Origin of the sequence: Kitasatospora sp. NPDC015120 (genome assembly GCF_043080305.1) — a bacterium.
Lineage (GTDB): Bacteria > Actinomycetota > Actinomycetes > Streptomycetales > Streptomycetaceae > Kitasatospora.
This window is the reverse complement of the sequence record NZ_JBIBVJ010000020.1, coordinates 1-56,526: the sequence shown is the minus strand read 5'-3', so window position 1 is coordinate 56,526 and position 56,526 is coordinate 1. Positions and strand designations below refer to the sequence as shown.

The window sequence follows — 56,526 nt, the reverse complement described above, 5'->3', positions numbered from 1 at the left end:
CGTCGCCCGCCACGTCGAGGTCGCCGACACGGTCGGCGCCGGTGACGCCTTCACGGCCGCCCTCCTGCACGCCCGCCACGCCGGCGCCGACCTCGACACCGCCCTCCGCCGCGCCACCGCCGCCGCCACCCTCACCGTCACCCGCCCCGGCGCCAACCCGCCCGACCTCACCGAACTGGCCGCCGCGCTGCGCCGGTAGCCGCTCGGCCGGCTGCACGGCCACCACCGGGATCGCGGCGCCACCACGGGCCGGGGCGCCGCGGCCTCCGGGCGTTCCGGTGGGGCGGTTCCGGCCGCGCGAGGGCGTGCGGTCGCGGTGCGGGGGAGTGGAGGGCGGAGCGAGGGGTAGCAGAGCGGTCTCCGTGCGGCCCCTCGGCAGGGGGAGGGGTGGGCGGTGGGCGCGGGAACGGACGGGAAGGCGGGGGCGTGTCATGCTCGGGCAGTCACATGCGATCAGTGGAGCGCTCGTCCACGCGGCGACGGCGCCGTTCCTGCCGCAGGCGCTGTTCGGGGTGGGGCCGCAGCCGGGCGAGATCCTGGTCGGCACGCTGCTCTGCGCCGGGGCCGCGCTGCTGCCGGACCTCGACCACCACGACGCGACGCCCGCGCATCTGCTGGGCCCGCTGTCGAGGGGCCTGTGCCGCCTGGTGGGCCGGCTGTCCGGCGGCCACCGCCACGCGACGCACTCGCTGCTGTTCGTGGCGCTGGCGGGCTGGGGCACCTGGGAGGGCGTCACCCGGCTCGGCGACGGCTTCGCACTCGGACTGGTCCTCGTGCTCTTCGCGCTCGCCGCGCGGGCCCTGCACCTGCACCCGCCGGGCCACGGCTTCACGGCATGGGTGACCACCGTCGGTCTGGCCGGGACCGGGACGGCGACGGTGGCGGTGTGGTTCCCCGGCATCGCCGGCTGGCTGCCCTACACGGTCTGCCTGGGGGCGCTCACCCATCTGGCCGGCGACTTCCTGACGCGCCGTGGCGTGCCGCTGCTCTGGCCCTGGGGCAGGCGCTTCGAGGTGGCACTGATCCGGCGGACCGGAGGGCGCGCGGAGATCCGGTTCTTCGTTCCGGTGATGACCGTCGCCACCTTCGCGGCCCTGTGGTTCACCGCTTTCGCGCCGTTGCTGTCCGCGGGCTGACCGGCACGGTCCGGCCGGCGGGGCGGGCGGGAGCCACGGACGGGGATTCCGGTGGGTTTGGAATTCCCCGTACGGTGAAAACGAGCGCCGGCAGCGGATTGACCCATTGAGACGGGAGAATCGCATGGGCGTCATCGCATGGATCCTGATCGGACTGATCGCGGGCTCGATCGCCAAGGCACTGATGCCGGGGAAGGACCCGGGCGGCGTCATCGTCACGATCATCATCGGCATCGCGGGAGGTCTGCTGGGCGGCTGGCTCGGCAAGGTGGTCTTCGGCGTCGATTCCATCGACGGCTTCTTCGACCTCTCCACCTGGGTCGCCGCCATCGTCGGTTCGGTGATCCTGCTCGTGATCTACCGGCTGGTCAGCGGTGGCAAGCACCATCACCGCCACGCCTGATCCCCCCCCGTAGTCGGAAAGGCTCCCCCCGCCGGGGGGAGCCTTTCCGGCTGCCCGCGTCGCGGTCCGGGAAACGCCGTGGGGCCCGGCGCGCCGTGCACCGGCGGTGTGAAATCCGGCGCGAGCACGCGGGCGTGTCCCCTCCCGGGCGGACCGTGACACCCTTTCCGGCGGAATTCCCGTCAGGGGTGGCATGCTCCCCGCCGATCGGGGAAGCCGACAGCCGACATCGTGAAAGCGACCTTCGAACGAGGAGGCTTTGATGACCAGCGGAATGTGGGACCACGGCAAGGCCGAGGGCTACGCCACCGGAACGGACCTGACCGGCTACCGCGTCGAGGCCGAGGACGGCCACATCGGGAAGGTCGACCGGCACACCATGGACGTCGACGCCGCGCACATCGTCGTCGACACCGGCCCGTGGATCTTCGGCCGGGAGGTGCTGCTCCCCGCGGGCACCATCCGGCGCGTGGACGTCAACGAGCGGACGGTGTGGGTGAACCGGACGAAGGACGAGATCAAGAACTCGCCGGAGTACCACAAGGACCGGCACGCCGAGGACCACGACTACCACCGCACGATCGGCAGCTACTACGGCGGCGTCGTCTGACCCGGCACCCCGCTCGCTGCCCGAGGGCCCCCGACCACCCGGTCGGGGGCCCTCGGGCGTTTCGGCGCTCGCGATGGCGCGGACCGCCGCACCGGCCCGGTCGGCGGCCGGCCCGCCGCGTTCGCGGGTTTCAGCGGGCGGGGGCGCCGAGGGGGCGGGCGTGCTGGGTGTCGGAGTCGAAGGTGCGGGCGGTGTCGAAGGTGCCGGTGAGGTCGGGGTGGCGGCCGAGGAGGGTGTGGGCGAGGGCGACGGCGTCCGGGGGGAGGCGGCGGGTGAGGCCGAGGTGGGGGGACCAGCGGCCGGGGACGTAGTGCGGATCGGGGTCCTCGGCGTGCTCCAGGACCTCCCAGACCCGGTGGTGCAACTGCATCAGCTCGACCGTCGGGACGACCGACCAGCTGAGCACCCGGCGCCGGCTGCGGGCCGAGAAGGAGAGCAGGCCGGTCAGCCGGACGGTCAGCGGCAGCGCGCCGGCGAGGAGTTCGTCGAGCCGGCCGGCCGCCCCGGCGGGCATCCGGGCGCAGGCGGCCAGGGTGAGGTGGGGGCGGTGGCCGGGGTGCGGGTTGTGGGCGAGGCTGTCCACCCCGCCGTCGGCGAGCTGTCGCCAGACCGCGCGCACGGCGCGGTCGAGCGGAGGGTCGCAGAGCAGCTCAACGGTCTGCACGGGCGAGATCCTTGGCGTACCAGACCTCGGCGTAGCGGCGGTCGCTGTAGGCGGGGATCTCCCGGTAGCCGTGCCGGGTGTACAGCGCGCGGGCCTCGACCAGGTCGAGCCGGGTGTCCAGGACGATCCGCTCGGCGCCGAGCGCCCGCGCCGCCCCGTCGACGGCGGCCATCAGCCGCGCTCCGCCGCCGGTGCCGCGCCGGGCCGGGCGGATGTAGACCCGGGTCAGCTCGACGGTGGAGGCGTCGACGACCCGCAGTCCGGCGCAGCCGGCGGCCTCGCCGTCGTAGCGGCCGAGCAGGAAGACGCCGGTGGGCGGCGCGAGGTCGTCGCTGGGGGAGCCGGCGAGCCCGGTCTCGATCTCCTCGGGCGTGCCCTCCCGGCCGAGGTGCAGCCGGTAGTAGCTGTTGGCGACGTCGAGGTAGTAGTCGCGCAGCAGCGCGAGGGACTCCGCGGACCCGACGTCGGCGGGCGCGATCACCCAGGGTTCGGTCGTACCTCGCTGCGTGCTGATCGTCATGCGCGCATTATCGGGCGCCCGCCGCTCCCGCCGCGAGCCGTTTTCGATCATCCCCCGCCGGTCGGCCGGGCGGGTGACGGGGGGATTGGACGACCGGCGTGGCGGGGGAGCAGTGGGGCTATGGAAAGCTCATCAGATAGTCGTACTAACGGGGGGTCGGCGGGGCGGAGACGCGGGTGGGGACGGAACGGGCTGGCCGCCGCGGTGTGCCTGGCCGCCGCGGTGGCGGGCTGCGCGGGCCCGGGCGGGAGCGGGGAGGTGCGCCCGGCCGGGCGCACCGGGGCGAGCGCGGCGGCGGACCGCGGCGGGCCGCGCCCTCCCGCGGCGCCGGTGGTGCTGCCGGGACCGGCCCGGGCGGAGGAGGAGACCAGCGGCGAGGCGGTGGCCCGCCGGGCGGAGGCCGCCCGGGCGGTGCTGGAGACCGCGGCGCGCTGGGGCCTGGCACGCCCGCCGCTGTCGGCCCCGCCGCGCCCGGCGAGCCGGCCCGAGCTGGTCGCCGCCCAGGGGGTGAAGCTCGCGGACGGGGTGCCGCCGGTGGTCCACCGGGTGCCCACCGACGAGCGGATCGTCTTCCTGACCGTGGACGACGGCGCCGAGAAGGACCCGGAGTTCAACCGGATGGCGGCCGAGCTGGGCATCCCGCTGTCCGCCTTCGTCGCGGACTACCTGGCCCGCCCCGACTACGGCTACTTCCGGGCGCTCGCCGCGCAGGGTGACGCGGTGAACAACCACACCATCAACCACCGCAACCTCAAGGTGCTCGGCTACGGCACCCAGCGCGAGGAGATCTGCCGCCAGCAGGACCAGCTGGAGGAGCAGATCGGCACCCGCCCGCGGCTGTTCCGCCCGCCGTACGGCGAGTACAACGAGGACACCCTGCGGGCCGCCGCCTCCTGCGGGATCGAGGCGGTGCCGCTGTGGAACGAGGAGGCGTTCCCGGACCGCATCGAGTACCGCTACGAGGACCGGCGGCTGCACCCGGGCGACATCATCCTCACCCACTTCCGTGGCACCGACCTGTGGAGCGGCACCATGCCGGACCTGCTGCGCAGGGTGGTCGACGAGGTGACCGCCCAGGGTTTCGCGCTGGCCCGGCTCGACGACTACCTGTAGGCCCGCCCTCGCGGATCACGCCGGGCGGATCCGGAGGAGAGGGCCTGGGCGGCCGCCCGCAGGGCCGCAGGGGGCGTCAGTCCAGCGCGAGGGCGTCCAGGTACACCCAGGCGCCCTCGTGCCGCACGAACCGGCTGTGCTCGGTGAGGACGCCCTCCTCCCGTCCGTCCGCGTAGTGGGCCCGGAAGGCCACCGTGCCCTCGGCGTGGAACGGCCCGCCCTCGGTGGTGGAGAGCACCTCCAGCCGCAGCCAGCGCAGCCCCGGGTCGAGGTCCACCGAGTCCGGCCTGGTGTCCGGGTGCCAGGTGCGCAGCAGGTAGGCCTCGTCGCGGGCGGCGAAGGCGCTGTAGCGCGAGCGCATCAGCGCCTCCGCGGTGGTCGCCGCGGCCTGGCCGCGGTGCAGCCGGCCGCAGCACTCGGCGTAGCTGGCGGGCAGGCCGCAGGGGCAGGGCGAGGACGGCAGCAGGCGCGGGGCGGGCGCGGCGGCGCGGGCGGTGGAACGGCGTCGGGACATGGGTCCATTCTGGCGCCCCGCGGGGGTGCTGTGCGCCGGGCGTCCGTCCCGGGCCGTCCCGGACCGCCGTGGGCGGGTGCCCGGGCCGCGGGCGGGCGCCGGGCCGGGGCCGGGACGCGGCCGGTGCCCCAGGCGTCCGGGACAGCGGGTGGCGGACCTTGGGAGGCACACCCGGTACCCGCCGGGTGCCGGTCCCGTCCGCACCCTGCCCGGATCCTCATGACCCCCCCAGCTGTTTGACTGTCCTCGGACAATGTAAAGTCCGGAAATCTGCTTGCGGCGTCGGCTGGGCGCACGGGTGGCGTAGCTGACGGTCCGTTGGCGAGAACCGTAGCGGTCCGAACTGACCCTGCCAAGGGGGCGTCGAGGTGGCTGACAATCCGTGAGAAATCGCCAACGAACCGTCACGCACCGGCACCGCTGAGGGGGGAGAAGGGGGTGATCTTTCCGGCATATCGAACGAGTGACGGAAATGTGCTGGTGATTCGTAGATCTTTACCCCACCATCTCCCAGGGCACACCGCCCATTTCTCGCCGACCACAAGTCGATGCAGCAGCACCCCTCGGGAGAGAGTGATGAGTTCGACGGGACTTCCCCCGCTGGATCCGGCCGCCCCTCTGGCCGCCCTGGTTTCCGCGCAGGTCAGACGAACACCGGACACCATCGCCGTGATCGACGGCACGCACCGGCTGACCTACCGTGAACTGGACGCCGCGGCGGACGCGATGGCGGGCCGGCTGGCCGCCGCCGGGGTCCGGGCCGAGACCCTGGTCGGGGTCTGCCTACCGCGTACGGCGGACCTCGTGGTCAGCCTTCTGGCGGTGCTGCGGGCCGGCGGCGCGTACGTGCCGCTCGACCCGGCGTACCCGCGCGACCGCCTCGAACTGGTCGTCGGCGACGCGCAGGCCCCCGTCGTGGTCACCGACCGCGCCCATGAGCACCTGCTGAACGGCGCCGGCGCCACCCTCCTGTACGTCGACGGAGAGAGCCCCTCCGCCCCGCTCGACCCGGCCGCCGGGCGCCCCACCACCGGTGACGCCACCACCGACGCGCTCGCCTACGTGCTCTACACCTCCGGCTCCACCGGCCGCCCCAAGGGCGTCTCGGTCACCCAGCGCGGCGTCAACGCCATGCTCTGCTGGGCCGCCGGCACCTACACCGCCGCCGACCTCGCCGGCGTGCTCTTCGGCACCTCCGTGTGCTTCGACATCTCGGTGTACGAGCTGTTCCTCCCGCTCTCCGTCGGCGGCACGATCATCGTCGCGGAGAACGTGCTGGCCCTGCCCGAGCTGCCCGCCCGGGACGAGGTCACCCTGGTCAACACCGTGCCCAGCGCCATGGCGGCGCTGCTGCGCGGCGACGGCCTTCCCGGCGGCGGGGGTCTGCCGGGCACCGTGCGCGTGGTCAACCTCGCCGGCGAGGCGCTGCCCCGCCACCTGGCCGACAAGGTCTACGCCCAGCCCCGGGTCGAGCGCCTCTACAACCTGTACGGGCCCACCGAGGACACCGTCTACTCCACCTGGTCGCTGGTCACCCGCGACGGGACCGGCGAGCCGGTCATCGGCCGCCCGCTCGACGGCACCCTCGGCCACGTCCTGGACGAGCAGCGGATACCCGTGCCCGACGGCGGCATCGGCGAGCTCTACCTCTCCGGCGAGGGCCTGGCCCGCGGCTACCACGGCCGCCCCGACCTCACCGAGGAGCGCTTCGTCCACGTCGACGGCCTGCGCTGCTACCGCACCGGCGACCTGGTGCGCCGGCTCCCCGACGGCGACCTGGAGTACCACGGGCGCGTCGACCACCAGGTGAAGGTCCGCGGCTTCCGCGTCGAGCTCGGCGAGATCGAGGCCGTGCTCGCCACCCACCCCGCCGTCGAGTCCGCCGCCGCCGTCGTCCAGCGCGACGAGGCCGGCGACTACCTGGCCGCCTTCGTCCAGCCCGTCCCCGGCGCCGCCGAGCCGACGCCCGCCGAACTGCGCGCCCACTGCGCCGCCGCCCTGCCCGGCTACATGGTGCCGCTGGCCGTCGCCGTCCTGGAGACGATGCCGCTCACCCCGAACGGCAAGACCGACCGCAAGGCGCTGCCCCCGGTCGCCCGCAGCCGCGCCGGGCACGAGCTGTTCGTCGCCCCCCGCACCCCTGTCGAGACCCGGATCGCCGAACTCTGGCAGGGCCTGCTCGGCGTCCCCGAGGTCGGCGTCCACGACGTCTTCCTCGACCTCGGCGGCCACTCGCTGCTCGCCGCCGGCCTGCTCGCCCGGATCGAGCGCGAGTTCGGCACCCGGGTGCCGCTCGCCGAGTTCTTCGCCGCCCCCACCGTCGCCTCCCTCGCCGTGCGGGTCGCCAACGGCGGCGGCGGACGGGCCGCCGTCGAGCCGCCCCGTCGCCGGGCCGACCTGCCCGCCCGCGCCACCGACTTCCAGCACGAGCTGTGGCTGCACGAGTCCATGCAGCCGCACAGCCCGCTCTACAACGTGCCGCTGCGGATCCGCGCCGAGGGCGTCCTCGACCGCGAGGCGCTCGGCCGCGCGCTCACCGAGGTCGTCCGCCGCCACGAGGCGCTGCGCACCGCCCTGAACGGCGCCGCGATCCCCACCGAGCACGACCCGGTCGTCGCCGAGGTCCGCCCGCCGTACACCGTCGAGGTCCCGCTGCTCGACCTCACCGGACCGCACGGCGCGGTGCCCGACGAGGAGACGATCGACGACGTGCTGCGCGCCGAGGCAGCCCGTCCGCTCGACCTGCCGGGCGGCCGGCTGCTGCGCGCCCTCGCCGTGCGCACCGGCGAGGACCGGCACGAACTGCTGTTCACCGTGCACCACGCCGCGATGGACGGCTGGGCCGCCGGGCTGTTCCTCGCCGAGGTCGCCCGCGCCCACCAGGACGGCGAACTGCCCGAGCCCGCGCTCCAGCTGTCCGACGTCGCGCGCTGGGAGGAGCTCAACGTCGCGGCCGGCCGCGAGGCCGCCGAGCGCTGGGGCCGAAGGCTGCGCGGCATCGAGGGCGACCAGCACCTGCCCGGCGACCGCCCGCACCCCAACCCGCAGGACATCGCCGGGCGCCGGATCGCCCGCCGGCTCGACGCCGGCCTCGTCCGCGGCGTCGAGAAGTGGGCCGCCCAGGAGGGCGCCAGCCTCTACATGGCGGTGCTCGCCGCACTCGGCGGCGTCCTGCACCGCTACACCGGGCGCACCGACGTCGCCGTGCTCAGCCCCTTCGCCGTCCGCCCGGTGCCCGAGCTGGAGACGGTGCTCGGCTCGCTGATCAACACCGTCGCGCTGCGCTTCGACGTGACCGGCACCGACACCTTCCGCGAACTGCTCGCCCGGGTCCGCCCGACCGTCCTGGAGGCCGCCGAGCACAGCGCCCACCCGTTCGTCGACCACGCCCGCCGCTCCGGCGGCTCGGCCGGCCTCACCGCCTCGCCGATCTCCCAGGTGCTGCTGGCCGTCCAGAACCACCCGGTGGCCGGCGTCCGACTGCCCGGCCTGGACCTCACGTTCGTCGCCGAGGTGTGCAACAGCACCGCGAAGACCGACCTCTCGCTGTTCCTGGAGTTCCCGGCCGACGGCCCGCTGCTGTCCGCCGAGTTCCGGACCTCCCGCTACGAGGAGCGCTCCGTGCGCGCCGCGCTCGACCACCTGGTCACGCTGCTCGCCGCCGCCGTCGCCGAACCCGACCGCCCGCTCGGCGAGCTCGCCATGCTCTCCGCCGCCGAACTCGCCGCGGAGGAGCCGGTCAACCGCACCGAGGCACCGGTCCCCGACGCCCGGCTGCACGAGCTGGTCGCTGCCAGCGCCGCCCGCACCCCGGACGCGCCCGCCGTGTCCGCCGCCGACGGCACCCTCACCTACGCCGAGCTCGATGCCGCCGCCAACCGGCTGGCCCACCTGCTGGCCGGCCGCGGCGCGGGCCCCGGCAGCCTGGTGGCCGTCGCCGTGCGGCGTGGCAGGCTGCTGCCCGCCGCCCTGCTCGGCGTGCTGCGCAGCGGCGCCGCCTACCTGCCGCTCGACGTCGACCAGCCGCTCGCCCGCAACCGGGGCGTGCTCGACGACGCCGGGGTCACCCTGCTGGTCGCCGAGACCGCCACGGCCGGCGACGAGCTGCTGCACGGCCGCGCGAGCGTCCTGGTGGACGGCCCCGAGCACGCCGCGGCCCCCGCGTCGGCGCCGGCCGTCGCCGTCGGCCCGGAGGACCCGGCCTACCTGCTGTACACCTCCGGCTCCACCGGCCGCCCCAAGGGCGTCGCCGTCCCGCACCGCGCAATTGTCAACTTCCTCACCTCGATGGGCCGCGCACCCGGCCTCACCGAGCGGGACGTGATGGCCGCCGTCACCACCGTCACCTTCGACATCGCCGGCCTGGAACTGTGGCTGCCGCTGGTCACCGGTGCCCGGGTGGAGATCGCCGACCGCGCCACCGCCACCGACGGCGCCGCGCTCGGCGCCTGGATCGAGAAGCAGGGCGTCACCCACGTCCAGGCCACCCCCGCCACCTGGCGGATGCTGCTGGAGGCCGGCTGGGGCGGCCACCCCGGCCTGACCGCCCTGTGCGGCGGCGAGGCGCTCACCGCCGACCTCGCCCGGGCCCTGCTCGACCGGGCCGCCGCGCTGTGGAACCTGTACGGCCCGACCGAGACCACCGTCTGGTCGACCGTCCAGCGGGTCACCCCCGAACTGGTCGCCCACGGCGGCGTGGTGGCCCTCGGCGCGCCGATCGCCAACACCCGGCTGCACCTGCTCGGCCCCTCCGGGCAGCCCGTGCCGGTCAACGGCATCGGCGAACTGTGCATCGCCGGCGCCGGCGTCGCGCTCGGCTACCACGGCCGGCCCGACCTGACCGCCGAGCGGTTCACCCCCGAACCGGGCCGCACCGACGGCGCCCTGATGTACCGCACCGGCGACCTCGCCTGCCGCCGCGCCGACGGCCGCCTGGAGTACCACGGCCGCGCCGACGCCCAGGTCAAGCTCCGCGGCTTCCGCATCGAGCTGGGCGAGATCGAGGCCGCGCTCACCGCCGTCCCCGGTGTCACCGCGGGCGCCGCCCGGCTCGTCGAGACCCCGGCCGGCCCGGCCCTGGCCGGCTACGCCGTCGCCCCGGGCCTCACCGAGGACGCGCTGCGCACCGCCCTGGGCGAGCGGCTGCCCGACTACATGGTGCCCGCCGGCCTCGTCCTGCTCGACGCCCTGCCGCTCACCCCGGCCGGCAAGGTCGACCGGGCCGCCCTGCCCGTGCCGCAGCTCGGCGGCGCCGGCGCCCCGCCCGAGGGCGACTGCGAGGAACTCCTCGCCGACCTGTGGACCGAGGTCCTCAAGGTCGAACGGGTCTCCCGGCACGACGACTTCTTCGCGCTCGGCGGCCACTCGCTGCTCGCCACCCGGCTGCTCGCCAGGATCCGGGACACCTTCGAAACCGAACTGCCGCTGCGCGTCGTCTTCGAGGACCGGACCCTGGCCGCCCTGGCCCGCCGCGTCGAGGAGCGCCTGCTGGAGGAGATCGACGACCTCGACGACCTCGGCGACGACCTCGGCGCCGACGAGACCGCCGGGAGCGCCCAGTGATCCACCGCACCGCATCCGGAACCACCGGCAACTCCGGGGAGTCCGGAACCAACGACGCACGCACGGCCGCCGGCGACACCGGCGCCCGAACGGGGGAGACCACCGCATGACCGACCAGCCCACCGCCGGGACCGTCCCGGAACCGGATCCCGCCGCCAGACGGCAGGAACTGCTGCGCCGCCGCCTCGCCAAGGCCAAGGCCGCCAAGGCGGCGGCCGCGGCCGGCGGCACCGACCGCCACGGCATCGCCCCGCGCCCCGAGGGCACCCCGGCACCGCTCTCCTCGGCCCAGCGCCGGATGTGGTTCCTCGCCCAGTACGAGCCGGACAGCGCCGCCTACCACATCCCGCTCGCCCTCCACCTGGACGGCGAGCCCGACGAGGCCGCCCTCGGCGCCGCCCTCACCGACGTCCTCGCCCGGCACGAGGTGCTCCGCACCGTCTACCCGGAGGCCGACGGCGAGGTCCGCCCCGAGGTCCTGCCCGCCGACCGGTTCACCCTCACCACCGCCGACGTCCCCGCCGACCGGGTGGACGCCTGGCTGGAGACCGAGGCCCGCCGGCCCTTCGACCTCGCCGCCGACCTGCCGCTGCGCGCCGCCCTGCTGCGCACCGGCGACGGCGCCGTGCTCAGCCTGGTGCTGCACCACATCGCGGCCGACGGCTGGTCGATCGGCGTGCTCTTCGGCGACCTCGCCGCCGCCTACGGCGCCCGCCGCGCCGGCACCGCCCCGGCGTTCGAGCCGCTGGCCGTCCAGTACGCGGACGTCGCGCACTGGCAGCAGACCGAGCTCGCCGCCGAACTCGACCGCCAGCAGGCCTGGTGGCAGGAGCGCCTGCGCGGCGCCACCGCCACCGTCACGGTGCCCGCCGACCGGCCGCGGCCCGCCGTCGCCGGCACCGCGGGCGCCCGGTTCACCGAGGAGCTCGGCGCCGAGCGCAGCCGCCGGGTGCGCACCCTCGCCGAACAGACCGGCACCACCGTCTACATGGTGCTGCTGGCCGCCCTGCAGACCGTCCTCGGCCGCTACACCGGCAGCGAGGACGTCACCGTCGGCACCCCGATCGCCGGGCGCACCCGCAGCGAGACCGAGCCGCTGGTCGGCTGCTTCGTCAACACCCTGGCGATGCGCACCGACCTCTCCGGCGACCCGACGGTGCGCGAGCTCCTGGAGCGCGTCAAGGACGCCACCCTCGGCGCCTACGGCCACCAGGACCTGCCCTTCGAGCGGCTGATCGACGCCCTCGGCCTGGAGCGGGAACTCGCCCACACCCCGCTGTTCCAGGTCCTGCTGAACGTCCACAACCAGGCCGAGGCCCGCCCCGAGCTGCCCGGACACGAGGTCCGCTGGTGGCCGGTCGGCACCGACACCGCCAAGTTCGACCTCTCGGTCGCCGTCGTCGACACCGGCGGAGAGCTCGCCGCCGACCTGGTCTGGCGCACCGAGCTGTACGACGAGGCCACCGTCCGCCGGGTCTTCGGCCACCTCACCACGGTGCTCGACGCGATGGCCGCCGGCCCCGACCGCCCGCTCGCCGACCTGCCCCTGCTCACCCCGTCCGAGCAGCGGCAGCTCGCCGCCTGGGACGACGAGACCGAGCGCGGCTGGGACCTCGACGGCACCCTGCACGCCCTGGTCGAGGAGCAGGCCCGCCGTACCCCCGACGCGCCCGCCGTGCGCGGTGCCGACGGCGTGCTCAGCTACGCCGAACTCGACCGGCGCGCCAACGCGCTCGCCCACCGGCTGCGCGCGCACGGCGTCGGCCCGGACCGCCCGGTCGGCCTGCTGGTCGAGCGCTCCGCCGCCCTCGTCGTCGGCATGCTCGGCATCCTCAAGGCCGGCGGCGCCTACCTGCCGCTCGACCCGGTCTACCCGGACGGGCGCATCCACGCCCTGCTCGACGCGTCCGGTGCCGCCGCCGTCGTCATTACCGAGGACCTGCGCGAGCGGCTCACCGGGGACCTCCCGGTGGTCGTCCCGGACGGCGAGGAGCGCGCCGACGCGCCGGAGGCGGACGTCCGCCCCGAGCACCTCTGCTACCTGATCTTCACCTCCGGCTCCACCGGCGCCCCCAAGGGCGTCGCCGTCGAGCACCGCAACTACCGCAACTACCTGCACGGCCTGCGCGAGCGGATCGGCGGCGACCAGCAGGGCTGGAACTGGGCGCTGGTCTCCACCTTCGCCGCCGACCTCGGCACCACCAACGTGTTCGGCGCGCTCACCGGCGGCGGCTGCCTGCACCTGCTGACCCGTGACCAGGCCACCGACCCGGACGCCTTCGCCGCCTACGCGGCCGAGCACCGGATCGACGCCATGAAGCTGGTCCCCAGCCACCTGGAGGGCCTGGCCGCGCACGGCACCGGCCTCGGTGCGATCCTCCCCGCCCGGCTGCTGATCTGCGCCGGCGAGGCGCTGCGGCCCGACCTGGTGGACCGGATCCGGGCCGCCCGGCCCGACCTGCCGCTGCACAACCACTACGGGCCCACCGAGACCACCGTCTCGATGCTCGGCGCGCCGGTGCCCGCCGATCTCGGCGACGCGGCCACCGCGCCGCTCGGCCGGCCCTTCGGCAATGTCCGCGCCCACCTCCTGGACGCCCGCCGCCGCCCCGTCCCGATCGGCGTCCCCGGCGAGCTGTACGTCTCCGGCGGCGGCGTCGCCCGCGGCTACCTCGGCCGCGACGACCTCACGGCCGAGCGCTTCGTGGAGGTGGACGGCCGCCGCGCCTACCGCACCGGCGACCTGGTCCGCCGCCGCCCCGACGGCGCCGTCGAGTTCCTCGGCCGGATCGACCACCAGGTCAAGATCCGCGGCTTCCGGGTCGAGATCGGCGAGGTCGAGGCCGAGCTGACCGCCCGTCCCGAGGTGCGCGAGGCCGTCGTGACCGCCCGCGGCGAGGGCGCCGCCCGCTCCCTGGTCGGCTACCTGGTGCCCGCCGACCCGTCTGCCGCGCCCGAGCCGGGCGAGCTGCGCGCCGCGCTGCGTACCCGGCTGCCCGACTACATGGTCCCGGCCGCCCTGGTCGTCCTGGACGCCCTGCCGCTGAACGCCAACGGCAAGGTCGACCGGGCCGCCCTGCCCGAGCCGGTCGCCGCCCAGCCGGTCTCCGGCGGCGGCGAGCTGACCACGGACACCGAGCACGCGGTCGCCGACGTCTACCGCCAGGTGCTGGAGGCCGGGGAGATCGGCGCCGCCGACGATTTCTTCGCACTCGGCGGCGACTCCTTCTCCGCCGTGCGCGCGGTGCGCCTCATCGGTGACGGCCTGTCGGTCATCGACCTCTTCCAGCACCCCACCGTCCGCGAGCTCGCCGCACTGATCGACGCCCGGGCCGGCGGCACCGCCGACGAGGGCCCGCGCACCCTGCTGCACAAGCTCACCCGCGGCAACGCCCCCGCCCGGATCAACGTGGTCTGCGTCCCCTACGGCGGCGGCAGCCCGATCACCTTCCAGCCGCTCGCCGACGCGCTGCCCGACGGTCACCGGCTGTACGCCGTCGAGCTGCCCGGCCACGACCCGAGCCGGCCCGACGACGAGCTCGCCGAACTCGACACCCTCGCCGACACGCTGACCGCCCAGGTGCTGGAGAAGGTCGACGGCCCGGTGCTGCTCTACGGCCACTGCCTGGGCGGCGCGCTCGCCACCGCCCTCGGCTCCCGGCTGGAGGCGGCCGGCGTCGACCTGCGCGGCCTCGCGCTCGGCGGCACCTTCCCCGCCGCCCGGCTGCCCGGCCGCTTCGCCGAGTGGATGGCGCGCCGGATGCCGGGCGACCGGGTGCTGTCCAACCGCGGCTACCTCGAATACCTGCGCGCCATGGGCGGCTTCACCGACGTCTACGACCAGGCCGAGCAGGACTTCCTGGTCCGGGCACTGCGCCACGACGTCCGGCAGGCCGAGGACTTCTACACCCGCGCCTACGGGGACGAGCGGCCGGAGAAGATCGGGGCCCCGATCCTGTGCGTGGTGGGCGAGAAGGACCGCGCCACCCAGCTCTACGAGGAGCGGTACGCCGAGTGGGAGCACTTCGGCGACAGGGTCGACCTCGCGGTCGTGCCACGCGCCGGGCACTACTTCCTCAAGCACCAGGCCGACGAGCTCGCCCGGGTGCTGGCGGAGTTCGCCGCCACCGGGTCGATATCCGACCCGGCCGCGGTCAAGCGCCCGGCCGCCCGGGCCGAGCTGGGCATCTTCGCCAAGGTGGCGATCGGCCAGTTCGTCTCGATGATCGGCACCAGCCTGTCGACCTTCGCGCTCGGCGTCTGGGTCTACCAGCAGACCAACTCGGCCTTCGACTTCGCGATGATCTCGTTCATCGCGGTGCTGCCGGCCGTCCTGCTGCTGCCGGTCGCCGGTGCCCTCGCCGACCGGGTCGACCGGCGCAAGATCATGATCGCCACGGACACCGTGGCCGCCGCCGGCATGCTCAGCCTCGGCCTGCTGCTCTGGGCCGACCTGCTGGAGATCTGGCACATCTATGTCGTGGCCTGCATCGGCTCCACCTGCGGGGCCTTCCAACGGCCCGCGTACCTCGCCGCGATCACCCAGCTGGTGCCCAAGCGCTACCTCGGACAGGCCAACGGCCTCGCCCAGCTCGGCACCGGCGCCGGCGACATGATGGCCATCCTGGCCGGCGGCGTCCTGGTCTCCCTGGTCGGCCTGCACGGCGTCGTGCTGTTCGACATGGCCACCTTCCTGACCGGCGTCACCTGCCTGCTGATCGTCCGCTTCCCGGACGCCCTGTTCGACAAGCAGGAGGAGCCGCTCTGGCGGGAGGTCGTCACCGGCTGGCGGTACATCGCGCGCCGCCACAGCCTGGTCGCCATGGTGGTCTTCTTCGTGGTGTTCAACTACCTGTTCGCCGTCGCGACCGTGCTCGTCACCCCGATGGTGCTGGCCACCGGCACGCCCTTCCAGCTCAGCGTCATCACCGCCCTCGGCGGCCTCGGCGCGATGACCGGCGCCCTGGTCATGGGCCTGTGGGGCGGCACCCGCCGCCGCACCGTCGGCATGATCGGCTTCACCTCGGTGGTCGGCCTCGCCGCCGTCCTCACCGGCAGCCGCCCCGAGACCGCCCTCACCGCCTGCGGACTCTTCGTCCTCTGGGCGTCCATGATGATCCTGAACTCGCACTGGATGTCGCTGATCCAGACCAAGGTCGGCATGGAGCTCCAGGGCCGGGTGCTGGCCACCAACCAGATGCTGGCCATGTCGATGATGCCGCTCGGCTTCCTCACCGCGGGCCCGCTGTCCGACCACGTCTTCGAGCCGCTGATGCGCCCCGGCGGCGCGCTCGCCGACTCGGTCGGCCTGGTGCTCGGCACCGGACCGGGCCGCGGCGCCGGACTGCTGCTCGTCGTGGTCGGCCTGGTGCTCTTCGTCTGGGGCCTGCTGGGCCTGGCCTACCGGCCGCTGCGCCTGCTGGAGGACATCCTCCCGGACGCGCTGCCGGACGCCGAGATCGGCGACAAGGACGCCATCCAGGCCGAGGCCGACCGGCAGCTCGCCCTCGCCGAGGCCGCCCGGAAGGGCCGCGCCCCGGGTGCCGCCCGGGTGCCGCGCCCGTCCGGCACGCCCGAGCCGGTCGAGGACGACGACTCGGACGACCGGGTGCACGCCTCCACCGGCCGCCGGTAGGCCGTCCCCGGACACGCGGGCGCCCCCGCCCCCTCCTACGAGGAGGGGGCGGGGGCGCCCGCGTCCGCTACCGGGCGCGCTTGAACGCGTAGTTGAAGTCCGTCGTGCCGAAGGCCCCCATCAGGCGGACCCAGAACGGCATCATCATCTCCATCGCCCGGGCACCCGTGATGTCGCCCAGGTCGATCACCCACGCGGCCGGCCAGCCGAAGGCGCCCAGCAGCGCCACCGTGCGGGCCTTGGCCTCCGCGTCGTTCCCGGCCACGAACAGGTTGTGCTCGCCCTCCAGCCGGGCCGGGTCCACCATCAGCGGCGCGGTCAGCGTGTTGAGCGTCTTCACCACCAGGGCCTGCGGGAACTCCCGCTGGATCCGCTCGCCGACGCTGTCGGTGTTCACCGGGTCCAGCGTCAGCTCGCCCTCCGGCGAGAAGACCAGCGGGTTGGAGAGGTCGATCAGCAGCTTGCCCGCCAGGTGCTCCGCCCCGGCCGCCCGCAGCGCGTCGACCGCGACCGTCCCCGGGGTGGCGTTCAGCAGCACCTCGCCGAACGCCGCGGCGTCGGCGAAGGTCCCGTGGTGGCCGCGGGCCCCGGCCTGCCCGGCCCATGCCGCGGCCGCCTCGTTGTCCTTGCTGCGCGAACCGAGCGTCACCTCGTGACCGAGCGCCACCAGCTTGTCCGCGACCGTCCGCGCGACCCCGCCCGCCCCGATGATTCCGTACCGCACCCGCCGTACCCCCTGTCACTCGGACCACTACCGCCCCGACCCTAGGCCCTCTCTTTCGGATCACGCCAGGCGGTCGCCGCCGGAGCACGCACCTCGCCGGCTTGTCGTCGGTCGCCGATGCTCCGCATGGACTCCCTCCTCCGCACCGCCGATGCACGCACTCCAACGACGCCCGCTCGTCCGACGTGATCCGAAAGAGAGGACCTAGGCCACCCGGTCCCGCCCGTCCGGCGAACGGCGCGAAGGGTGACCCGAATGCCCGCGCAGCCGCGGTCAGGTCCCGGGCTGGAGGGTGAACAGCACGACCACCACGGCCAGCAGGGTCAGGCCCGGGGCGAGTCCCGCCGGGACCCGGGCCCGGCGCGACAGGTAGGCGACCGGCCACTGCAGGAGCGTCAGGACGACGGTGGCGAGCAGCAGCCGGTCGGAGAGGGCGAGGCCGGCGTGGGTGCGCGGGCAGGAGCCGGGTCCGTAGCACGGGTCGGTCGCCATCTCGGCGAACCCGCGCAGGGGAAGGACGAACGGCAGGCAGGCCGTGGTGATCAGGGTCGACCGCGACGGCACCCGCCACCAGTCGCCCCGGTGTGAAGCCCTTGTCCTCGTCATGACCCCGATCCTGCCCGGGGCGCGGGCCGCCGGGCAGGGACCGGGTACTCAACCGGGGTGGGTGAGGTACTCAGAGCCGGGCGGTCACCGTCTTCGGGCGCTGGTACTCGTGCAGGGCCAGGACCGACAGGTCGGTGCCCTGGCCGGATGCGCCGCGCCCGCCGTGGGGGAGCTCGGCGCTCTGGACGAGGTGGCAGTTGATCCAGGTCTCGCCGGCGTCCAGGCGGGCGGTGAGGTCGAGGGCGGCGGACAGGTCGCTCGTCCAGACACTGGCGCCGAGTGCCTGCGGGACGGCGTTGGCGAGGGCGAGGGCGGCCTCAACGGTCGGGGCGTGCTGGACGGTGAGCAGCGGGCCGAAGACCTCCTCGACCACCGCCGGGTCGTCGTCCGGGAGGTCGGCGAGCAGCCGGGCGGGGCGCCACAGCCCGTCGGCGCGGCCGGGGGCGGGCAGCGAGCGCTTCGCGCCCGAGGCGGCGAGGATCCGGTCGTAGCGGGCGGCCTGGGCGGCGTTGTTGAGCGGGCCGAAGTCCCGGCCGGCCTCGCGTTCGCCGAGCGCGGCGGCCAGGGCCTCGACGGTCCGCTCGTGGTTCTCGGTGAGGGTGATCACCCGGGCGGGCGCGGCGCAGCTCTGCCCGGCGTTGTAGGTGCAGGCGGCGGCGAGCGCGGACCAGGTGTGCCCGGGGGCGTCCGGCAGGACGAGCACGGGGCTGTTGCCGCCGAGTTCCAGGCTGACCCGGCGGTGGCCGGCCCGGGCGGCGATGTCGGCCCCGGCGGCGGCGCTGCCGGTGAAGGCGATGAGGTCGACGTCGGCGGCGACCAGCAGCCGGCCGGTCTCGCGGTCGCCGGGCAGGGCGGTGAGCACGTCCGCGCCGAGCGCCTCGGCGGCGTGGGCGGCGAGCAGGGTGGCCGAGTCCGGGGTGGTCTCGGCGGGCTTGACGACGACGGTGTTCCCGGCGGCGAGCGCCGGGGCGCCGCGCCAGGCGGCCATCAGCAGCGGATAGTTCCACGGCACGACGGCCGCGACCACGCCGACCGGCTCCCAGCGCACCCAGCTCTCGTGGCCCGGCAGGTAGCGGCCGGCGGCCGGAGCGGTGCCGGTGCGGGCGGCGCCCGCGTAGAACCGGAACAGGTCGGCGACCTCGCGCATCTCGGCGGCGGCCTCCGCCTCGGGCTTCCCGGTGCCGGCCTGTTCCAGCACGGTGTACTCGGTGAGGTGGCGCTCGATCAGGTCGGCGAGCGCGTCCAGGCGGCGTTCGCGCTCGCGCGGGGTGAGCGCGCGCCAGCGCGGGGCGGCGGCCCGGGCGCGGGCGACGGTCTCGGCGACCTGGCCGGCGCGCGCCGGGACGAGCGTGCCCCGGGTGTGGCCGGTGCGCGGGTCGGCCAGGTGGAGCTCGGGCGCTTCGGGGGAATCGGTGGTCGGTGCCATGACGGGGCCTCCCGGGCCGGGGCAGCAGCGGACGGAACGTTCGACGGGGTCACAGGTCGTAGGCGCGCAGCCAGAGTTCGAGGGTGAGGACCAGCCAGAGCTTCCCGCCCTGGCGCGGCAGCAGGGTGCCCTCGCGGCGCATCCAGGTGCGGACGGTGTCCGGGCGGACCAGTCCGCGGTCCCGGGCGGTGCGCCCGAGCAGGAGGTCCCCGGAGAGCTCGCGCAGCGGCCCGTGCAGCCACTGCTGCACCGGCACCCGCATGCCGCTCTTCGGCCGGTCGACGACCGCCGCCGGCAGCAGGTCCCGCACCGCCTCCTTCAGCACCCACTTCTCCACCGTGCCGCGCAGCTTGAGGGCCGGCGGGGTGGCGAAGGCGTGGTCGACGACCCGCCGGTCGAACAGCGGCGAGCGGCCCTGCACCCCGCGCGAGGCGGTGAGCCGTTCGACCTTGGTGAGGATGTGGTGGGCGCCCTTGGTCCGCAGGTTGCAGTGCAGCAGCTGGTTGAGCAGCGTGTGCATCGGCCCGGGCGTCAGGTACGGGGCGACGAAGCGGCGCGGCTGCGGCTCCCCGTCCAGGGCGCGCAGGGCCTCGGCGGTCAGCAGCCGGGGCAGGTCCTCGTAGCACTTGCGGTAGGACCGCAGATAGGCCTCCGCCCGCGCCTCGGGGGCCGGGTCGTCCCGGTGCATCTCGTGGACCAGCATCGGCAGGTTCTTCGGCCCGCCGTACACCGGGTCGCCGCCCTCGCCGTTGAGCGAGACGGTGATCCCGTCGGCGGCGACGGCCTCGGCGAGCATCAGGTTGGGGACGGTGAGCGGGTCGCCGACCGGGCTGTCGAGCAGGGCGACGGTGTCGGCGAGCCGGGCGGCGACCTCCTCGCCGGAGACGGTGAGGATCCGGTGCCGGGTGCCGCAGTGGCCGGCGACCAGCCCGGAGTACCCCAGCTCGTTGGGCAGCCGGTCGCCGAAGCTGATCGAGTAGGTGTGCACCGGGTGGTCGTGCAGCTTGGCGGCCAGCGCGGTGACCAGCGAGCTGTCGACGCCGCCGGACAGCAGCACCCCGACCGGTCCGCCGGCCGGCAGCCGCCGGGCGGTGGCCTGTTCGAGCAGCTCGCGGAGCTCCCGCACATACGTCCCCTCGGGCGGCGCCGCGCCCTCGGGCAGCCGCTCGGCGGGCTCCCAGAACGGCTCCTCGCGGGCGGTGCCGTCGGCGGCGAGGCGCAGCACCCGGCCGGGCAGTGCCTCGTGGACGCCGCGCAGCAGGGTCTCCTCGCCGGGCAGGTAGGCGAAGGTCAGGAAGGAGCGGACGGCGGCCAGGTCCAGGCCGGTGCCGAGCGCGGGCCAGTGGCGCAGGGCGCGCAGCGAGGTCGAGGCGGCCCAGCAGCCGTCGGCCCGGGCGTAGAACAGGGTGCGGGTGCCGGTGTGGTCGCGGACCAGCACGAGGTCGGCGCCGTCGACGACGGCGAGCGCGAACATCCCGTCGGCCCGGCGCAGGCCGTCCGCGCCGAGCCGCAGCCACAGCCGCAGCAGCAGCTCGCCGTCGGGGCAGCCGGCGGGTGCGGGGGAGCCGGCCGCGGCGAGGGCGGCGAGCAGCTCGGGCCGGTTGTGCAGGGTGACCTCGCCGACGGCGGTGGTGCCGTCGACGGTGAACGGGCCGGTGGCGAAGCCGGGTTCGGCGGGGATCAGGGCGGCCTGCGCGCCGTCGGGCGCGCGGGCGCCGGTGAGCGCGGCGAGGTGGGTACGGGCCCGGTCGGCGTCGGGTCCGGCGCAGGCGCAGCAGCGGGGCATGGTGGTGCGGTGCCTTTCGTCGAGTGGCGGCCCGGCGGGGCGGGGCCGGGGCGGGGAGCCGGCGGCGGCTCAGCCGAAGTCGTCGCCGTCCCAGCCGTCGTCGGAGTCGTTCCAGTCGCCGAAGTCGTCGTCGGCGGCCGGGTCGGCGTGGCTCCCGTCGTGGTCGTCGTCGTCCGCCGACACCTCGCCGCCGCCTCCGTCGCCGCCACCGCCGCCGGAGGGGTCGGAGGACTGCTGCCGGCGGGCCTCCTCGCGCAGCCGCTCCTCCTCGGCCTCCGACAGCTCGGTCGGGGGCAGCTGGGCGGCGGTGATCGCGGCGACGCCGGCCACCCCGAGGGCGCCGACCACCACGCCGAGCCGTCCGCCGAAGGAGCTGCGGTTGAGGGTGACCAGCCCGGCGCCCCACACGGTGCGCCCGTAGCCGATGTCCCGGCCGTACTCGGTGGTGCCGTCCGCGTACCGTCGCTTGACCAGGTCGCGGCCGAGGGGTTCGTCGGTGCCGGAGCGGCCGAGGCTGTCGTGCCAGTGGATCTGCCGGTCGGTGCCGCGCCGGCGCCACTCGCTGCGGCCGTCCTCGTACCGGCGGTGCACTTGGCCGTCCGCCAGCAGTTCGTCGCGGTAGCCGAGGTGGCGTGCGTTGCTCATGGGTGCGGGGTCCTCACGGATCGGGATGGCCTCACGGATCGGGGCGGGGTGCGGGCTCAGCCGGCCGGCCAGCTGAGGAAGCCGCTGCCGCGTGCGGTGCGCACGCGCCGGGCCAACGGGGTGCGGCGCGGTCCGGCCGTCCCGCCGCCGCGCACCTGGCGGATGACCGTATGCAGCAGCCGGGCGGGGGCGACGGCGGCCAGCTCGATGGTCCGTCCGCTGCCGAGCCAGGCCCGTTCCTCGGGGCGCAGCCCGGCGGGCAGCGGTCCGCGGTAGCCGTGCGGGCCGCGTCCGGCGGTCAGGTGCAGGGTGGTGGCGTGCCGGGGCACCAGGCCCATCGAACGGACCCGGACGCCCTGCGGCCCGCCGTTCGCGGCGCCCGGGCCGTACGCCGCCCGGACCTCCTCGTAGCAGGCGAGTCCCGAGGGGCTGGCGTCGTGCAGCACGTGCACCACGGCGCCCGCGGCCCGCTCAAGACCGGCCACCAGCCGGTCGTCGAGCGGCAGGTCGCCGGCCGCGACGACCGGGCAGGCGGCCTCCAGGTGGAGGTCGTTGGCGAGCAGCATGGCGGTGATCTCCCGGCTCTGGCAGACCAGCAGCCGGGGCAGCCCGTAGTCGTAGAGGTCGCTCTCCGCGGCGGCGCTCGTCCGCGGGCCGGCCGGGCGCGGCGCGGGCGGCGGCAGCAGGCCGGGCAGCTCGGCGCGGCGGGCGGCGAGCGCGGCGGCGAACCGGGCGTAGCGCACGGGCGGCGCCAGCGTGTACGGGATCCGGCGCGGTCCGGCGTGCAGCGGCTGGAGCATCCGGCACAGCTCGTAGTAGAGCTGGCGCTCGGTGTACCGCAGCCCGCCGGGTGCCCCGGCGCGGGCGGCGGCCACGGTCAGCGCGCCGTCCAGCAGCGGACGCAGCGTCATGGGGTTCCTGCCTCTCGTCGTTCCCGCCGTCATGCGGGGCCCTTCCCGGTGTCCGGTCCGCCGGGGCGGCCCGCGTCCCCGGTGGTGCCGTCCGGCCCGGCTTCGGGCCAGGTCATGAAGCCCACGGCGAGCGCCCGGCGGCGGGTCTCGGCCGGGCTCTCCGGCCGCCCCTCCGCCGGGGAGGGCACCGGTCCGGTGCGGCGGGCCGCCGGGTCCCGGGGCGCCGGCGGGGCGGTGATCCGCTCGGCGGCCCGCTCGGCGAGCGCCAGCAGGCGTTTGGGCGGCAGCGCGGCCAGCGGGGTCCACCAGCCGTCGGCGAACCAGTCCAGCTGGCTACCGGTCAGCTCCGGCACCGCGCGCTCCAGTTGCAGCAGCGACTCCTCGGAGCGGTGGACGTCGCGCAGCAGGAGGTACTTGTGCTCCTCGACCAGCACGGTGCGCACCGACAGCCCGGCGTCCAGCACCCGCAGCCCGGGGCGGGCGCTGCGCGCCTCGGCGACCAGCCGGTGCCCCTTCGGCGAGGCGTCGTGCAGCACCACCAGCGGCAGGTCCGCCGGTACCGCGCGCAGTTCGTTGACGAGGTGCGCGCGGTGGAGCTCGGGGTAGCGGTTGGCGTGCAGGAACGAGGTGACCGTGCGGTCCGGGCAGAGCAGCACGAACGCCGGGTCGGCGGGCACCGGTCCGGCCCGCACCAGACCGTCCTCCACCAGGCCGGGCGGCAGCGAGCCGTAGACGTGCCGCCAGCGGTCCAGCACGGTGCGGCGGAAGACCTCCTCGCTCCACCGCGAGCGCACCGGGGTGGGCGGGGCGGGGACGTCCAACAGCATCACCTGGCGGATGCCGAGGCCGATCAGCAGCAGCGCGACCAGCAGGATCAGCGGACCGAGACCGGTGTCGATCGCCGCGACGGCGATGACCAGCCCGATCACCCCGAAGCCGATCCGCCCGGCCGCGCGGGCCTTGTCGCCCCGGAACCGCTGCGGCGGGCGCCCCCGGTGCTGGAGGGCGTAGTTCAACTGCCCGCTGGTGACGGTCAGCCGGCCCTCGTCGGAGAGCTTCGCCGTGACCTTGCGGATCCGCAGGTCGTGCAGGCCGGGGCCGTCCACCTTCGGTTCGAGGGCGAACTCCTGGCGGCAGTAGGAGCACCGGCGCCGGGGACGCTGGCGCTGCAGCAGGGACTTCTCGCAGTGCGGGCAGATCATCGCGGCGCCTCCGACTTCGGCCAGCTGAGGAATCCCGAATCCCGCCGCGGCACCCGCTCGGCGAGCGCCCGTGCGGCCGCCCGCTCGGCCATCGCCATCAGCCGTCTGGGCGGCACGGCGGCCAGCGGGCTCCACAGGCCCGCCTCGAACCAGGTGTATTCCTCGGCGGTGAGCTCCGGCAGCCGCCGCAGCAGCTCCGCCAGGGGCTCGCGCTTCTGGTGGGCGTACATCTGGACGGCGTTCTGCCCCGCGCCGAGGACGGTGCGCGCCGACAGCCCGGCGTCCACCACCAGGAGCTCCGGGCGTGCGGCACGGGCCTCGACGACCAGCAGGTGACCCCGCGGCGAGGCGTCGTGCAGCACGATCACCGGCAGGTCCTGCGGCAGGTCGTCGACGCGGTCGACGACCACGGCCCGGTGGCGTTCGGGGAAGCCGTTGGCGTGCAGGAAGACCCGTACCGTCCATTCCGGGCAGAGCACCGCGAGCGCCGCCGGGCCGTCCTGGACGGCGGGCTCGACGTCGAGCCCGTCGGTCAGACCGGCCGGGAGGTCGCCGTAGACCTCGCGCCAGGGGAGCACGACCGCGTCGCGGAAGGTCACGGCGGTCCAGCGTTCGTGCTCCTCCAACGGCTCGGTCCACTCCCGCTGTTCGCGTTCCAGGGCGCCCTGCCGCTCCTGCCACGCCCACTCGGCCCGCTGCCACCGGGCTTCGAGCCGCCGGCGGAACACCAGCCGCCGCACGAGCCTCACCGCCGAGCAGAGCAGGGCGAGGGCGAAGAAGCCGGCCGGGACGGCGAGGGCGAGCAGGCGCACCCACACCACGAAGACGTAGACGCCACCCAGCGCGAGGACGCCGAGGACCAGGGTGAGGACCAGCTCGCCGACGTCGACCTCGTCGGGCGCGACGGGCCGGCCCGCCGCCCGCCGGACGGGCAGGGCCGCCGGGCGGCCCCGCCGCTGGAACGCCCAGCGCAGCTGACCGACCGTCACCACCAGCCGCCCGTCGTCGCCGAGGCGCTCGACGGCCCGCCGCAGGCGCAGGTCGCTCAGGCCCTGGGTGTTCCTCGGCTCCAGGGCGAACCGCTGCCGGCAGCGCGGACAGGTCAGGCCGGGACGCTCACGGTGCCGCAGCTCGGCCGCGCAGTGCGGGCAGGTCATCGCGCACCGTCCTCCAGTGCCGCCGCCAGCTTGCGCAGCCCGGCCGCCAGCCGCTCCCGCCTCCCGACCGGCCCGATCCGCTGCCCGCGCTCCACCGCCCGCAGCGCCTCGGCGAGTTCGTCCTCCGAGCGGCGCTCGGCCTCGGCCGCGGTGATCGCGTAGTCCTCGTGGTCGATGCCGTAACCGGTGTTGGCGGCCAGGATGTTGAGCGGCTCGCGGCCCCGGTTGGCGAAGGAGTGCGGCATCAGCTCGGGTATCCGGATCAGCAGCCCCGGGGTCAGCGGCACCTCGACCACCCGGCGCCGCTCGGCGTCGTACAGGCCGCAGGCGGCGTGGCCGAGGCTGAGCACCAGGTGCTCGCCGCCGTGCGCGTGCGGGGTGAAGGCGCTGCGCGGTGCCACGATGCCGAGCTTGTAGGTGGCGTTCGACGGCCGCTCCGGCGAGGTCTTGGCGTCGCCGACCAGGTAGTGGGCGTACTGGCCCTGGTCGATGAAGCGGAGCAACTCCTCACCGGCCGGGCCGTGCGGCGACTGCGGCCCCAGCTCCCGGGCGCCGTCGCGGTCCGCGAGCAGGACGCGGCCGTCCGGGCGCAGCCGGTACAGTTCGGCGCCGGCCGGCAGCCGCCCGGCGAGTCGTTCGAGTTCCCGCAGACCGGACCGTGCGGACATCGGCCACCCCACCCCCACCTCGACTGTGCGACGTCATCCCCGGTGACGCCGGCCGCCGCGCGGCCGGTTCCCGCCGTCCGGGAGCGCCGTCGCGGATCCTACGCAATCGCGGTGACATCGCCCGGAGCGGAGGGGATCAACGGCCGCGGGCCACCACGAAGTCCGGCAGCGCGGCGAGGAACGCCAGGGCCTGCGCCGCCTCCTCGTCGGCCGGCTCCGGCGCCCCCGCCAGCACGGCCTCCACCTCCCGCCCGGCGGCCGCCACCAGCCCGGCCGCCGCCTCCCGGGCGCTCGCCACGCAGTCGTACGCCGCCATCCGGTCGAGCAGCCAGGCCACCTCCTCCGCCGCCCCGGGGCCGCGCTGCGCCCGGGTGAGGCTCAGGTGGCGCACCACGCGGGCCCGTTCGGCCGGGGCGGCGCGCTCCAGCAGGTGGATCAGCATGAGGGTGCGCTTGCCCTCCCACAGGTCCCCGGCGATCTCCTTGCCGTACTCCGCCGCCTCCCCGGTCAGGTTGAGCACGTCGTCCTGGATCTGGAAGGCGGCGCCCAGGTACCAGCCGAAGCGGTCCAGCCGGTTCGCGTCGGCGCCCGGGCCGCCGGCGACCAGCAGACCGGAGCGGCACGGGTAGAGGAAGGTGTACCAGGAGGTCTTCTTCAGACACATCCGGTAGTAGTCGGTGCTGGTCAGCGCGCAGACGTTGTCCCGGATCCAGGCGATCTCCAGCGCCTGGCCCTCCAGGGACTGGCGGCACATCAGCTCGGTCTCCTCGAACAGCCGCCAGGCCAGTTCCCCGCCGAGCTCCCGCCGGTTGGCCATCACCCGGCGCAGGCCGAGCAGGTTGGTGGCGTTGCCGACGTTCAGGGCCACCTCGACGCCGTACCGGGCGGGCAGGGTGGGCGCGCCGCGGCGCAGTTCGCTGCCGTCCTGGATGTCGTCGTGGACCAGGAAGGCGTTGTGGAACAGCTCCACCGTGACGGCCGGGTTGAGCGCCCGCTCGGACCGCCCGCCGAAGGCCGCGCAGGTGACCAGGCAGAGTGCCGCCCGCAGGCCCTTGCAGGGGCGGGTCGGGTAGTCGGCGGCCAGGTCGTAGAGGTAGGGCGGGCTCTGCCCGGGGATGTGGCGCAGCAGTTCGGCGACGGTCCGCTCGCGGTAGCGGGCCAGGACGCGTTCGACCAGCGGTGCGCCGAGGGCGGGGGCCGGGGCCGTCACCCCTGCGGCCGGGGGCCGGGCTCGTCGCCGTCGTCCGGCCGGGCGTCGCGTTGCGGTCCGAACGCGTCCTTCAGGCCGCGGTTGGCGAGGCCGGGGGCGAGCGAGCCGAGGCGCAGCAGCAGGTCGAGGACGTCGTGGGCGTTGGCGGCGAGCCGCCGGGCGTGCTCGGAGACCTCGCCGGTGGTGCCCGCGAGCACCCGTTCGCCGACCGCGTCGATGAGCTGGTGGGTGGTGTCGGAGACCCGGCGCACCAGCTGGTCGAACTCCTCCTGGTCGACCCGGTGCTCGGTGGTCAGCCGCTGCGCCGCGGCCCCGGCGTCGGCGAGTCCGGCGGCCAGTTCGCGCTCCAGGACGGCTGCCGCCTCCATCACCGCGCGCGAGCCCTGCTCGCCCGCCTCGCTGAACCGACCGGCGTCGGGCATGGCTGACCTCCTGGTGGGCGTCCCGGACGGGGCCGGGCACGGCGGGCCGCTCCGGCGCCGGGAGGGCGCCGCCTCGATCGCCGATGGTACACGTCCGTGTGCGGAGCGTGTCCACGTGGCGCGGGGGTGGTGACCGGCGGGTGCGCGTGCCGTGGTGCGCCGTGGCGGCCCCGGCGCGCGGCGCGGACCGCGCGCCGCCTGCCGCCCGGGCGGCTCCCGGGGCCGGGGTGCGGCGGCCCGGCGCGTCGGGCGCCGGGTGCCACCCGGTCACTGGTAGTGATGGCCTGGTCGCGGAGCGATCCGCCGGGAGCGGAGAACGGGACCCTCACGGGACGGCGCGGGACAGGGAGCGGTCATGGGTGGCAGGCAGCGTCCGCCGAAGGCGCGGAACGTCCGGTCGGTGGTCGACACCGGGGCGGAGATCGCGAGGTTGGAGGGCTACCTCGCCTGGGAGGCGGAGGTCGAGGCGGCCGCGCGGGACGCCCGGGCCTTCGCCGACCGCTTCCCCTGGCTCCCGGCGGACGACCGCGGGGAGCTGGAGCGCGCCTACGCCGACGACCGGCTGCGCTACGCCGAGGAGGTCGTCGACCGGGCCGTGGGCCGCTGCCGCGAGCTGGCCGCCCGCTACCGCGCCGAGTGCCGCCGCATCTGCGCCCGCTGGGCGGCGGTCTGCCTGTCGGTGACCCTCGCCGCGGCGCTGCTCGCCGTCCTGCCGGTGGCGCTGCGCGGCTGACGGCCCGCCACCGGACGCGCGGGGGCCCGCCGCCCACCCCTCGGGTGCGCGGCGGGCCCCTGCGCGCGGGTGCGCGGGTGCGCGGTCTCAGTGGTGGCCGTGGCCGCTGCTGATCTCCTCGTGTTCCTCGGCGGTCGGCTTGGCGATCTGGGCGCCCTCGCCGTAGAAGCCGCGGGAGAGCTTGGCCCGGGCGCGGGTCCAGACCGACACCTTGCGGGCCACCCCGTTCTCGTCCACCTCGGGCGGCAGCACCATCGGCTGCGGCTGGTCGTGCGAGGTGAGGGTGTAGAGCCGGTCCTGCGGCAGCGGGGCGTGCACCTCGACGAACTCGCCGTGCTGCAGCCGCTTGATGACGCCGGTCTCGCGCCCGTGCAGGACCTTCTCCTTGTCCCGCCGCTGCAGGCCCAGGCACCAGCGCTTGGTGATCACGAAGACGATCACCGGGCCGACGAAGAAGCCGATCCGGGCCGCGATGGTGATCGCGTTGATCGACAGGTGGAAGTGGGTGGCGAGCAGGTCGTTGCCGCCGGCGGCGAGCAGGATCAGGTAGAGGGCGATCCAGGCGGCGCCGAACGCGGTGCGCACCGGAGCGTTGCGCGGCCGGCCGGCGATGTGGTGCTCACGCCGGTCGCCGGTGATCCAGGCCTCCAGGAACGGGTAGGCCCAGATCGCCACCAGCACCAGCGGGAAGATCATCAGCGGCACGAAGACGCCCATCACCAGGCTGTGGCCCCAGAGGCCGATCTCCCAGCCCGGCATGATCCGGATCAGGCCCTCGGAGAAGCCCATGTACCAGTCCGGCTGGGCGTCGGTGGACACCTGGTCGGGCCGGTAGGGGCCGTACGCCCAGATCGGGTTGACGGTGGCGATCGCGGCCATCGCCGAGACCACGCCGAAGACCAGGAAGAAGAAGCCGCCGGCCTTGGCCATGTAGACCGGCATCAGCGGCATGCCGACCACGTTCTCGTTGGTGCGCCCGGGCCCGGCGAACTGGGTGTGCTTGTGGTAGAAGACCAGGATCAGGTGGGCCACCAGCAGGCCCAGCATGATCCCCGGGATCAGCAGGATGTGCACCGTGAAGAGCCGCGGCACGATGATGGCGCCCGGGAACTGGCCCCCGAACATGAACATCTCGATGTACGTTCCGACGATCGGCACGGCGAGCACGGCGCCCTCCATGAACCGCACGCCGGTGCCGGAGAGCAGGTCGTCCGGCAGCGAGTAGCCCATGAATCCGTCGAACATGCCGAGGATCAGCAGGCCCGCGCCGAACAGCCAGTTGATCTCGCGGGGCTTGCGGAAGGCGCCGGTGAAGAAGACCCGGAACATGTGCGCGAACATGGCGGCCACGAAGACGATCGCGGACCAGTGGTGGATCTGGCGGATCAGCAGGCCGCCGCGGATCTCGAAGCTGATGTTCAGCGTCGAGGCGTAGGCCTCCGACATCCGGATGCCCTTGAGCGGGATGTAGCTCCCCTCGTAGGTCACCTCGCCCATGGACGGGACGAAGAAGAGGGTCAGCCAGACGCCGGTCAGGATGATGATGAGAAAGGTGTAGAGGCAGATCTCGCCCAGCATGAAGGACCAGTGGTCCGGGAAGATCTTGCGCAGGTTGGACTTGGACAGGGCGTAGATGCCGAGGCGTCCGTCGGTCCAGTCGGCGAGGGCCTCCGCCTTGTTGGCGGGCGCCGCGCGGGTGCTGGTGACCGGTCCCGGGCCCGGCTGCTGCTCGGCTCTCACGACGGGCTCCCCGGCGTCCGCCGCGGCACGTCCTGGGCGCCCGGCCGTGAGACGGCCGGCCGATGGAGTGATGTGATCATCGGACCTCTCGATACGGGGGTGCCGGGCAGCCCGGCGCGCGGATCCGGCGACCCGCCGCCCCGTTGCTCAAAGTGATGGAGCGCTTACTCTGTCATGCTGTCGGGAGCGCGCCGACTGTGCACGTCCATCGGCCCGTCCGGCCGCTCGTGTCGGCCCGTCCGGGGGTCTCGCGCCCCGGTCCGGGGCCCGGCCGCGGCCCCGATGCTGCGCTCGGGTGCTGTTGACGGCGCGGAGAAGCGTTTCGGCGCGCGCCGCGCCCCGGGAGGGTGCGGGGCCGGGCCTACGCTGCGCCAATGGTGGAACACCGGGAACTCTTCGAGGACGTGACGGCCGACCTGACCAGGGCCAGCTTCGACACCGGGCGCGGGCCCTCCGGCCTGCGGATCGACCCGGGCCCGCAGGGGGTGGTGATCGGCTGGCCGCCCGCCGGCGAGACGGCCGGCGACCCGCCGCCCGCCGAGGGCATCCGGGCGGCGGTCACCGGCGCGGTCCTCGCCGTGCTGCGCGAGTCCGGCTACCTGGTGACGCGGACGGGCCCCGACGGACTGCTCGTCACCGGCGGCCCCGCCCGGGCCGCCGCCGAGCCGGAGGAGCCCGAGCCGGTCGCCGTCCCCGAGCAGTGGTGGGGCTGACCGCCTCCGGGCGCCGGATTGCCCCTGGTCCCGGCAAGGTGCAACCATGGGGTTGCCACTGCTGTGACGGCCGAGGAGCAGCCCCATGAACGACGCCGCGACGGTGCGGCGCGGCCCCGGCGGCGAGGCGGTCGACGGCGTGCTCGGCGCCCTCGCCGACCCGACCCGCCGCCGGCTGCTCGACCTGATCGCCGACCGGGGCGAGGCCACCGCGACCACTCTCGCCGGGCGCCTGCCGGTCTCCCGGCAGGCCGTGGTCAAACACCTCGCGGTGCTGGACGCCGCCGGACTGGTCGCCGGCCACCGGGCCGGCCGCGAGGTGCGCTACGCCGTCCGCCCGGCCGCCCTGGACGACACGGCGCGCTGGCTGGCCGGCCTCGCCGCCGACTGGGGCCGGCGCCGGGCCGACCCGCCCGCCGACCCGCCCGCGCCGCCGTCCGGGGCCCGGTAGGACCCGGGACGGCGCCGCGGTGACGGCGCGTCAGCCGTGCGTCGCGGCCGCGATCGCGGCGGCCAGCTCGGCCACCCCGGGCTCCCGCAGCACGCCGTAGTGGTCGCCGGCCAGCCGCACCGTCCCCGGCGCGGCCGCCGACCAGCCGGAGCTGCCCTCGATGAACGAGTAGTCGTCCCCGGTGGCCTTGAAGACGGTCACCGGGGCGGACAGCCGGCGCTCGGCCAGCTCGCGGAAGCTGTACTCGAACTCGTACGTCTGCCCGACGATCCGGGCGATCCGGCGGATCAGCTCCTCGTCGAGGTCCGGCAGCAGCCGGTGGACGAAGGCCGCGAAGCCGTCCTCGTCGTCCACCTCGGCCAGGCACCGCGCCAGCTCCGGCCCGCCGGTCGAGCCGGTGAACACCGAGTACAGGATCGTCAGGTACGCCGGGTTACGGTAGGAGGACTCGCGCCCGTACCGCTCCCCGTCGGCCCGCCGCAGCTCCGGATTGCCCGGGCAGATCAGCAGCACGTCCGCCACCCGCTCCCCGGCCTGCTCCAGCTGCCAGGCCGCCTCGAAGGCCACCCGGGCGCCGAAGGAGTAGCCCCACAGGGTGTACGGGCCGTGCGGGCGGACCTCGCGGATCTCCGCCACGTCGGCGGCGGCCATCTCCCGGATCGTCGGGTACGGCGTCTCCCCGGGGTTGATCCCGTGCGACTGCACCCCGAAGAACGGCCGGCCCGACCGCCCGGCGAGCGGGCGCAGGTTCATCGGGTAGCCGCCGAGGCCCGGCCAGCAGAACACCGGGTCGCCCGCGCCGTCGCGGTGCAGCGGCACCAGCCGGGACACCGGCGTGGGCGCCGCCCCGCCGCCGGTCCGGGCGGCGTCGATCCGCGCCGCCAGGTCCGCCAGCCGCGGGCACTCGAACAGCACCTGCAGCGGCAGCCGGGTGCCGAACTCCCGGTTCACCCGGTTGACCAGCGCCACCGCGATCAGCGAGTTCCCGCCGGCCGCGAAGAACTCGTCCGCCGCCGAGACGGCCTCGTACGTCAGCGCGCCCGCCCACACCCCGGCCAGCCGTCGCTCCGTCGGCGTCGCGGGCGCCACGAACGGCGCGCCCGTGCCGGCGTCGCGGACCTGCTCGGAAGCGGCCAGCGCCTTGGCGTCCACCTTGCCGTTGGCGGTCAGCGGCAGCGCGTCCAGCACCAGCACCCGGTTGGGGACCATGTAGTCCGGCAGCACCGCCGCCAGCTCGTCCCTGATCAGTTCCGCCGGGCCCTTCATGTGCACGGCGTCCTCCCGCATGCCCTCGCTGCGGACCTGCTCCTCGCTCACCCGGCCGCCGAGGAAGAAGTACGACGGACCGGCCGCGATCCCGCACCCGGCCAGCACCGCCTCCATCCGCCGGGCGGACGGCAGCGGGTGCCCGCTGCGTGAGCTGTAGCCCGAGGACATGAAGCCGAAGCCCAGCGCGTTGCGCTGCAGCCGGTGCAGCCGGACGCCGAGGCCGATGTACTCCAGCCACGGCTCGGCCGCCCGGCTCACCGCCGTGACGCCGAACCCCGCCCGCCGGTACACCTGCTGGTTGATCGCGATGACGTGCCGGGACTCCACCACCTCGTCCGAGATCCGGGTCAGCTCCCCGCCCCCGTAGCGGTACAGCCCCGCCGGCAGGCCCCGTACCCCGCCCGGATGGGCCTGGACGAACAGCTCGACCTCGTCCCGGCGCGGCCGCCCGTCGTCCGGCACGATCGTGAAGCTGCCCAGGTAGAAGTCCTCCTCGGCGACGTCCAGCCGCCGCTGCACGTCCGGCTCGTGGCCCAGCGGCCGCACCGCGAGACCGTACGGCGGCAGCACCTCCTCCAGCACGCCCAGCATGTGGCCGGCCTCGAACTCCAGCACCTCCTGGATGTTGGTGCGGTACACCGGCTCGATCGCACCGCGCCGGCCGAGGAAGTGCAGGGACAGCGGGACGCCCCCGGGCGCGGCCCCGCCGACCCGCACCAGCGTGTGCTCCAGCGGGTGGTAGTAGTACACGCCGGCGGCCGGGCCGTGCGAGCCGTCCGTCTCCAGGTACAGCTGGGTGGCGTACAGCGCGCCGGGGGAGGCGTAGGCGTACTTCGGCAGCAGCCGCTCCTCGCTGTGGAACTGCCCGAACCACCGCAGCACCGGGCCGAGTTCGGCGAGCGTGACGGGCTCCTCCCGGGGCGCCGGCGCCGGGCCGGGCTGCGGGGCGGCGAGCAGTGCCAGCAGGTCGTCCCTGGTCGCCGGGCCGCCCTCGAAGAAGCGGTAGGTCTTGCGGGCGAAGGTCTCCCGCCGCTGCCGTTCGGTCTCCCGGCGCCCCGGCAGCTCCACCACCGGGCGCCCGGCCAGCTCGGCCGCGCCGCGCAGGCCAGGGTTGGACAGCTGCGCCCTCACCTGGAGCTTGCTCGCCTTGGACTGGTGGTGGCCGCCGTGGCTGCCCTGGTCCATCAGGGCGGCCTCCTTGGGGTTCAGCTCCACACAGGCCACCAGGTTCCGGTGCCCCGTGCGCGCGTCGTCGGTGACCACCGCCGCCGCCCGCCGCACCCAGGTGTGCTCCTCGATCGCGAGCGCGATCTCGTCCAGCTCCACCCGGTAGCCGCGCAGCTTGACCTGGTTGTCCACGCGGCCCGCGCACTGCAGCGTGCCGTCCGGGTTCCACTGCGCCAGGTCGCCGGTGCGGTACAGCCGCTCGCCCGGCAGGTGCGGCGAGGCGACGAACCGCTCCGCCGTCAGATCCGGCCGCTTGAGGTAGCCCCGGGCCAGCTGGACGCCGCCGATGTACAGCTCGCCGGTGCCGCCGGGCTCCACCGGGGCCAGCTCCTCGTCCAGCACGAAGCAGCGGGTGCGGTCCACCGGCACGCCGATCGGCACCGAGCCGCCCCCGTCGCCCAGTTCCTGCGGGTCCACCCGGTGGGCGGTCGCGTTGATGGTGCACTCGGTCGGGCCGTAGAGGTTGACCAGCCCGGCGCCCGGCAGCGCGGCCGTCAGCGCCCGCGCCAGGCGCACCGACAGCGGCTCGCCGCCGGAGTACAGCCCGCGCACGCTGGTGCACCGCGGCAGCCGCTCGGTGTCCAGCAGCGCCTGGAGCAGGGTGGGCACGCACTGCAGGACGGTCACCCCGTGCGCGAGCACGGTGTCGATCAGCGCCTCCGGGTCGCGGTAGACGCCCGGCGCGCCCATCACCACGTGCGCCCCGGCGGCGGGCGCGAGGATCTCCCACTGGGCCGCGTCGAAGCTCATCGGCGTCTTCTGCAGGACGACGGCGTCCGGGCCGAGGTGCCCGGCGTCGGCCAGCCAGCGCAGCTGGGACACGATGCTGCGGTGTTCGATCATCACGCCCTTGGGGCGGCCGGTGGAGCCGGAGGTGTGGATGACGTACGCCAGCGACTCCGGGCGCGGGTCGGCGGGCCCCTGGCTCTGGTGCGGGATCGGATGGGCGTCGGGGTGCTCCACGGCGTCCGGCGAATCGGCCGGGACGAGGATCCGCACGCCCGGCGGGACCAGCCCGGTCAGCCGGGAGCGCAGGTGCTCCTGGGTGACGATCACCCGCGTCCCGCTGGACCCGATCATCCAGCGCACCCGCTCCTGCGGGTACTCCGGGGACAGCGGGAGGTATCCGGCGCCCGCGTGCAGGATGCCCCAGGCGCCGGTCATCAGGTCCAGCGACGGTTCGGTGTACAGGCCGACGCAGTCGTCGGCGGCCACCCCGAGGCGGTGCAGCTGCGCGCCGAGGGCGTCGGCGGCCGCGCCGAGTTCACGGAAGGAGAGCCGGCCGCCCCCGCCGGTCACGGCGGTGGCGTCGGGGCGGGCGGCGGCCTGGGCGCGCAGCAGGTCGGGCAGGCAAGGGGATCGGCGGGCGTCGAGGAGAACGGCGGACAGGGCGGACTCTGCGGTCATGAGGGGGTTCCCTGGGTCGGGCCGGTACGGCCGCCCGGTGCGCCGACCGGGCGTGACCTCCACGGTCGGCCGCCCGGTGTCCCGGTCGCCTGGGGCGACGGCCGCTACCCGGTCCGGCTTTCCGCCCGGGCCGGAGAGCGCTGCGGTCCCGGGTGTCCCGGGCACGTCCCGGCCGGAAGCGCCGCCCCGGAGGGACCGGCCCCGCCGCGCGTGCTGCCGGGCGTGAGCGGACGGCGCACCTCCGCCCCGGCGTCGTCCGCGCCCGGCGGCCCCCGATCAGGGCCGCGGCAGCCGCCCCGCCCCGGCCCGGGCGGCGGCGGACTTCGTCGACGGATGATCAAACTCTTGTTCACGAAGGCAATGAATCTGCCGGGATCCTCCCGGGTTCGGGTTTACTTATTGACGGTACATGACATGTCCGGGTTAACTCCTGGCACCTCGCCGCACTGGTGCGGCCCTGTCACGGAGGCTTCCCCATGCACGCAATGACGCGTCGTGCCCTCGTCGGCACCGCAGCGGTCTCGATGGCCCTGACCCTCGCCGCCTGCGGCAAGGCGGGCGGGGACAAGAAGGACGCCGCGGCCTCCGGCGACACCAGGTCCATCGGCCTGCTGCTGCCGGAGAACGCCTCCTCCACCCGCTACGAGTCCTTCGACCGCCCGTTCATCGAGGCCAAGGTCGCCTCGCTCTGCCCCGACTGCAAGGTCCGCTACAGCAACGCCGAGGGCAGCGCGGCCAAGCAGAAGCAGCAGTTCGACACCCTGATCGCCGAGGGCGTCAAGGTGATCGTGCTCGACGCCTTCGACGCCAAGTCCACCCGGACGTGGGTCCAGGAGGCGGCGGACAAGGGCGTCAAGGTCGTCGCGTACGACCGGCTGGCCACCGGCCCGGTCTCCGCCTACGTCTCCTTCGACAACGAGAAGGTCGGCGAACTCCAGGGCCAGGCCCTGCTGGACGCCCTCGGCCCCAGGGCCGCCGAGGCCGACATCGTGATGATCAACGGCGACGAGGCCGACCCGAACGCCGCGCTCTTCAAGTCCGGCGCCCACAAGGTCCTCGACGGCAGGATCAGGAAGGTGGTCTACGAGCAGTCCGGCGAGTGGAAGCCCACCGTCGCCGGCCAGAAGGCCGGCGCCGCCATCACCCAGCTCGGCAAGGGCGGCTTCCAGGCCGTCTACTCCGCCAACGACGGCATGGCCGGCGCGATCATCACCCAGCTCAAGGCCGCCGGCATCAGCGTCCCGGTCGGCGGCCAGGACGCCGGGCTCGACGCGATCCAGCGGATCGTGGCCGGCGACCAGGCGTACACCATCTACAAGGCCTACAAGCCGCTCGCCGAGAGCGCCGCCGAACTGGCCGTCAACCTGCTGCGGGGCCAGGACGTCAAGGCCGTCGCCACGGGCACCGTGGACAGCGCCACCGACCGGGGCATCCCCGCGAAGCTGCTGGAGCCCAAGGTCGTCACCAAGGCCGACATCACCGCCACCGTCATCGCCGACGGGCTCTACCGGGCCGCTGAGATCTGCACCGCCGACTACGCCGCCGCCTGCGCCGCCGCCGGGCTCGCGTGACCGCGTGGCCGGCCCGGCCCGGCCCGGCCTTGCTCGCACCCGCTCCCGCACCCGCTCCCGCACCGACATCCGCTTCCGCTTCCGCTTCCGCAGGAGATGGTTCACGTGACAGGCGCACCCGTCCTCGCGCTGCGCGCGGTCTCCAAACGCTTCGGCGCCGTCCAGGCCCTCACCGCCGTCGACCTCGACGTCCACCCCGGCGAGGTCCTCGCGCTGGTCGGCGACAACGGCGCCGGCAAGTCCACCCTGGTCAAGACGATCGCCGGGGTCCACCCCGTCGACGAGGGCACCATCAGCCGGGAGGGCCGCCCGGTGCGGATCGCCCGCCCCCAGGACGCCCGGGCGCTCGGCATCGCCACCGTCTACCAGGACCTCGCGCTCTGCGACAACCTCGACGTCGTCGCCAACCTCTTCCTCGGCCGCGAGCTGCGCCGCCGCGCCACCCTGGACGAGGTCGCCATGGAGCGGCGCGCCCAGGAACTCCTGGACACCCTGTCGATCCGTATCCCCAGCGTGCGGATCCCGGTCGCCGCGCTCTCCGGCGGCCAGCGCCAGGTCGTCGCCATCGCCCGCGCCCTGGTCGGCGACCCGCGGATCGTCGTCCTCGACGAGCCGACCGCCGCGCTCGGCGTCGAGCAGACCGCGCAGGTCCTGGACCTCGTCGAGCGGCTGCGCGAGCGCGGCCTCGGCGTCATCCTGATCAGCCACAACCTGGCCGACGTCCGCGCGGTCGCCGACACCGTCGCGGTCCTGCGGCTCGGCCGCAACAACGGGGTGTTCCCGGTCGCCGGCACCTCCAACGAGGAGATCATCTCCGCCATCACCGGCGCCACCGACAACGCCGTGACCCGGCGTCAGACACGCCTCGCCGAGGAGACGCAGTGAGCACCGGTCAGAGCACCCCCGCCCCGGCCGCCGACCCGCGGCTGCTGATCCGCCGCGGCGGCGCGGCCGGCTACGCCGAGGAGTTCCGGCGCCGGATCCGCAGCGGAGACCTCGGCCCGCTGCCCGTCGTCCTCGGCCTGATCCTGATCGCGATCGTCTTCCAGAGCGTCACCGGCCACTTCCTCCAGGCCGACAACCTGACCAACATCACCAAATGGATCGCCGGCTACGGCCTGATCTCGGTCGGCGTCGTCTTCGTGCTGCTGCTCGGCGAGATCGACCTCTCGCTCGGCTCGGTGGCCGGGGCCTGCGCCGCCGTCACCTCCGTCCTCGCCGTGCGCCACGGCGTGAACGAGTGGCTCGCCGTCCTGCTCGGCCTGCTCGCCGCCGCCGCGATGGGCGCCGTGCACGGCTTCTTCTTCGCCCGGATCGGCGTGCCCGCGTTCGTCGTCACCCTGGCCGGAATGCTCGCCTGGAGCGGCCTGCAAGACTACGTGCTCGGCCGGCTCGGCACCGTCAACAACCTCAAGGACGGCGTCGTCGCCCACCTCGACAACCACTTCCTCGGCGACGGCGACATCGCCTTCGCCTGGCTGCTCGCCGTCCTCTGCATCGTCGGCCACCTCGCCGCCCAGCTGCTCACCGCCCGCCGCCGCGCCGCCGCGGGCCTGCCCGGCCGGCCGCCCGGCGAGATCGCGCTGCGTACCGGCGCGCTGGCGGTGGTCGCGCTGGCCGGCGCCTGGACGCTCAACCAGGACAGCGGTCTGCCGCTGCCGCTGGTGGTGCTGCTCGGGGTGGTCGTGCTCACCGACGTCGTGCTGCGCCGCACCCCCTGGGGCCGGCAGGTCTTCGCGGTCGGCGGTGGCATCGAGGCCGCCCGCCGGGCCGGCATCGACGTGGCCCGGGTACGGATCGCGGTGTTCGTGCTGTCCGCCACGCTGGCCGGCCTCGGCGGGCTGTTCATCGCCTCGCAGCAGGGCTCGGCGGACAAGCTGCTCGGCGGCGGCAATGTGCTGATGAGCGCCATCGCCGCCGCCGTCATCGGCGGGACCAGCCTGTTCGGCGGCCGCGGCAGCACCTGGTCGGCGCTGCTCGGCATGCTGGTGATCCAGTCGATCACCACCGGGCTGGACATGGTGCACGCCGCCCAGGCCATCCAGTACATGATCACCGGCGCGGTGCTGCTGGGCGCCGTGGTGCTGGACTCGGTCTCCCGGCGCACCCAGAGGTCCGCCGGCCGGGGCTGACCCGGCCGCCGCCCCACCGCCGCCGACCCGGCCGGCGCCCCACCGACCGCCCGGTCCCCACCCCCACGGGGACCGGGCTCCGGCCCGCTCCGGCCGGGATTCCGGGGAGGTGACATTGGTCCCTGTCGTTCGCCCTGCCGGGTTCCGCACCCTGGAGATACAAATCCGCCGCACCACGAGCCACGGGCAGCGGCGGGCGCCAGTCAACCCGGTTGCCCAACCAGTGAGGACCCACGCCGCCCATGCCCGCCGACACGATCGTGCACCGACTGGTCGACGCCTTCTTCACCCACTGCCAGGAGTGCGGCGAACCCCGCGAGGCCGACTGCCACCCCCAGGCCCACTGGCGCCTCTACCTCGATCTCGACGCGGAGACCCTGCGCCGGATCCGCCACTGGGCACTCGACCCGGCGAGCCCGGCCGGCACCGACACCGAGCGCACCGTCCTGCTGCACTGGCTGGAGGCCCAGGAGGTCTGACCGCCGGCTCGTCCTCCGCCGCGGCGTCCTCGCCCGGCGGTACGGGCGGGCCCTCCGGGGTCGGCGGCCCTCTGGAATCCTGTCCGGCAGGGTGGTCGTCGCCGGTCGCGGGCGCGCTGCGGCGGGCTTCGGCTCCACGGGGGTGGGTCGGCAGGGCGGTGATCGGCTGGCTCGCCTTCGATGGCTGTCCCTTCCTCCGGCGCCGGACCGCCTTCGGTGAGGCCGGGCCGGAGCCTCGCCCGCGCCGGGCGAGCTCGGCCACGCAGCTGCGACCCGAAGGCCACCGTCCGGGAGTCCGGCGGCGCTGGCTGCTCGCGATCGGGACCGCGACCACCCCCTCGCTCGGCCTCGCCCGGGACTTCCGCCACGGCGCCACCGGGGGCGGTCGCCGGCGCCGCGGCGCCCTCGCCCGGCGGTACGGGCGGGCCTTCCGGGGTCGGCGGCCCCTGGAATCCTGTTTGGCAGGGTGGTCGTCGCCGGTCGCGGGCGCGCTGCGGCCCGGCTTCGGTTCCACGGGGGTGGGTCGGTAGGGCGGTGATCGGCTGGCTCGCCTTCGATGGCTGTCCCTTCCTCCGGTGCCGGACCGCCTTCGGCGAGGCCGGGCCGGAACCCCGTCCGCGCCGGGCGAGCTCGGCCACCCCACCTGCGACCCCGAGGCCGCCCTCCGGGAGCCCGGCGGCGTGCCCTGCGGCGCGGGCTGCTCGCGATCGGGACCGCGATCACCCGCTCGCTCGGCCTCGCCCCGGGACTTCTGCCACGGCGGCCCCGGGGGCGGTCGCCGACGGCGCGGTGGTGCTGTCCGGCCGGTGGAACGAGGCCACCGTCAAGGACCGGCCGTCGCCTTCCCGCCGATCGCCCGGAACGTTCCTCAGGCCGCCGCTCCGACGACCGCCGTGCGCTGTGCGCGCCAGTCGGCCCCGAACGGCGGCCGCTCCTCGACGGCGGCGCCGAGCAGATCCGCGCCGTGGAGACCGGCGCCCCTCACCGGTCCGTCCGACCACGGCGGCGGCGTCCTCGCCGTTCCGGGCGCCAGGCCGGGGGACACCGAGACGCATGTCGAGGGTGGAGGGTCCTCCCCACGGCGCCTGTTAGGGCAGGCCGACGTCCGCTCCGCGTCGGGGCGGGCGGCCGTCGGCCGGACCACGGCCGACGGGGAGTGGCGCGGCACGGCCGTCCCCGCGTGGAGCGGGTGCCGGGCGTGTGCTTCGGCATCGTCGAGCGTTTCGGCCTTCGGGGGCGGCGGGGGGTGTTCCTTCGTCATGCTGCCTCCGGTCGCTGGGGGAGGGTGCGTCGGCCCGGGCCGGGTTGGCGTCCCCGGCCCGGGCCGCTCCGTCCGCTTGTGGAGCGGGTGCCGGGTGGGGGAAGGGCATCGTCGAGCGTTTCGGCCTCCGGGGGCGGCGGGGGTTGCTTCTTCGTCACGCTGCCTCCGGTCGCCGGGGGAGGGCGCGGCGGTCAGGCCGGGTTGGCGTCCCCGGACCGGGCCGCCCGGACCTTCGCGACGTGCGGGTCGGTGCGGTCGTCGTACCGCCAGAGCGCCGGCAGCGCGGCGGCCAGCACCCCGCCGCTCACCAGGCAGGCGAGGCCGCCGGTGCGCAACGCGGCCCGGATGCCCTGGCGGGCCGCCAGACCGCCGGCCCGCAGGTCGCCGAGGGCCGGGCCGCAGGTGCCGATCAGCAGCTCCAGCCCGGCGGCGCGGCCGCGCAGCGCGTCCGGGACGGACCGGTTCCAGATCGCGCCCCGGAAGGTGTCGCCGACCCAGTGCGCGGCGCCGGCGACGGCCAGGCAGAGCAGCACCGCCCCGATGCCGGGGACCGCCGCGGCCGCCGCCGTGGCCGCGCCGACCGCCGCGCAGGAGAGCAGGACGAACCGCCCGTGCCGGTGCACCCGTGCGGTCCACCCGCTGGTCGCGGCGGCCAGCAGCCCGCCCGCCGCCGAGGCCGAGTAGAGCAGGCCGAGCGCCCAGCGGGCGTCCAGTTCGTCCGCGAGGAAGGGGAAGAGCGCGGTCGGCAGGGCGAACACGGTCGCGGCGAGGTCGGCCAGGCAGGTGCCGACCAGGTCCGGCCTGCGCGCCACGTACCGGGCGCCCTCGGCGACCTCGCGCCGCGTGGGCGCCGTCTCCGCCCGGGCGGGGCGCTGCGGGCGGAGCCGGGCGAGCAGCGCGATCGAGATCAGGAAGGTGGCCAGGTCGAGGAGGTAGGCGGCGCGTACCCCGGCGGTGGCGATCACCAGCCCCGCGGCGGCGGGCGCGGCCGGCCCGACCACGGTCCAGCGCAGCGAGAGCAGCGCGCCGGCCGCGAGCAGCTGGTCGTGCGGCACCAGCCGGGGGACCATCGCCTCCAGCGAGGGCTGCTGGATCCCCTGGAGCGCGGCGGCGCAGCCGGCCGCCGCGTAGAGCGGCCAGAGCGCGGGGGCGCCGCTCAGCGCGTTGAGCAGCAGCAGCGCGCTGAGCACGGCGAGCGCGCTCTCCGTGGCCAGGGCCACCGTGCGGCGGTCGAGCCGGTCGGCGAGCACTCCGCCGTACAGGCCGAACAGCACCGTCGGCACCAGCTCCACCGCGCCGACCGCGCCCACCGCGAGCGGCGAGCCGGTGGCGTCGGCGATCTGGAGCGGGATCGCGGTGAGGGTGAACACCGAGCCCAGCAGGGTGACCGCGCCGGAGGTCCAGACGAGGCGGAAGTCCGCGGAGGACCGCCAGGGCGCGGTGTCCGGCAGCAGCCGGGACCACGGGCGGCGCGGGCCCGTTCCGGTGGTCGTCATGGGTGTGTCGGTCCCTTCCGGGGGAGGGCGGCGGTACGCTCCGCCGTCCTTATCAGTGATAAAGACGGTCCGGAACTTAGCAGCGATAAGGTGGGGTGCCAAGCGAATAACCGGGCGGCCGGCACGGGCGTCGGAAGGGCGGAACACCATGGCGCTGACACGGGACGAGGTCGTGCGTACCGCCCTGCGGCTGCTCGACGAGGTCGGCATCGACGGGCTCACCACCCGCCGGCTCGCCCGGGAGCTCGGCGTGCAGTCCCCGGCCCTCTACTGGCACGTCAGGAGCAAGCGCGAACTGCTCGACCTGATGGCGGAGGCGATGCTGGCCGAGGCCCTGCCGCCCGACCGCGAACCCGGCCCCGAGCACTGGCCCGAGTGGCTCGCCGCCGACGCCCGGGCCAAGCGCGCCGCCCTGCTCGCCCACCGGGACGGTGCCCGGGTGCACGCCGGCACCCTGCCCACGGCCGGCGAACTGCCCGCCGTCGAGGGGCAGCTGCGCGCCCTGTGCGGGGCGGGCCTGCGCCCGCGCACCGCCCTGCGGCTGCTGCTCACCATCGACCGCTACCTCATGGGCTGGGTCACCGAGGAACAGGCCTGGCGTCAGGACGCCGAACAGCGCGACGGCGCGCCCTTCCCCGACGAGGCGCTGCAGGGCCTGCCGCTGCTCCAGGAGGCGGCCGAGGTGCTGCGGATGACCGACCACGACGCCGACTTCGAGTACGGCCTGCGGGTGCTGATCGAGGGCTTCCGGGCCGAGATCGCCCGCGAGGCCGGGAATACCGGGGACGCGACGGCGGCCGGTCCACTACGGTGACCGACCATGCGCACCCTCGACCCCGCCCGCACCGCCCTCGTCCTCGTCGACCTCATGGAGCGGATCGCCGTCCTGCCGCTCGCCCCGCGCCCCGGTGACGAGGCGGTCGCCGCCGCGCTCGACCTCGCCGCGGCATTCCGGGCGGCCGGCGCGCCGGTGATCGCGATCCGGGTCGAACGCCCCGGCGTGGCCGAGCAGCCGCCGGGCAGCGCGCTGGTCCCCGAGGTCGCCGAGCTGGCCGACGAGACCGTCGTCAAGCGCACCATCGGCGGCTTCCACGGCACCGGGCTGCACGAACGGCTCCAGGAGCGCGGCGTCGACACCCTGGTGTTCGGCGGCATCGCCACCAACCTCGGCGTCGAGTCCACCGCCCGCGCGGCCGCCGACCACGGTTACCGGCTGGTGTTCGTCGAGGAGGCGATGACGGCCCTGACCGAGGAGGAGCACCGGGCCTCCGTCGGCCTCTCGCTGCCCCGCTTCGGCGAGGTGGTCGACCGGGGCGGCCTCAGTCTCGGCTGACGCCGCCGCGCGCCAGCTCCAGCGCCTCGCGCAGCCGGCCGCCCGCCGCGGCGAGCAGCCGGGCGGCGGCCGGGGCGTCCACCCCGGCGAGGACGACCAGGACGGCGTCCTTCACCTCGCCGCCGGTGGCCGCCAGCGCCCGCCGGGCGGTCCGCTCGTCCGCGCCGGTGATCTCGGTGACGATCCGTCGCGCCCGGTCGCGCAGCTTGGCGTTGCCCGCCCGGACGTCCACCATCAGATTCCCGTACGTCTTGCCGAGCCGGACCATCACGGCCGTGGACAGCAGGTTCAGCACCAGCTTCTGCGCCGTCCCCGCCTTGAGCCGGGTCGACCCGGCCACCACCTCCGGTCCGGTCACCACCTCGATGCCCAGGTCGGCGGCCGCGACCAACGGCGACCCGGCGCTCCCCGCCAGCCCCACGGCCAGCGCCCCGGCCGCGCGGGCGTGGCGCACGGCGGCCACGGTGTACGGCGTGCGGCCGGAGGCGGAGACGCCGACCACCGTGTCCTCGGCGGTCAGGGCCAGCGCGGCCAGATCGGCGGCCGCCAGCTCCGGGCGGTCCTCGGCTCCCTCCACGGCGGCCACCAGCGCCCGCGCGCCGCCCGCGATCACGCCCACCACCTGGCCCGGGGCGGTGTTGAACGTCGGCGGGCACTCGCTCGCGTCCAGCACCCCGAGCCGCCCCGCCGTCCCCGCGCCCGCGTAGACCAGCCGCCCGCCCCGGGCCATCCGCCCGGCGACCGCGTCCACCACCACGGCGATCCGCGGCAGCTGCCCGGCCACCGCTCCGGCGACCGTGCGGTCCTCGGCGTTCAGCAGCCGCAGCAGCTCCAGTGTCCCCAGCCGGTCGAGGCCGGCCCACTGCGGCCGGACCTCCTCGGTGACCGGGCGGTCGGCGTTCTCCATGACGGACCCCTCCCCGCGCATGACCGCCGCCAACCCGGGCAGGTGCCGGTCAGGCGAGGAAGGGAGACCGGCCATGGGCCACCAGGAGACCGTCGCCGCCCTGCTGGAACGCTTCGGCCGCACCTACGCCGACGAGGCGGGCATCATCCTCCGTGACACCCCGTCCCCGCTCTACCGGCTGCTGGTGCTCACCACGCTCAGCTCGGTGCGGATCAGCGCCGACCTCGCCGTCGCCGCCGCCCGGGAACTCTCCGCGGCGGGCCTGCGCACCCCGAAGGCGATGGCCGCCGCCCGCTGGCAGACCAGGGTGGACGCCCTCGGCCGCGCCCACTACGTGCGCTACGACGAGAGCACCGCGACCGCCCTCGGCCGCGGCGCCGAACTGCTCCTCGACCGCTGGCACGGCGACCTTCGGGAGCTCCGTGACGAGGCCGGGGGCGATCCCGCCCGCATCGCCGGGCTGCTCCGCGAGTTCCCCCGGATCGGCCCGGTCGGCTCGGGCATCTTCTGCCGCGAGGCCCAGGCGGTCTGGCCGGTCCTGCGCCCGTCCTTCGACGACCGGACCCTGCGGGCGGCCGCCGACCTCGGTCTGCCCCGCACCCCGGCAGCCCTGGCCGCCCTCGTCCCGCCGCGCGACCTCGCCCGCCTCGCCGCCGCCCTCACCCGCCTCAGCCTGAGCCGCGTCCGGCCCGGGGAACTCCGGGCGGCGTAGTCGCGTCCGGAGTTCCCCCGGGCGGGCGTCGGGGGCCGCTCAGGACGCCGGGCCGTCCGGGGCCGGGCCGTCCGGTCACGGGCGATCGGGGCACAGGCGATCCGGGCACAGGCCGTCCGGGGTCAGGCCATCCAGAAGAAGACCGCCGTCATCCGGCGCTCCTCCAGGGCCAGGCCGTGGTACGAGGTCGCGCTGTGGATCAGGTTGGCGTGGTAGACCAGCAGGCGGTTGTAGCGGTTGGGGACGCGGACGTCCTCGGTGAAGGCATCGGCGGGGACGCGGCGGGTGCCGAGGGCCTCGACCAGATTGGTGTGCGGGGCGGTGACCAGGTTGCCGCCGAGGCGGCCGCCGGGGAACTGCTGGCGGTAGAAGCCGGTGCCGGCGTCCTTGGCGGCGCCGGGGCTCAGGTAGAGGACGGCCGCGTAGCGGCACAGGGCGCGGGAGTCGGTGTGCGGGCGCGGCTCCGACTCGCCGGCGCCGACCAGTTGGACGCAGTTGTGGTTCAGGGTGCCGCCGCCCGGGGCGCTCTGCACCCAGAGCCGCGGCGCCCCGGTGGCCCTGCGGACTAGTGCCTCGACCCGGGCCAGCTCGGCGGGCTCCAGGCCGGGCATGGTCCGCAGGCCCGGCCAGGCCTCCGGACGGTAGGGGTAGCCCTCGGCCCAGTCGTTCCGGTCGAGGCAGCGGCGCCGTACGGCGTCCGGGTCGGACAGGACGTCGTCGAAGACCCAGTAGTCGCGGCCCGGGGTGGGTTTGCGATAGGGCAGGACGGGGAGTCGGGCGGTCCGTCCGGCGGGCAGTGGAGGCATGGGCCGACCATAGGTTTCGTCGCCCCCAACGTTCTGCCGTGAGCAGGTCAACCTTTCGTCAAGGTCCACCGGCGGCGCCGAGGGTGAACGAGGTCACCCTTGAACGCGCGCCGGGCTGCGGGAAAGGGTGGTGGCATGACCACCTTCGAGATCGATCCCGCCGGACCGTCGGCCGACGGGGAGCCGCGCACCCGCACCCACGAGTGGCGGGCCGGTCCGCCCATTTCGGCGTTCCCGCACCTCACCGGGGAGGAGATCCTCCAGGAGATCATCGCCGGCCGGATCCCGCAGCCGGCGATCGGGAGCACCATGGGCTTCCGGCTGGTGGAGGCCGGGCCCGGGACGGCCGCCTTCGAGGGCGCGCTCGGCGACCACCTCTTCAACCCGATGAACACCGTCCACGGCGGCTACCTGGCCACCCTCCTGGACTCGGCGCTCGGCTGCGCCGTGATGAGCCGGCTGCCGGCCGGCGTCGGCTACACCACCACGCAGCTGAACGTGCACATGGTGCGGCCGCTGTTCGCCGACTCCGGGCAGGTGCGCTGCGAGGGGGTCGCGCTGCACGTGGGGCGGACGATCGCCACCGCCGAGGCGCGGATCCTCGGCGGCCGGGACGGCCGGCTGTACGCGCACGCGACCACCACCTGCGCGATCCTGGCCCCGCGCCGGGCCGACTGACCCGGGTGCACGGGCCCCGGTGGTCGCCCCCGGCGCTGATGCGCGGGGTGACCACCGGGGCCCGTCGGCCGGAGCGCCGCACCCGGTCGGGACTCCGGGGAGTGACTGTGCGTCACTCCGCCCCGAAGACCGCGGCGAGCAGGCCGCAGACGGCCAGGAAGCCGCAGATCCCGAGGTTGATCAGCTTGTGGGAGAGGAAGACGGCCGCGAACTCGCGGATCGTCGCGCTCGGCCAGTAGTAGCGGGCGGTGGGCGAGCCGCAGACCTGGCCGGCGACGCCGGTCTTCCGGGCCGTCAGGGCCGCCCGGAAGGCGTGGAAGTTGTTGGTGACGACGACGCAGCGGTAGTCGGGCTTGGCCTGCTCCATGATGGCCTTGCTGAAGAGCAGGTTCTCCTCGGTGGTGCGCGAGCGGTCCTCGCGCTCCAGGTGATCGGCGGGGAAGCCGCGCTCGACCAGGTAGTCCGCCATCGCGTGGGACTCCGGCAGCTTCTCGTCCGGGCCCTGGCCGCCGGAGGTGATCAGCACCGGCGGGTTGCCGCGCGCGGCCTGCTTCTCGTAGAGGTCACGGCCGCGTTCGAGCCGGCTCGCCAGCAGCGGCGGCACCCGCTCGCCGCCGATCAGCCCGGAGCCCAGCACCACCACGAAGTCGACGTCGCCGCGCGGCCCGTGGCGCTGGTAGAGGTAGGCGTAGCCGACGAAGCAGACGAAGAGGAAGGAGATGTAGCCGACCACCAGCAGCGCGGTCGCGGTGAGGATCCCGAGGCGCTCGGAGTCGGTGATCACCGCCGCGGCGAACAGGCCGATCAGGCCGAGGATGCCGAGGCCGGCGAGCAGCGAGAGCAGGTTGGCCGGCCGCCGCCCCTCCTTGCGGATCATCGTCAGCCCGTTGGAGAGCAGGAACCAGACGAGGGCGACCGTGCCGACGGTCGGCAGCAGGGCGATCAGGGCCACCGCCAGCTCGGCCACCAGGGTGGGCGCCCGGCGCAGTTCGGCGATCAGGGCGAGGGCGAGGAGCGAGACCGCGATGCCGAGCAGGACGGCGTTGCTGAACCGGCGCCGGTCGCGCAGGACACCGATTCCGCAGAGCAGGAAGAAGAAGGCCGCTGGGGCATAGGCGATCATGACCGTATCGTAGGGTTTCGCCGGACGGCCCCGGCGGCGGCCTCCCCGTCGGCGGGATACCCGCCGGTCGTCTCCGTTTCGGCCGCCGCCCCGGCCGTCGCCCGGGCCGCCTTCCTCGCGGCTTGCGGCTCTGACGGCGGCCCGGCCTCGACCGCGTCCGCCACGTCCACCGCCGTCCGTCCGATCCGGCGGACGCCCGGGACGGCCGCGGTGCCGGCGCAGGCGAGCGCGACCAGCGCGGCGGTGACCAGCAGCGGGCCGGTGCTGCCCCAGGCGTCGGCGGCCAGTGGCGCGAGGGTGTACCCGAGCGGGGCGGCGGCGAGCGACAGCAGCCAGTCGTAGGACGTCACCCGGGCCAGCACCTGTGGCGGGAACTCCTGTTGCACCGTCGTCTGCCACACCGGGTTGAGGAAGCCGAGCCCGGTCATCGCCAGCGCGTACGCGGTCACCGTGACCGGCGCCGGCGCCGCCACCGCGAGGGCGGCCAGCGGCAGGGCGTACAGGGCCAGGCCCAGGTTGGCGACCAGCACCGGCCGCCGCGGCCGGTACCGCCCGGCGAGCAGCGAGCCGGCCAGCACACCGCACGCGCCGGCCTGGGTCATGGCGATCCACACGCCGTCGCCCCCGAGGCGCCGGGTGGCGATCAGCGGGCCGAGGGTGAGCAGTACGGCGGCGGCGCCGTTCCAGACGCCGTGGCCGATCAGGCTCGTCCAGTACCAGTCGCGCGAGCGCACCTCGCTCCACCCGCGCAGCAGGTCGGTGCGCAGCGAGCGGCGCTCGCCCGGGGCGTGCCGGATCCGGAGCCGCGTCAGCAGCGCCGCGCTGACCAGGAAGGAGGCGCCGTCCAGCAGGAACGCCCAGCCGGGCCCGGCTGTCCAGACCAGCACCCCGGCGAGGGCCGGGCCGCCCAGCCGGGCGGCGTTGGCGGTCGAGGCGAGCAGCGCGTTGGCCCGCATCCGCTGCGGCCCCGTGACGGTGGCGGCGACCAGCGGCGTGGCCGTCGGCATGGCGAACGCGGAGGCGATGCCGCCGACCGCCTCGGCGGCCGCGATCGGCAGCAGCCGGGGCCGGTCGCCGAGGAGTTCGAGGCCGACGGCGGCCTGGGCGACGGCCCGGACGAGGTCGGTGACGAGCGCGACCAGCCGGGGATCGAGGCGGTCCCCGACGACGCCGCCCAGCGGGAGCAGCAGCAGCCGGGGGACCATCGCGCAGCCCAGGACGAGGGCGAGCGCACCGGAGGAGCCGGTCGCCCGGGTGACGGCGATGGCGAGGGCGGCGGGGACGACGGCGTCGCCGAGGGTGGAGATCGTCCGGCCGAGGAAGAGCAGACGGAAGCCGCGCGAGCGCAGCGGGTGCTGGAGCAGGGTCACGAGGAGCACTGTATTTCGGTGCCGAAGTTTCGGCAACGAAATATCGGCGGTGGAAATCCGCAGTTCACGGACGCCTAGACTCGGAGGCATGACACGCGCGACGCCCCGGGCGGCGGCCGACCGGCCCCGCGACTGGACCGACGGCCACGTCGACCGCTGGCGGCCGGTGCTTCCGCACCTCGACCCGGACGTCGAGGGCGCCGTCACCCGGATGAGCAAGCTCACCCGCCACCTGGGCCGGGTCCGCGAGCAGGGCGTGGCCGACTACGGCCTGCAGAAGCACGAGTTCGACACCCTCCACGGCCTGGCCGGCCGCGGCGGCCGGGCCACCCCCTCCGACCTGCGCGCCGACCTCAACCTGGCGCCGGCTTCGGTGACCGGCCGTCTGGAGGCGCTGGAGCGGCGCGGATTCATCGTCCGCACGCCCTCCGGCGACGACCGCCGCCGGGTCGACGTGGAACTCACCGAGGCGGGCCGGCGGGCCTGGCAGCAGGCGCTGGACGTGGTCGGCCGCGAGGAGCAGCGCCTGCTCGGCGTCCTCTCCCCGGCCGAACGGCGCCAGCTCTCCGACCTGCTGCGCCGCGTGCTGCTGGCCGCCGAGGAGCCCGCGCCGGGGACCCGCACCGAGCGCCCGGAGACCGGCTGGCACGCCTGACCGCGGGCCCGTCCGCCCCCGGCTGCCGGGTCCGCTCCCCCGGACCACGTCGGACGCCCGGCATGGTCCGGGAGGGAGGGGCTAGCACCAGGGGTCGATCCTGAGCCGGACCCTGGCGCCGTCGCCGAGGATCGGCGCGGTGGTGGCGGGCAGGGGGATGCGGGACATCCAGGAGCCGTCCGACGGGTCCTGGTCCGGCAGCGGCTCGCCCACCGGGCTGAGGTCCCGGATCGCTCCGGGCACGTCGGAGTTCCACCGCGCCCAGACGTTCGGGGGCGACCCGGTCGCCGTCGGCTGCACGTCGATGATCAGGGTGTCCGTGAAGTCGGGCGTCTCCACGTGGTCGCGGAAGTGGAACAGCCCGTGCTGCTCGTGCAGGGAGAGCAGGTCCAGGTCGAGGATGAACCGCAGCGGGCCGGCCTCCTGCGGGCGCGGCAGCCGGGTCGACAGGAAGGTGGTCGCCAGCGGGACGGCGTCGTCCCCGGTCAGGACGGGCCGGGTGCGCCGGCTCTCCGTCGTCGGGTCGGAGAGCTGGATCGGGCAGGAGTGCGCGGCGACGCGTTCGTTCATCAGCACCGGCAGCCCGCGGACCGAGAGCCTGGCCTCCGCCTGCCAGACGGCGTCGTCCTTGGGCAGCGACATGCCGGCGAGGTCGACGCGCACCCGCAGGTCGCCGAACAGGAAGCGGCGCAGGTTCTGGTAGCCCTCCTCGGAGTTGACCAGCCCGTAGCGGCCGCTGTGGCTGCGGTAGGCGAAGGCCCGGTTGGCGCCGGTGACCTGCGCGTTCTCGATCTGCACCAGGCCGTCGCTGCGCGGGCCGACCGCCGCGGCCGAGATCCCGTGGGCGACGTCGTAGTCATCGGCGTCGGTGCCGACCATGCAGAACACCCGGTCGAGCGGGAAGCCTCCGGCGTGCACCGGCGCGCTGCCGTCGTCGTCCGGCATGTCCACGGCGTGCCAGTCGTCGGGAGGCCCGCCCGGGTCGGCGTGCGGCGTCAGGTACTGGTACATCCGCTCGGGCCCGAAGACGTCGGAGCCGTTGAAGTTGAAGAGGTCGCGCAGCGCCTCCGGGATCCCGAACCCGATGGCGAAGGTGATGCCGCCGTGTGGCGTTCCGTAGGTGAACAGCTTCGCCACGTAGGCGGTGGCGCGCTCGCCGCGCTCCTCCGGGATGATCTTCTGCATCAGGCAACGGCAGATCAGTCCGCCCATCGAGTGGGCGACCAGGTTGACCCGGGGTGCGCCGGTCCTGGTCCGCACCCGCTCGATCAGGGCCAGGAGGTCCCTGGCGGCCGTCTCCAGGTTGAACGGTTCCGGCCGGCCGCCGTAGGTGGGGGAGCAGACGTCGTAGAAGCGGTGGATCCAGATGCTCCTGGGGCGGGGCGCCTCCCCCGTCGGACCGGGGCGCCCCTCCACGACGATGTCGTAGTCCTCGTCGAGGTGCAGGCGCAGTAAGGGGCTTTCGAACTGGTAGAGGACGGGGTTGTCCTCGCGGCCGACGCGGATGTGCGTCGAGCCCTGGTTGAATCCGTAGAACGGATCCGTCACGGCCTTCTCGATCCCGGGGCTGCCTCCGGCGTATCCCCGGACGTAGACGATCGGGAGCCCGGCGGACGGCGTGCTCATGGCCGGCCTGCCCTCTCCGCGGCCGGCACCGGCGGGCGCCGGCCGACCCGTTGACATGGGAGCTTCTCCCCCCAGTGTCGGCGGCCGGCGCCGGCCTGTCACCCCCCGGCTGCGGACCGTTGAGGGACCGTCACTGCCCGTGTGGGGCTACCCGTTCGCGAAGCGCTCGACGGCCGCCAGGACGGCCTCGGCGGTGGCGCGGGAGCCGGTGTGCCCGGCGTTCTGGATCACCGTCAGCTCGGCGTCCGGCCAGGCCCTGGCGAGCTGCCAGGCGGTGTCCAGCGGGCTGCCGAGGTCGAGGGCGCCGTGGATCAGCACGCCCGGGATGCCGGCCAGCCGGTGCGCGTCGCGCAGCAGCCGGCCGGGCTCCAGGAAGGCCTGGCGGGAGAAGTAGTGCGCGGTGATCCGCACGAAGGCCGTCAGCGCCTCGGAGGGCCTGGCCGTGTAGGCGTTCGGCGATCCCGTGGTCTCGTGGGCGATCACCGCGTCCTCCCAGGTCGCCCACGCGGTGGTGGCCGCGCGGCGGACGGACTCGTCCGGGTCGTTCAGCAGCCGGTCGTAGGCGACGAGCAGGTCGCCGTCGCGGTCCTCGGGCGGCAGCGCGTCACGGAAGGCCTCCCAGGGGCCCGGCAGCAGCCGGCCGACGCCCCGGTAGAGCCAGTCGATCTCCTCCGGCCTGGTCGTGGTGACGGCGCTGATCACGATCTCCGACACCCGCGCGGGGTGCGTCTGGGCGTATGCGAGGATCAGCGTGGAGCCCCAGGAGCCGCCGAACATCAGCCAGCGCTCGATGCCCAGATGCTCGCGCAGGCGCTCCAGGTCGGCGACGAGGTGCGCGGTGGTGTTGTGCTCCAGACTGGTCGCCGGGTCGGCGGCGTGCGGCTCGCTGCGGCCGCAGTTGCGCTGGGAGAACAGCACCAGCCGGTAGCGCTCGGGGTCGAAGTACCGCCGGGCGCCGGCGTTCAGCCCGGAGCCCGGTCCGCCGTGCACGACCACGGCGGGCTTGCCGGCCGGGTTGCCGGACACCTCCCAGTGGATCCGCTGGCCGTCTCCGACATCCAGCAGGCCCTCCGCGCAGGGTTCGCCGACGGGGTGGAACGCGGTCATGCGGGTGCCTCCTCGGCGCGACGGGTGTTCGTGCGGGCCTCCGGACCGTAGCGCCCCCGTGGGGCGGCGGTCGAATGGTTTCGGGGGAGCGGGCGGGAGAGCGACCGGGCGGGCGGGAGGGCGTGACGGTCAGCGGCGGTCCGGCGGCAGCAGGGCGGCCAGCCCGTCGAGGATGCGCTCCAGGCCGAAGGCGAACCGGGCGTCGAGGTCCGGCCCGGTGAGGTCGCCGGCCATCGCGACCAGGTGCGGGAACTCGGCGGGCGGCAGGGCGCGGAACCGCTCGGCGGCGGCGTCGGCGAGCGCGCGCCGGCCGGTGCCGGTGGTCTCCGCGGCCGCCATCGGTGACTGCTCCTGGAGCACGAAGCCCTGGACGTACGCGCCGAGCAGGTAGGACACCATCGCCGCGTCCGGGGCGGAGAAGCCGGCCCCGCGCAGCCGGCCGAGCTGGTCCTCCATCAGGTGCAGCAGGTGCGGCCCGGGGGCGAGGCGGCCCGCGACCACCTTGGCGGCGTCCCGCCGGCCGAGCAGGTGGGCGCGGTAGCGCTCGCAGTAGCCGCGCAGCTGGACGCGCCAGTCCCCGGTGCGGGGCGGGGCCTCGACGTCGGCCATCAGTGCGTCGTTGAGGAGGTCCAGCAACTCCTCCTTGTTGCGGACGTGCCAGTAGAGCGAGGCGGCCTTGACCCCGACCTCGGCGGCGACCTTGCGCATCGACAGGCCGGCCAGGCCGTCGCGCTCCAGCACCCGCAGCGCGGCCTGCGCGAGCCCCTCGCGGGTGAGGGCGGGCGGGGCGGCGTCGTCCTGGTCGGCCGGCATGCGGTCCTCGCTGTTCTCGTCGGGCGGGCTGCGGTCGCGCTTGCAATCTAACACCGTTAGGTGCACGCTGTCCTCCGTCGAACCGGTCCCTAACGCCGTTAGGGGCTTTCCCCGACCGAACCGGGAGGACGATCCGATGGGTGAGACCGAGGGGAGTGCGGCGCCGGGCGCCCGCCACCGACGGCTCGCGCTCGCGACGCTCTGCATCACCATGTTCATGTCCATGCTGGACAACGTCATCGTCGGCAACGCCCTGCCCCGGATCGGCCGGGATCTCGACGCGGGCATCACCGGTCTCCAGTGGGTGGCCGAGGGCTACAGCCTGGTCTTCGCCGCCCTGCTGCTCACCGGCGGGGCGCTGGGCGACCGCTACGGCCGCACCGCCGTCTTCCGGCTCGGCCTCGCCCTGTTCACGGCCGGCTCGGCGGCCGCCGCGCTCTCCGGGAGCGTCGGCGCGCTGGTCGCCGCGCGGATGCTCCAGGGCGTCGGCGCCGCCCTGCTCACCCCCGGCAGCCTGGCGATCCTGCGGCACGTGTTCACCGACGAACGCGAACGCACCCGGGCGATCGGCACCTGGTCCGGTGTCTCCGCGCTCGGCCTGTCGGTCGGCCCGGTGGTCGGCGGCCCCGTGGTGGAGGCCTTCGGGTGGGCCGGCGTCTTCTGGATCAACGTGCCGATCGGCATCGGTGCGCTGGTCCTCTCCGGCCGGGTGCTGCCCGTCGTCCCGGGCCGGGCCCGCCGCGTCGACCTCGGCGGCCTCCTCCTGTCCGCGGCCGGCCTCGGCGCCGCCGTCCACACCCTGGTCGAGGGCCCCGAGCGCGGCTGGACCGACGCCCGGGTGGTCACCACGGCGGTGCTCGCGGTGCTGTCGCTGGCGGCCTTCCTGCTGCTCGAACGGCGGATCGCCGAGCCGATGCTGGACCTGCGGCTGTTCCGCGACGGCGTGCTCGGCGGCGCGCTGCTCGGCGGGTTCATGGTGAGCTTCGGGATGCTCGGCGCGCTGTTCTTCCTGCCGCTGCTGATGCAGGGCGTGCTGGACTGGTCACCGACGGCGGCCGGACTCGCCGGTCTGCCGATGACCGCGATGATCGTCGTCGCGGGCCCGGTCTCGGCCCGGCTGACCGGCCGCCACGGGCCCCGGCCGCCCCTGGTGCTGGGCATCGCCCTGTGCGCGCTGGGCCTCGCGGGGCTGTCCCTGTACGGCGAGCACGCCCGCTACGCCGAGTACCTGTGGACCCTGTTCGTGCTCGGGCTGGGCCTGGGGATGACCTTCACGCCGGTCTCCATCGCCGTCCTCCAGCGGGTCGCCCCGGAACGGACGGGCACCGCCTCGGCCACCGTCAACACCCTGCGCGAACTCGGCGGCGTCCTCGGCATCGCCGTGCTCGGCGCCGTCCTGACCCACCGCCTGACGGCGACGCTGACCGGCTCGCTGACCCGCCTCGGCCTCCCGCCCGACGCCCTGGGCCGCCCCGCCGACACCCTGTCCGCCGCCGGCGCCGCAGACGCGGCAGGCCCCCTCCCCGCCCCGCTGCGGGCCGCTTTCGAGCACGCCTTCACCGACGGCATCCACCTCGCCCTGCGCTGCGGTTCGGCGGCCCTGGCGGTGGCCGCGGTCTTGGTGGCCCTCCTGCTGCGCGGCACGGGCCACCGCCCGCCGCCGGCCGCCCCGGCACCGGGCCCCGCCGGGCGGGACGTCCGTGCCGGGGCCGGGGTGTAGGGGCTCTCCACCGTGGTTCGGGGGGCGGGGGCTGGTGGGCCTTCGCCTGGCCGTGCGCGGAGCGGGCCCCGGCCCGTCGGCCCCCGCCGGGCCCGGGCGTGCACGGGGCCTTCAGCGTGCTCCGGGTGGCCTGGCCGTGAGGTGCGGTTCCGGTGGTCCTGCTGGTGCGCGGAGCGGGCCGCCGCCCGTGGGCCGGGGTGGTGGGGGTGGTTCAGCGGATGCCCTCGACCGCGCTCTGGGCGGTGCGGGCCAGGGACTTGCGGGCCTCCCAGGGGCGGGCCGGGTCGGTGGGCGGGGCCTCGACGGCCGGGCGGAAGGCCAGCTCGGCGACCAGGCCCCGGACGGCGACGACCCGGGCCAGGGAGGTGAGCAGGCCGTCCTCGCCGATGAAGGCGGGGGCGCTGGTGGGGCGGCCGTCGTCCAGCCGGTAGCGGATCGCGACCGGCTGGACGGGGGTGCCGGAGCGGACGGCGGCCTCGAAGAAAGCCGGGCGGAAGCGGCCGCTCTCCCGGCCGCACCAGGTGGAGCCCTCCGGGAAGACGATCACCGGGTGGCCGGCCCGCAGGGTGGCGGCCACCTCGGCGACGGTGGCCGGCAGGGTGCGCAGCCGGTCGCGGTCGAGGAAGACGGTGCCGCCCCAGGCGATCAGCGGGCCGAGCACCGGCCAGTGGCGCACCTCGGTCTTGGCCAGCGAGCGGCCCGGGCGGGCGGCCGCGATCAGCGGGATGTCCAGCCAGGACACGTGGTTGGCCACCAGCAGCACCCCGCCCTCGGCTCCCGACCCGGGCTCGATCCGCACTGTGACCCCCAGCGAGCCGAGCAGGCCGCGGGCCCAGAACCGGGCGAGCCGGTCGCGCGGCCCGCGCGGCAGCGCCCGTGCGGGCAGGCTGAGCACGAGGCCGACGGTGAGCACCGCCAGGCAGGCGGCCAGCCGCAGGGCCCGCCGGGGGAGGGCGACGGTGGGCGCCGGGTCGGTCAGGCAGGCCTCCGGCGTGCAGGAGGCCGTCGGCAGCCACACGCTCATGAGACCGCACCCGGGGCCGCCGTGCCGACACCGCCCACGCCGGAGAGGAAGTGCCGCAGGTAGCGCGGGTCGGTGCGCTCCAGCGACAGCAGCACGTACAGGTCGGCGCAGTCGAAGTCCGGGTCGTGCGCGGGCTCGCCGCACACCCAGGCGCCGAGCCGCAGGTAGCCGCGGAGCAGGGCCGGCAGCGGCGCCTTCTGGGCCCGCGTCACACCGGTGGCGTCCCACGGCCGGTGCGGGGTGACCCGGTACTCCCGGGGCGCGAGGTGCTTGGCGGCGACGGTGTCCCAGACCCGGGCGGCGGTCGCGCCGCCGTCCTCCAGGGAGATCGAGCAGCAGCCGCCGACCCAGGTGTTGCCGGTGTCGGCGAGGTAGCGGGCGATGCCGCCCCACATGAGGTTGATGACGGCGCCGTTGCCGCGGTGCTCGGCGGCGATGCAGGAGCGGCCGAGCTCGACCAGGCCGTCCCGCAGCGGGGCGAGGCCGGAGAGGTCGAACTCGCCGTCGGAGTAGAGCCGGCCGGCCCGGCGGGCGGCCTCGGGGCGCAGCAGGCGGTAGGTGCCGACGACCGCGCCGTCCTCGCCCTCGCGCACGAGCAGGTGGTCGCAGAACTCGTCGAACGGGTCGACGTCCAGGCCCGGGGCGGTGCTGTGCAGGGTGGCGCCGAGCTCCTCGGCGAAGACCTGGTGGCGCAGCCGCTGGGCGGCGCGGACGTCGTCCTCGTCGCGGGCCAGCGCGACGGTGTAGACGGCCGAGGCGGAGCCGGACGCGACGTCCCGGCGCGCGGCGGGCACCGCGGCGGCCCGGGCGGGGGTGACTGCGGGCGGAGTGTACGAGGGGACGGTGGTCATGGCGGACCCTCCAGGGCAGCACGGACGACGACCACGGGATTCCGTGGCGCCGGCCCCGTCAGGCCCGTACGGTCGACGGGTCTGCGGACCGGTACCCGTATGTCTCTCCAAGCCGGCTGGCGTCCACGTTGCGGTTCGGCGGAGCGCAGATGTGCACCTGCTGAATGCGGCCACCCGGCGTGTGCGGGACATCTGCCGGGCACCGGCGCGTCGCCCTCTCCTCCGCTGCACGGGGTGGATTCCGGGGCGGGAGTGCGGCAGGGCCTCGCCGGTGCCATGGCAACGGGCCGCCGCGCCCGGCCGCCCCCGCCGCCCGGCCGGAGTGCGGACGGGCGGCGGACGGGTGGCCGGGCGCGGCGGGCCCGAGGGACGGCGGTCAGTGGGCCTGCCAGCCCCGCGGGTCGAGGC

At 75.4% G+C, this 56,526-nt stretch carries 46 protein-coding genes (1 of these 46 only partly in view); 20 read left to right on the top strand and 26 right to left on the bottom strand.

Translation table 11 applies throughout. The annotated features are described in order from the left end of the window. From ACF1AK_RS30180 to ACF1AK_RS30165, 4 genes are all read left to right on the top strand, one after another. Positions 1–199, top strand: the 3' portion of a protein-coding gene (locus tag ACF1AK_RS30180; protein WP_391502017.1) for a carbohydrate kinase. It extends 695 nt beyond the left edge of the window; 199 of the gene's 894 nt are visible here — the last part of the coding sequence; the start codon falls outside the window, past its left edge; it ends in the stop codon at positions 197–199. 232 nt (positions 200–431) lie between these two features. Further along, a complete protein-coding gene (locus tag ACF1AK_RS30175) occupies positions 432–1,136 on the top strand; it encodes a metal-dependent hydrolase (protein ID WP_391502016.1) in 705 nt (234 codons plus the stop codon). Positions 1,137–1,260: 124 nt separating this feature from the next. Next, on the top strand, positions 1,261–1,539 hold the full coding sequence (locus ACF1AK_RS30170; protein WP_391502015.1) for a GlsB/YeaQ/YmgE family stress response membrane protein: 279 nt from the start codon (positions 1,261–1,263) through the stop codon (positions 1,537–1,539). 262 nt (positions 1,540–1,801) lie between these two features. Further along, positions 1,802–2,149 carry a PRC-barrel domain-containing protein gene (locus tag ACF1AK_RS30165; protein WP_391502014.1) on the top strand — a complete coding sequence of 116 codons (348 nt, stop codon included), beginning with the start codon at positions 1,802–1,804 and terminating at the stop codon, positions 2,147–2,149. Between the two features lie 130 nt (positions 2,150–2,279). Here the strand turns inward: ACF1AK_RS30165 and ACF1AK_RS30160 are convergent, their stop codons facing one another. Both ACF1AK_RS30160 and ACF1AK_RS30155 read right to left on the bottom strand, forming a co-directional pair. Then, a complete protein-coding gene (locus tag ACF1AK_RS30160; protein ID WP_391502013.1) occupies positions 2,280–2,813 on the bottom strand; it encodes a 2'-5' RNA ligase family protein in 534 nt (177 codons plus the stop codon). Then, a complete protein-coding gene (locus ACF1AK_RS30155) occupies positions 2,800–3,333 on the bottom strand; it encodes a GNAT family N-acetyltransferase (RefSeq protein WP_391502012.1) in 534 nt (177 codons plus the stop codon). The genes ACF1AK_RS30160 and ACF1AK_RS30155 overlap by 14 nt, the downstream gene beginning before the upstream one ends. Before the next feature lie 120 nt (positions 3,334–3,453). On the opposite strand from ACF1AK_RS30155, the gene ACF1AK_RS30150 reads away from it, so the two are divergent. After that, on the top strand, positions 3,454–4,446 hold the full coding sequence (locus ACF1AK_RS30150; RefSeq protein WP_391502011.1) for a polysaccharide deacetylase family protein: 993 nt from the start codon (positions 3,454–3,456) through the stop codon (positions 4,444–4,446). Positions 4,447–4,522: 76 nt separating this feature from the next. Here the strand turns inward: ACF1AK_RS30150 and ACF1AK_RS30145 are convergent, their stop codons facing one another. After that, positions 4,523–4,960, bottom strand: a complete 438-nt coding sequence (locus tag ACF1AK_RS30145) for a YchJ family protein (RefSeq protein ID WP_391502010.1) — start codon at positions 4,958–4,960, stop codon at positions 4,523–4,525. Between the two features lie 576 nt (positions 4,961–5,536). On the opposite strand from ACF1AK_RS30145, the gene ACF1AK_RS30140 reads away from it, so the two are divergent. Together ACF1AK_RS30140 and ACF1AK_RS30135 are read left to right on the top strand one after the other, a co-directional pair. Continuing rightward, positions 5,537–10,522 (top strand): amino acid adenylation domain-containing protein, encoded by a 4,986-nt coding sequence (locus ACF1AK_RS30140; RefSeq protein ID WP_391502009.1) that lies wholly within the window; start codon positions 5,537–5,539, stop codon positions 10,520–10,522. Between the two features lie 106 nt (positions 10,523–10,628). Then, entirely contained in the window at positions 10,629–16,157 is a 5,529-nt protein-coding gene (locus ACF1AK_RS30135; RefSeq protein WP_391502008.1) for an amino acid adenylation domain-containing protein, read from the top strand. 67 nt (positions 16,158–16,224) lie between these two features. Here the strand turns inward: ACF1AK_RS30135 and ACF1AK_RS30130 are convergent, their stop codons facing one another. From ACF1AK_RS30130 to ACF1AK_RS30080, 11 genes are all read right to left on the bottom strand, one after another. Next, entirely contained in the window at positions 16,225–16,881 is a 657-nt protein-coding gene (locus ACF1AK_RS30130; protein WP_391502007.1) for an NADPH-dependent F420 reductase, read from the bottom strand. 273 nt (positions 16,882–17,154) lie between these two features. Further along, on the bottom strand, positions 17,155–17,487 hold the full coding sequence (locus ACF1AK_RS30125; protein WP_391502006.1) for a hypothetical protein: 333 nt from the start codon (positions 17,485–17,487) through the stop codon (positions 17,155–17,157). Positions 17,488–17,557: 70 nt separating this feature from the next. Next, a complete protein-coding gene (locus tag ACF1AK_RS30120; RefSeq protein WP_391502005.1) occupies positions 17,558–18,913 on the bottom strand; it encodes an aldehyde dehydrogenase family protein in 1,356 nt (451 codons plus the stop codon). Between the two features lie 49 nt (positions 18,914–18,962). Further along, complete coding sequence (locus ACF1AK_RS30115) at positions 18,963–20,699, bottom strand: asparagine synthetase B family protein (RefSeq protein ID WP_391502004.1); 1,737 nt, start codon at positions 20,697–20,699, stop codon at positions 18,963–18,965. Positions 20,700–20,768: 69 nt separating this feature from the next. Further along, entirely contained in the window at positions 20,769–21,344 is a 576-nt protein-coding gene (locus tag ACF1AK_RS30110; protein ID WP_391502003.1) for a hypothetical protein, read from the bottom strand. A gap of 56 nt (positions 21,345–21,400) precedes the next feature. Next, a complete protein-coding gene (locus ACF1AK_RS30105) occupies positions 21,401–22,255 on the bottom strand; it encodes a hypothetical protein (RefSeq protein ID WP_391502002.1) in 855 nt (284 codons plus the stop codon). Positions 22,256–22,284: 29 nt separating this feature from the next. Beyond that, positions 22,285–23,457, bottom strand: coding sequence for a hypothetical protein (locus ACF1AK_RS30100; protein ID WP_391502001.1), 1,173 nt, complete (start codon positions 23,455–23,457; stop codon positions 22,285–22,287). After that, on the bottom strand, positions 23,454–24,614 hold the full coding sequence (locus tag ACF1AK_RS30095; protein WP_391502000.1) for a hypothetical protein: 1,161 nt from the start codon (positions 24,612–24,614) through the stop codon (positions 23,454–23,456). The genes ACF1AK_RS30100 and ACF1AK_RS30095 overlap by 4 nt, the downstream gene beginning before the upstream one ends. Then, positions 24,611–25,282 (bottom strand): cupin domain-containing protein, encoded by a 672-nt coding sequence (locus ACF1AK_RS30090; protein ID WP_391501999.1) that lies wholly within the window; start codon positions 25,280–25,282, stop codon positions 24,611–24,613. The genes ACF1AK_RS30095 and ACF1AK_RS30090 overlap by 4 nt, the downstream gene beginning before the upstream one ends. A 136-nt stretch (positions 25,283–25,418) precedes the next feature. Continuing rightward, positions 25,419–26,492 carry a polyprenyl synthetase family protein gene (locus tag ACF1AK_RS30085; RefSeq protein WP_391501998.1) on the bottom strand — a complete coding sequence of 358 codons (1,074 nt, stop codon included), beginning with the start codon at positions 26,490–26,492 and terminating at the stop codon, positions 25,419–25,421. Further along, positions 26,489–26,914 carry a hypothetical protein gene (locus tag ACF1AK_RS30080; RefSeq protein WP_391501997.1) on the bottom strand — a complete coding sequence of 142 codons (426 nt, stop codon included), beginning with the start codon at positions 26,912–26,914 and terminating at the stop codon, positions 26,489–26,491. Before ACF1AK_RS30080 ends, ACF1AK_RS30085 begins: the two co-directional genes overlap by 4 nt. A 355-nt stretch (positions 26,915–27,269) precedes the next feature. Between ACF1AK_RS30080 and ACF1AK_RS30075 the strand changes: the two genes are divergently transcribed. Then, the gene (locus ACF1AK_RS30075) at positions 27,270–27,647 is read left to right on the top strand and encodes a hypothetical protein (RefSeq protein WP_391501996.1); all 378 of its coding nucleotides are present in this window, start codon (positions 27,270–27,272) and stop codon (positions 27,645–27,647) included. Positions 27,648–27,734: 87 nt separating this feature from the next. On the opposite strand, the gene ACF1AK_RS30070 is transcribed toward ACF1AK_RS30075, so the two are convergent. Continuing rightward, positions 27,735–29,387 carry a cytochrome bc complex cytochrome b subunit gene (locus ACF1AK_RS30070; RefSeq protein WP_391501995.1) on the bottom strand — a complete coding sequence of 551 codons (1,653 nt, stop codon included), beginning with the start codon at positions 29,385–29,387 and terminating at the stop codon, positions 27,735–27,737. Positions 29,388–29,761: 374 nt separating this feature from the next. Between ACF1AK_RS30070 and ACF1AK_RS30065 the strand changes: the two genes are divergently transcribed. Together ACF1AK_RS30065 and ACF1AK_RS30060 are read left to right on the top strand one after the other, a co-directional pair. After that, positions 29,762–30,100 carry a hypothetical protein gene (locus ACF1AK_RS30065; protein WP_391501994.1) on the top strand — a complete coding sequence of 113 codons (339 nt, stop codon included), beginning with the start codon at positions 29,762–29,764 and terminating at the stop codon, positions 30,098–30,100. 85 nt (positions 30,101–30,185) lie between these two features. Then, positions 30,186–30,551 (top strand): ArsR/SmtB family transcription factor, encoded by a 366-nt coding sequence (locus ACF1AK_RS30060; protein ID WP_391501993.1) that lies wholly within the window; start codon positions 30,186–30,188, stop codon positions 30,549–30,551. Positions 30,552–30,581: 30 nt separating this feature from the next. On the opposite strand, the gene ACF1AK_RS30055 is transcribed toward ACF1AK_RS30060, so the two are convergent. Continuing rightward, positions 30,582–34,454: an amino acid adenylation domain-containing protein gene (locus ACF1AK_RS30055; RefSeq protein WP_391501992.1), complete on the bottom strand. Its 3,873-nt coding sequence runs from the start codon at positions 34,452–34,454 to the stop codon at positions 30,582–30,584. Between the two features lie 476 nt (positions 34,455–34,930). On the opposite strand from ACF1AK_RS30055, the gene ACF1AK_RS30050 reads away from it, so the two are divergent. From ACF1AK_RS30050 to ACF1AK_RS30035, 4 genes are all read left to right on the top strand, one after another. After that, a complete protein-coding gene (locus ACF1AK_RS30050) occupies positions 34,931–36,025 on the top strand; it encodes a substrate-binding domain-containing protein (RefSeq protein WP_391501991.1) in 1,095 nt (364 codons plus the stop codon). 96 nt (positions 36,026–36,121) lie between these two features. Further along, complete coding sequence (locus ACF1AK_RS30045; RefSeq protein WP_391501990.1) at positions 36,122–36,910, top strand: ATP-binding cassette domain-containing protein; 789 nt, start codon at positions 36,122–36,124, stop codon at positions 36,908–36,910. Further along, the gene (locus ACF1AK_RS30040) at positions 36,907–38,157 is read left to right on the top strand and encodes a sugar ABC transporter permease (RefSeq protein WP_391501989.1); all 1,251 of its coding nucleotides are present in this window, start codon (positions 36,907–36,909) and stop codon (positions 38,155–38,157) included. Before ACF1AK_RS30045 ends, ACF1AK_RS30040 begins: the two co-directional genes overlap by 4 nt. A gap of 242 nt (positions 38,158–38,399) precedes the next feature. Continuing rightward, the gene (locus ACF1AK_RS30035; protein ID WP_391501988.1) at positions 38,400–38,636 is read left to right on the top strand and encodes a hypothetical protein; all 237 of its coding nucleotides are present in this window, start codon (positions 38,400–38,402) and stop codon (positions 38,634–38,636) included. 1,452 nt (positions 38,637–40,088) lie between these two features. On the opposite strand, the gene ACF1AK_RS30030 is transcribed toward ACF1AK_RS30035, so the two are convergent. Then, positions 40,089–41,393, bottom strand: a complete 1,305-nt coding sequence (locus tag ACF1AK_RS30030) for an MFS transporter (protein WP_391501987.1) — start codon at positions 41,391–41,393, stop codon at positions 40,089–40,091. A 148-nt stretch (positions 41,394–41,541) separates the two neighbouring features. Between ACF1AK_RS30030 and ACF1AK_RS30025 the strand changes: the two genes are divergently transcribed. Together ACF1AK_RS30025 and ACF1AK_RS30020 are read left to right on the top strand one after the other, a co-directional pair. Beyond that, positions 41,542–42,207, top strand: coding sequence for a TetR/AcrR family transcriptional regulator C-terminal domain-containing protein (locus ACF1AK_RS30025; protein ID WP_391501986.1), 666 nt, complete (start codon positions 41,542–41,544; stop codon positions 42,205–42,207). A 6-nt stretch (positions 42,208–42,213) separates the two neighbouring features. Continuing rightward, complete coding sequence (locus ACF1AK_RS30020) at positions 42,214–42,726, top strand: isochorismatase family protein (RefSeq protein ID WP_391501985.1); 513 nt, start codon at positions 42,214–42,216, stop codon at positions 42,724–42,726. On the opposite strand, the gene murQ is transcribed toward ACF1AK_RS30020, so the two are convergent. Then, a complete protein-coding gene (gene murQ, locus ACF1AK_RS30015; protein WP_391501984.1) occupies positions 42,713–43,633 on the bottom strand; it encodes an N-acetylmuramic acid 6-phosphate etherase in 921 nt (306 codons plus the stop codon). The genes ACF1AK_RS30020 and murQ overlap by 14 nt on opposite strands. Before the next feature lie 73 nt (positions 43,634–43,706). Between murQ and ACF1AK_RS30010 the strand changes: the two genes are divergently transcribed. Further along, positions 43,707–44,345: an endonuclease gene (locus ACF1AK_RS30010; protein WP_391501983.1), complete on the top strand. Its 639-nt coding sequence runs from the start codon at positions 43,707–43,709 to the stop codon at positions 44,343–44,345. Between the two features lie 122 nt (positions 44,346–44,467). Here ACF1AK_RS30010 and ACF1AK_RS30005 read toward each other — a convergent pair whose 3' ends face one another. Continuing rightward, a complete protein-coding gene (locus ACF1AK_RS30005; RefSeq protein ID WP_391501982.1) occupies positions 44,468–45,151 on the bottom strand; it encodes a DUF6445 family protein in 684 nt (227 codons plus the stop codon). Positions 45,152–45,286: 135 nt separating this feature from the next. Here ACF1AK_RS30005 and ACF1AK_RS30000 point away from each other — a divergent pair, with 135 nt between their 5' ends. Further along, positions 45,287–45,829 carry a PaaI family thioesterase gene (locus ACF1AK_RS30000; RefSeq protein WP_391501981.1) on the top strand — a complete coding sequence of 181 codons (543 nt, stop codon included), beginning with the start codon at positions 45,287–45,289 and terminating at the stop codon, positions 45,827–45,829. 112 nt (positions 45,830–45,941) lie between these two features. Here the strand turns inward: ACF1AK_RS30000 and ACF1AK_RS29995 are convergent, their stop codons facing one another. Then, positions 45,942–46,952, bottom strand: coding sequence for a YdcF family protein (locus ACF1AK_RS29995; RefSeq protein WP_391501980.1), 1,011 nt, complete (start codon positions 46,950–46,952; stop codon positions 45,942–45,944). Continuing rightward, entirely contained in the window at positions 46,949–48,322 is a 1,374-nt protein-coding gene (locus ACF1AK_RS29990) for an MFS transporter (RefSeq protein ID WP_391501979.1), read from the bottom strand. Before ACF1AK_RS29990 ends, ACF1AK_RS29995 begins: the two co-directional genes overlap by 4 nt. 88 nt (positions 48,323–48,410) lie before the next feature. On the opposite strand from ACF1AK_RS29990, the gene ACF1AK_RS29985 reads away from it, so the two are divergent. After that, positions 48,411–48,977 carry a MarR family winged helix-turn-helix transcriptional regulator gene (locus ACF1AK_RS29985; protein WP_391501978.1) on the top strand — a complete coding sequence of 189 codons (567 nt, stop codon included), beginning with the start codon at positions 48,411–48,413 and terminating at the stop codon, positions 48,975–48,977. An 81-nt stretch (positions 48,978–49,058) separates the two neighbouring features. Here ACF1AK_RS29985 and ACF1AK_RS29980 read toward each other — a convergent pair whose 3' ends face one another. The 3 genes from ACF1AK_RS29980 to ACF1AK_RS29970 form a co-directional block, all read right to left on the bottom strand. Next, positions 49,059–50,603 (bottom strand): esterase/lipase family protein, encoded by a 1,545-nt coding sequence (locus ACF1AK_RS29980; protein WP_391501977.1) that lies wholly within the window; start codon positions 50,601–50,603, stop codon positions 49,059–49,061. Between the two features lie 147 nt (positions 50,604–50,750). Continuing rightward, entirely contained in the window at positions 50,751–51,710 is a 960-nt protein-coding gene (gene pip / locus ACF1AK_RS29975; protein ID WP_391501976.1) for a prolyl aminopeptidase, read from the bottom strand. 129 nt (positions 51,711–51,839) lie between these two features. Next, the gene (locus tag ACF1AK_RS29970; protein WP_391501975.1) at positions 51,840–52,589 is read right to left on the bottom strand and encodes a TetR/AcrR family transcriptional regulator; all 750 of its coding nucleotides are present in this window, start codon (positions 52,587–52,589) and stop codon (positions 51,840–51,842) included. Between the two features lie 70 nt (positions 52,590–52,659). Between ACF1AK_RS29970 and ACF1AK_RS29965 the strand changes: the two genes are divergently transcribed. Further along, a complete protein-coding gene (locus ACF1AK_RS29965) occupies positions 52,660–54,243 on the top strand; it encodes an MFS transporter (RefSeq protein WP_391501974.1) in 1,584 nt (527 codons plus the stop codon). 211 nt (positions 54,244–54,454) lie between these two features. Here the strand turns inward: ACF1AK_RS29965 and ACF1AK_RS29960 are convergent, their stop codons facing one another. Next, positions 54,455–55,267, bottom strand: a complete 813-nt coding sequence (locus ACF1AK_RS29960; RefSeq protein ID WP_391501973.1) for a lysophospholipid acyltransferase family protein — start codon at positions 55,265–55,267, stop codon at positions 54,455–54,457. Next, positions 55,264–56,118, bottom strand: coding sequence for a GNAT family N-acetyltransferase (locus ACF1AK_RS29955; RefSeq protein ID WP_391501972.1), 855 nt, complete (start codon positions 56,116–56,118; stop codon positions 55,264–55,266). The genes ACF1AK_RS29960 and ACF1AK_RS29955 overlap by 4 nt, the downstream gene beginning before the upstream one ends. Positions 56,119–56,526 lie beyond the last annotated feature (408 nt).

Bases quoted from the DNA above. Each gene is read 5' to 3' on its own strand.
- ACF1AK_RS30175 (WP_391502016.1), top strand. From the start codon at position 432: ATGCTCGGGCAGTCACATGCGATCAGTGGAGCGCTCGTCCACGCGGCG.
- ACF1AK_RS30170 (WP_391502015.1), top strand. From the start codon at position 1,261: ATGGGCGTCATCGCATGGATCCTGATCGGACTGATCGCGGGCTCGATC.
- ACF1AK_RS30165 (WP_391502014.1), top strand. From the start codon at position 1,802: ATGACCAGCGGAATGTGGGACCACGGCAAGGCCGAGGGCTACGCCACC.
- ACF1AK_RS30155 (WP_391502012.1), bottom strand. From the start codon at position 3,333: ATGACGATCAGCACGCAGCGAGGTACGACCGAACCCTGGGTGATCGCG.
- ACF1AK_RS30150 (WP_391502011.1), top strand. From the start codon at position 3,454: ATGGAAAGCTCATCAGATAGTCGTACTAACGGGGGGTCGGCGGGGCGG.
- ACF1AK_RS30145 (WP_391502010.1), bottom strand. From the start codon at position 4,960: ATGTCCCGACGCCGTTCCACCGCCCGCGCCGCCGCGCCCGCCCCGCGC.
- ACF1AK_RS30140 (WP_391502009.1), top strand. From the start codon at position 5,537: ATGAGTTCGACGGGACTTCCCCCGCTGGATCCGGCCGCCCCTCTGGCC.
- ACF1AK_RS30135 (WP_391502008.1), top strand. From the start codon at position 10,629: ATGACCGACCAGCCCACCGCCGGGACCGTCCCGGAACCGGATCCCGCC.
- ACF1AK_RS30125 (WP_391502006.1), bottom strand. From the start codon at position 17,487: ATGACGAGGACAAGGGCTTCACACCGGGGCGACTGGTGGCGGGTGCCG.
- ACF1AK_RS30120 (WP_391502005.1), bottom strand. From the start codon at position 18,913: ATGGCACCGACCACCGATTCCCCCGAAGCGCCCGAGCTCCACCTGGCC.
- ACF1AK_RS30115 (WP_391502004.1), bottom strand. From the start codon at position 20,699: ATGCCCCGCTGCTGCGCCTGCGCCGGACCCGACGCCGACCGGGCCCGT.
- ACF1AK_RS30110 (WP_391502003.1), bottom strand. From the start codon at position 21,344: ATGAGCAACGCACGCCACCTCGGCTACCGCGACGAACTGCTGGCGGAC.
- ACF1AK_RS30105 (WP_391502002.1), bottom strand. From the start codon at position 22,255: ATGACGCTGCGTCCGCTGCTGGACGGCGCGCTGACCGTGGCCGCCGCC.
- ACF1AK_RS30100 (WP_391502001.1), bottom strand. From the start codon at position 23,457: ATGATCTGCCCGCACTGCGAGAAGTCCCTGCTGCAGCGCCAGCGTCCC.
- ACF1AK_RS30095 (WP_391502000.1), bottom strand. From the start codon at position 24,614: ATGACCTGCCCGCACTGCGCGGCCGAGCTGCGGCACCGTGAGCGTCCC.
- ACF1AK_RS30090 (WP_391501999.1), bottom strand. From the start codon at position 25,282: ATGTCCGCACGGTCCGGTCTGCGGGAACTCGAACGACTCGCCGGGCGG.
- ACF1AK_RS30080 (WP_391501997.1), bottom strand. From the start codon at position 26,914: ATGCCCGACGCCGGTCGGTTCAGCGAGGCGGGCGAGCAGGGCTCGCGC.
- ACF1AK_RS30075 (WP_391501996.1), top strand. From the start codon at position 27,270: ATGGGTGGCAGGCAGCGTCCGCCGAAGGCGCGGAACGTCCGGTCGGTG.
- ACF1AK_RS30065 (WP_391501994.1), top strand. From the start codon at position 29,762: ATGGTGGAACACCGGGAACTCTTCGAGGACGTGACGGCCGACCTGACC.
- ACF1AK_RS30060 (WP_391501993.1), top strand. From the start codon at position 30,186: ATGAACGACGCCGCGACGGTGCGGCGCGGCCCCGGCGGCGAGGCGGTC.
- ACF1AK_RS30055 (WP_391501992.1), bottom strand. From the start codon at position 34,454: ATGACCGCAGAGTCCGCCCTGTCCGCCGTTCTCCTCGACGCCCGCCGA.
- ACF1AK_RS30050 (WP_391501991.1), top strand. From the start codon at position 34,931: ATGCACGCAATGACGCGTCGTGCCCTCGTCGGCACCGCAGCGGTCTCG.
- ACF1AK_RS30045 (WP_391501990.1), top strand. From the start codon at position 36,122: ATGGTTCACGTGACAGGCGCACCCGTCCTCGCGCTGCGCGCGGTCTCC.
- ACF1AK_RS30035 (WP_391501988.1), top strand. From the start codon at position 38,400: ATGCCCGCCGACACGATCGTGCACCGACTGGTCGACGCCTTCTTCACC.
- ACF1AK_RS30030 (WP_391501987.1), bottom strand. From the start codon at position 41,393: ATGACGACCACCGGAACGGGCCCGCGCCGCCCGTGGTCCCGGCTGCTG.
- ACF1AK_RS30025 (WP_391501986.1), top strand. From the start codon at position 41,542: ATGGCGCTGACACGGGACGAGGTCGTGCGTACCGCCCTGCGGCTGCTC.
- ACF1AK_RS30020 (WP_391501985.1), top strand. From the start codon at position 42,214: ATGCGCACCCTCGACCCCGCCCGCACCGCCCTCGTCCTCGTCGACCTC.
- murQ (WP_391501984.1), bottom strand. From the start codon at position 43,633: ATGGAGAACGCCGACCGCCCGGTCACCGAGGAGGTCCGGCCGCAGTGG.
- ACF1AK_RS30010 (WP_391501983.1), top strand. From the start codon at position 43,707: ATGGGCCACCAGGAGACCGTCGCCGCCCTGCTGGAACGCTTCGGCCGC.
- ACF1AK_RS30005 (WP_391501982.1), bottom strand. From the start codon at position 45,151: ATGCCTCCACTGCCCGCCGGACGGACCGCCCGACTCCCCGTCCTGCCC.
- ACF1AK_RS30000 (WP_391501981.1), top strand. From the start codon at position 45,287: ATGACCACCTTCGAGATCGATCCCGCCGGACCGTCGGCCGACGGGGAG.
- ACF1AK_RS29995 (WP_391501980.1), bottom strand. From the start codon at position 46,952: ATGATCGCCTATGCCCCAGCGGCCTTCTTCTTCCTGCTCTGCGGAATC.
- ACF1AK_RS29985 (WP_391501978.1), top strand. From the start codon at position 48,411: ATGACACGCGCGACGCCCCGGGCGGCGGCCGACCGGCCCCGCGACTGG.
- ACF1AK_RS29980 (WP_391501977.1), bottom strand. From the start codon at position 50,603: ATGAGCACGCCGTCCGCCGGGCTCCCGATCGTCTACGTCCGGGGATAC.
- pip (WP_391501976.1), bottom strand. From the start codon at position 51,710: ATGACCGCGTTCCACCCCGTCGGCGAACCCTGCGCGGAGGGCCTGCTG.
- ACF1AK_RS29965 (WP_391501974.1), top strand. From the start codon at position 52,660: ATGGGTGAGACCGAGGGGAGTGCGGCGCCGGGCGCCCGCCACCGACGG.
- ACF1AK_RS29960 (WP_391501973.1), bottom strand. From the start codon at position 55,267: ATGAGCGTGTGGCTGCCGACGGCCTCCTGCACGCCGGAGGCCTGCCTG.
- ACF1AK_RS29955 (WP_391501972.1), bottom strand. From the start codon at position 56,118: ATGACCACCGTCCCCTCGTACACTCCGCCCGCAGTCACCCCCGCCCGG.